This is a genomic window from Stenotrophomonas sp. YJH_SMC_57 (assembly GCF_059369755.1).
Genome location: NZ_JCAFSZ010000011.1, coordinates 1 through 55,409, shown reverse-complemented (window position 1 = coordinate 55,409; position 55,409 = coordinate 1). Strand labels below are relative to the sequence as shown.

The 55,409-nt window shown below is 66.9% G+C and carries 53 protein-coding genes, 1 other RNA gene and 1 riboswitch (1 of these 55 running past the window's edge); of the genes, 31 read left to right on the top strand and 23 right to left on the bottom strand.

Going from position 1 to position 55,409, the window contains the following annotated elements:
• Nucleotides 1-1,259: the 5' portion of an acetolactate synthase 2 catalytic subunit gene (ilvG, locus tag AC5P7U_RS15895; protein WP_495221250.1), read on the bottom strand. It extends 478 nt beyond the left edge of the window; 1,259 of the gene's 1,737 nt are visible here — the first part of the coding sequence; the start codon lies at nucleotides 1,257-1,259; its stop codon lies off the left edge, out of view.
• 39 nt (nucleotides 1,260-1,298) lie between these two features.
• Nucleotides 1,299-2,273 (bottom strand): ketol-acid reductoisomerase, encoded by a 975-nt coding sequence (gene ilvC, locus AC5P7U_RS15890; RefSeq protein WP_008265163.1) that lies wholly within the window; start codon nucleotides 2,271-2,273, stop codon nucleotides 1,299-1,301.
• Between the two features lie 687 nt (nucleotides 2,274-2,960).
• On the opposite strand from ilvC, the gene ggt reads away from it, so the two are divergent.
• Nucleotides 2,961-4,679 (top strand): gamma-glutamyltransferase, encoded by a 1,719-nt coding sequence (gene ggt, locus AC5P7U_RS15885; RefSeq protein ID WP_495221249.1) that lies wholly within the window; start codon nucleotides 2,961-2,963, stop codon nucleotides 4,677-4,679.
• 514 nt (nucleotides 4,680-5,193) lie between these two features.
• On the opposite strand, the gene AC5P7U_RS15880 is transcribed toward ggt, so the two are convergent.
• Nucleotides 5,194-6,771 carry a BCCT family transporter gene (locus tag AC5P7U_RS15880; RefSeq protein ID WP_008267394.1) on the bottom strand — a complete coding sequence of 526 codons (1,578 nt, stop codon included), beginning with the start codon at nucleotides 6,769-6,771 and terminating at the stop codon, nucleotides 5,194-5,196.
• Between the two features lie 246 nt (nucleotides 6,772-7,017).
• Nucleotides 7,018-7,119: riboswitch (TPP riboswitch) on the top strand.
• 82 nt (nucleotides 7,120-7,201) lie between these two features.
• Between AC5P7U_RS15880 and thiC the strand changes: the two genes are divergently transcribed.
• From thiC to AC5P7U_RS15850, 6 genes are all read left to right on the top strand, one after another.
• Nucleotides 7,202-9,046, top strand: coding sequence for a phosphomethylpyrimidine synthase ThiC (thiC, locus tag AC5P7U_RS15875; RefSeq protein WP_197563777.1), 1,845 nt, complete (start codon nucleotides 7,202-7,204; stop codon nucleotides 9,044-9,046).
• 93 nt (nucleotides 9,047-9,139) lie between these two features.
• Nucleotides 9,140-9,811: an ion channel gene (locus AC5P7U_RS15870; protein ID WP_197564686.1), complete on the top strand. Its 672-nt coding sequence runs from the start codon at nucleotides 9,140-9,142 to the stop codon at nucleotides 9,809-9,811.
• A gap of 259 nt (nucleotides 9,812-10,070) precedes the next feature.
• Nucleotides 10,071-12,398, top strand: coding sequence for a winged helix-turn-helix domain-containing protein (locus AC5P7U_RS15865; RefSeq protein ID WP_308309518.1), 2,328 nt, complete (start codon nucleotides 10,071-10,073; stop codon nucleotides 12,396-12,398).
• Nucleotides 12,399-12,513: 115 nt separating this feature from the next.
• Nucleotides 12,514-13,413, top strand: a complete 900-nt coding sequence (locus tag AC5P7U_RS15860) for a helix-turn-helix transcriptional regulator (RefSeq protein ID WP_006467828.1) — start codon at nucleotides 12,514-12,516, stop codon at nucleotides 13,411-13,413.
• A gap of 49 nt (nucleotides 13,414-13,462) precedes the next feature.
• On the top strand, nucleotides 13,463-16,321 hold the full coding sequence (locus AC5P7U_RS15855; RefSeq protein WP_312564163.1) for a TonB-dependent receptor: 2,859 nt from the start codon (nucleotides 13,463-13,465) through the stop codon (nucleotides 16,319-16,321).
• Nucleotides 16,322-16,491: 170 nt separating this feature from the next.
• Complete coding sequence (locus AC5P7U_RS15850; RefSeq protein ID WP_478431145.1) at nucleotides 16,492-16,701, top strand: hypothetical protein; 210 nt, start codon at nucleotides 16,492-16,494, stop codon at nucleotides 16,699-16,701.
• 60 nt (nucleotides 16,702-16,761) lie between these two features.
• On the opposite strand, the gene AC5P7U_RS15845 is transcribed toward AC5P7U_RS15850, so the two are convergent.
• Nucleotides 16,762-17,883 carry an HDOD domain-containing protein gene (locus AC5P7U_RS15845; RefSeq protein ID WP_006467784.1) on the bottom strand — a complete coding sequence of 374 codons (1,122 nt, stop codon included), beginning with the start codon at nucleotides 17,881-17,883 and terminating at the stop codon, nucleotides 16,762-16,764.
• A 151-nt stretch (nucleotides 17,884-18,034) separates the two neighbouring features.
• Nucleotides 18,035-18,571, bottom strand: a complete 537-nt coding sequence (gene ppa / locus AC5P7U_RS15840) for an inorganic diphosphatase (RefSeq protein ID WP_005410935.1) — start codon at nucleotides 18,569-18,571, stop codon at nucleotides 18,035-18,037.
• 184 nt (nucleotides 18,572-18,755) lie between these two features.
• Between ppa and AC5P7U_RS15835 the strand changes: the two genes are divergently transcribed.
• From AC5P7U_RS15835 to AC5P7U_RS15815, 5 genes are all read left to right on the top strand, one after another.
• Nucleotides 18,756-19,247 carry a hypothetical protein gene (locus tag AC5P7U_RS15835; protein WP_197563794.1) on the top strand — a complete coding sequence of 164 codons (492 nt, stop codon included), beginning with the start codon at nucleotides 18,756-18,758 and terminating at the stop codon, nucleotides 19,245-19,247.
• Nucleotides 19,247-19,723: a hypothetical protein gene (locus AC5P7U_RS15830; protein WP_006467729.1), complete on the top strand. Its 477-nt coding sequence runs from the start codon at nucleotides 19,247-19,249 to the stop codon at nucleotides 19,721-19,723. The genes AC5P7U_RS15835 and AC5P7U_RS15830 overlap by 1 nt, the downstream gene beginning before the upstream one ends.
• Before the next feature lie 86 nt (nucleotides 19,724-19,809).
• Nucleotides 19,810-20,310, top strand: coding sequence for an RNA polymerase sigma factor (locus AC5P7U_RS15825; protein ID WP_197563809.1), 501 nt, complete (start codon nucleotides 19,810-19,812; stop codon nucleotides 20,308-20,310).
• 104 nt (nucleotides 20,311-20,414) lie between these two features.
• The gene (locus AC5P7U_RS15820; protein WP_197563795.1) at nucleotides 20,415-21,347 is read left to right on the top strand and encodes a FecR domain-containing protein; all 933 of its coding nucleotides are present in this window, start codon (nucleotides 20,415-20,417) and stop codon (nucleotides 21,345-21,347) included.
• A gap of 178 nt (nucleotides 21,348-21,525) precedes the next feature.
• Nucleotides 21,526-24,444 carry a TonB-dependent receptor gene (locus AC5P7U_RS15815; RefSeq protein WP_495221248.1) on the top strand — a complete coding sequence of 973 codons (2,919 nt, stop codon included), beginning with the start codon at nucleotides 21,526-21,528 and terminating at the stop codon, nucleotides 24,442-24,444.
• Nucleotides 24,445-24,547: 103 nt separating this feature from the next.
• On the opposite strand, the gene AC5P7U_RS15810 is transcribed toward AC5P7U_RS15815, so the two are convergent.
• The gene (locus tag AC5P7U_RS15810) at nucleotides 24,548-24,805 is read right to left on the bottom strand and encodes a DUF2789 domain-containing protein (RefSeq protein WP_197563797.1); all 258 of its coding nucleotides are present in this window, start codon (nucleotides 24,803-24,805) and stop codon (nucleotides 24,548-24,550) included.
• A 106-nt stretch (nucleotides 24,806-24,911) separates the two neighbouring features.
• Between AC5P7U_RS15810 and AC5P7U_RS15805 the strand changes: the two genes are divergently transcribed.
• From AC5P7U_RS15805 to AC5P7U_RS15785, 5 genes are read left to right on the top strand one after another with little or no spacing between them, the layout of a single operon-like run.
• On the top strand, nucleotides 24,912-25,499 hold the full coding sequence (locus AC5P7U_RS15805; RefSeq protein WP_008267425.1) for a biliverdin-producing heme oxygenase: 588 nt from the start codon (nucleotides 24,912-24,914) through the stop codon (nucleotides 25,497-25,499).
• 31 nt (nucleotides 25,500-25,530) lie between these two features.
• Complete coding sequence (locus AC5P7U_RS15800; RefSeq protein ID WP_197563810.1) at nucleotides 25,531-25,998, top strand: YbaN family protein; 468 nt, start codon at nucleotides 25,531-25,533, stop codon at nucleotides 25,996-25,998.
• Entirely contained in the window at nucleotides 25,985-26,713 is a 729-nt protein-coding gene (gene exbB / locus AC5P7U_RS15795; RefSeq protein ID WP_197563798.1) for a tonB-system energizer ExbB, read from the top strand. Before AC5P7U_RS15800 ends, exbB begins: the two co-directional genes overlap by 14 nt.
• 9 nt (nucleotides 26,714-26,722) lie before the next feature.
• A complete protein-coding gene (gene exbD / locus AC5P7U_RS15790; RefSeq protein ID WP_006467578.1) occupies nucleotides 26,723-27,148 on the top strand; it encodes a TonB system transport protein ExbD in 426 nt (141 codons plus the stop codon).
• Nucleotides 27,145-27,864 (top strand): energy transducer TonB, encoded by a 720-nt coding sequence (locus AC5P7U_RS15785; RefSeq protein ID WP_197563799.1) that lies wholly within the window; start codon nucleotides 27,145-27,147, stop codon nucleotides 27,862-27,864. Before exbD ends, AC5P7U_RS15785 begins: the two co-directional genes overlap by 4 nt.
• 119 nt (nucleotides 27,865-27,983) lie before the next feature.
• Here AC5P7U_RS15785 and AC5P7U_RS15780 read toward each other — a convergent pair whose 3' ends face one another.
• A complete protein-coding gene (locus tag AC5P7U_RS15780) occupies nucleotides 27,984-30,011 on the bottom strand; it encodes a sodium-translocating pyrophosphatase (protein ID WP_197563800.1) in 2,028 nt (675 codons plus the stop codon).
• Between the two features lie 277 nt (nucleotides 30,012-30,288).
• On the opposite strand from AC5P7U_RS15780, the gene AC5P7U_RS15775 reads away from it, so the two are divergent.
• The gene (locus tag AC5P7U_RS15775; RefSeq protein WP_006467520.1) at nucleotides 30,289-30,792 is read left to right on the top strand and encodes a hypothetical protein; all 504 of its coding nucleotides are present in this window, start codon (nucleotides 30,289-30,291) and stop codon (nucleotides 30,790-30,792) included.
• Between the two features lie 73 nt (nucleotides 30,793-30,865).
• Here AC5P7U_RS15775 and AC5P7U_RS15770 read toward each other — a convergent pair whose 3' ends face one another.
• Both AC5P7U_RS15770 and AC5P7U_RS15765 read right to left on the bottom strand, forming a co-directional pair.
• Complete coding sequence (locus AC5P7U_RS15770) at nucleotides 30,866-31,255, bottom strand: DUF488 domain-containing protein (protein WP_006467518.1); 390 nt, start codon at nucleotides 31,253-31,255, stop codon at nucleotides 30,866-30,868.
• Between the two features lie 117 nt (nucleotides 31,256-31,372).
• Nucleotides 31,373-32,629, bottom strand: coding sequence for a 6-phosphofructokinase (locus AC5P7U_RS15765; protein ID WP_197563801.1), 1,257 nt, complete (start codon nucleotides 32,627-32,629; stop codon nucleotides 31,373-31,375).
• 136 nt (nucleotides 32,630-32,765) lie between these two features.
• On the opposite strand from AC5P7U_RS15765, the gene AC5P7U_RS15760 reads away from it, so the two are divergent.
• The 3 genes from AC5P7U_RS15760 (at nucleotide 32,766) to AC5P7U_RS15750 (ending at nucleotide 35,599) form a co-directional block, all read left to right on the top strand.
• On the top strand, nucleotides 32,766-33,329 hold the full coding sequence (locus tag AC5P7U_RS15760; RefSeq protein WP_006467393.1) for an adenylate kinase: 564 nt from the start codon (nucleotides 32,766-32,768) through the stop codon (nucleotides 33,327-33,329).
• A gap of 330 nt (nucleotides 33,330-33,659) precedes the next feature.
• Nucleotides 33,660-35,024 carry a UDP-N-acetylmuramate:L-alanyl-gamma-D-glutamyl-meso-diaminopimelate ligase gene (gene mpl, locus AC5P7U_RS15755; protein ID WP_053450712.1) on the top strand — a complete coding sequence of 455 codons (1,365 nt, stop codon included), beginning with the start codon at nucleotides 33,660-33,662 and terminating at the stop codon, nucleotides 35,022-35,024.
• Nucleotides 35,021-35,599 carry an LON peptidase substrate-binding domain-containing protein gene (locus AC5P7U_RS15750; protein WP_006467388.1) on the top strand — a complete coding sequence of 193 codons (579 nt, stop codon included), beginning with the start codon at nucleotides 35,021-35,023 and terminating at the stop codon, nucleotides 35,597-35,599. Before mpl ends, AC5P7U_RS15750 begins: the two co-directional genes overlap by 4 nt.
• Before the next feature lie 128 nt (nucleotides 35,600-35,727).
• On the opposite strand, the gene AC5P7U_RS15745 is transcribed toward AC5P7U_RS15750, so the two are convergent.
• The gene (locus AC5P7U_RS15745) at nucleotides 35,728-37,725 is read right to left on the bottom strand and encodes a VTT domain-containing protein (RefSeq protein ID WP_197563802.1); all 1,998 of its coding nucleotides are present in this window, start codon (nucleotides 37,723-37,725) and stop codon (nucleotides 35,728-35,730) included.
• A gap of 85 nt (nucleotides 37,726-37,810) precedes the next feature.
• Between AC5P7U_RS15745 and AC5P7U_RS15740 the strand changes: the two genes are divergently transcribed.
• Together AC5P7U_RS15740 and AC5P7U_RS15735 are read left to right on the top strand one after the other, a co-directional pair.
• Complete coding sequence (locus AC5P7U_RS15740; RefSeq protein WP_006467385.1) at nucleotides 37,811-38,473, top strand: serine/threonine-protein kinase; 663 nt, start codon at nucleotides 37,811-37,813, stop codon at nucleotides 38,471-38,473.
• Nucleotides 38,470-38,976: a DUF2867 domain-containing protein gene (locus AC5P7U_RS15735; RefSeq protein WP_006467383.1), complete on the top strand. Its 507-nt coding sequence runs from the start codon at nucleotides 38,470-38,472 to the stop codon at nucleotides 38,974-38,976. The genes AC5P7U_RS15740 and AC5P7U_RS15735 overlap by 4 nt, the downstream gene beginning before the upstream one ends.
• A 51-nt stretch (nucleotides 38,977-39,027) precedes the next feature.
• On the opposite strand, the gene AC5P7U_RS15730 is transcribed toward AC5P7U_RS15735, so the two are convergent.
• Entirely contained in the window at nucleotides 39,028-39,711 is a 684-nt protein-coding gene (locus AC5P7U_RS15730) for a hypothetical protein (protein ID WP_006467381.1), read from the bottom strand.
• Nucleotides 39,712-39,819: 108 nt separating this feature from the next.
• Between AC5P7U_RS15730 and AC5P7U_RS15725 the strand changes: the two genes are divergently transcribed.
• From AC5P7U_RS15725 to AC5P7U_RS15715, 3 genes are all read left to right on the top strand, one after another.
• Nucleotides 39,820-40,638: an SDR family oxidoreductase gene (locus AC5P7U_RS15725; protein ID WP_006467380.1), complete on the top strand. Its 819-nt coding sequence runs from the start codon at nucleotides 39,820-39,822 to the stop codon at nucleotides 40,636-40,638.
• Between the two features lie 93 nt (nucleotides 40,639-40,731).
• Entirely contained in the window at nucleotides 40,732-41,724 is a 993-nt protein-coding gene (locus tag AC5P7U_RS15720) for a YiiG family protein (protein ID WP_006467303.1), read from the top strand.
• A 177-nt stretch (nucleotides 41,725-41,901) separates the two neighbouring features.
• Nucleotides 41,902-42,834 (top strand): YiiG family protein, encoded by a 933-nt coding sequence (locus tag AC5P7U_RS15715; protein ID WP_006467301.1) that lies wholly within the window; start codon nucleotides 41,902-41,904, stop codon nucleotides 42,832-42,834.
• Nucleotides 42,835-42,896: 62 nt separating this feature from the next.
• On the opposite strand, the gene AC5P7U_RS15710 is transcribed toward AC5P7U_RS15715, so the two are convergent.
• Entirely contained in the window at nucleotides 42,897-43,769 is an 873-nt protein-coding gene (locus tag AC5P7U_RS15710) for an ion transporter (protein WP_495221245.1), read from the bottom strand.
• Nucleotides 43,770-43,832: 63 nt separating this feature from the next.
• On the opposite strand from AC5P7U_RS15710, the gene AC5P7U_RS15705 reads away from it, so the two are divergent.
• Nucleotides 43,833-45,059: an acetylornithine transaminase gene (locus tag AC5P7U_RS15705; RefSeq protein WP_006467246.1), complete on the top strand. Its 1,227-nt coding sequence runs from the start codon at nucleotides 43,833-43,835 to the stop codon at nucleotides 45,057-45,059.
• Nucleotides 45,060-45,092: 33 nt separating this feature from the next.
• Here AC5P7U_RS15705 and AC5P7U_RS15700 read toward each other — a convergent pair whose 3' ends face one another.
• Nucleotides 45,093-45,695 (bottom strand): HAD-IA family hydrolase, encoded by a 603-nt coding sequence (locus tag AC5P7U_RS15700; RefSeq protein ID WP_197563804.1) that lies wholly within the window; start codon nucleotides 45,693-45,695, stop codon nucleotides 45,093-45,095.
• Between the two features lie 122 nt (nucleotides 45,696-45,817).
• Between AC5P7U_RS15700 and azu the strand changes: the two genes are divergently transcribed.
• On the top strand, nucleotides 45,818-46,267 hold the full coding sequence (gene azu, locus AC5P7U_RS15695) for an azurin (RefSeq protein WP_049456925.1): 450 nt from the start codon (nucleotides 45,818-45,820) through the stop codon (nucleotides 46,265-46,267).
• A 101-nt stretch (nucleotides 46,268-46,368) separates the two neighbouring features.
• Here azu and hemL read toward each other — a convergent pair whose 3' ends face one another.
• A complete protein-coding gene (gene hemL / locus AC5P7U_RS15690; RefSeq protein ID WP_006467106.1) occupies nucleotides 46,369-47,658 on the bottom strand; it encodes a glutamate-1-semialdehyde 2,1-aminomutase in 1,290 nt (429 codons plus the stop codon).
• Nucleotides 47,659-47,674: 16 nt separating this feature from the next.
• Nucleotides 47,675-48,301, bottom strand: a complete 627-nt coding sequence (gene thiE, locus AC5P7U_RS15685) for a thiamine phosphate synthase (RefSeq protein WP_006467104.1) — start codon at nucleotides 48,299-48,301, stop codon at nucleotides 47,675-47,677.
• A gap of 34 nt (nucleotides 48,302-48,335) precedes the next feature.
• Here thiE and AC5P7U_RS15680 point away from each other — a divergent pair, with 34 nt between their 5' ends.
• Nucleotides 48,336-48,560 carry a rubredoxin gene (locus AC5P7U_RS15680; protein WP_006467103.1) on the top strand — a complete coding sequence of 75 codons (225 nt, stop codon included), beginning with the start codon at nucleotides 48,336-48,338 and terminating at the stop codon, nucleotides 48,558-48,560.
• Between the two features lie 46 nt (nucleotides 48,561-48,606).
• Here AC5P7U_RS15680 and AC5P7U_RS15675 read toward each other — a convergent pair whose 3' ends face one another.
• The 8 genes from AC5P7U_RS15675 to AC5P7U_RS15640 form a co-directional block, all read right to left on the bottom strand.
• Nucleotides 48,607-49,452, bottom strand: a complete 846-nt coding sequence (locus AC5P7U_RS15675) for a SirB1 family protein (protein ID WP_006467102.1) — start codon at nucleotides 49,450-49,452, stop codon at nucleotides 48,607-48,609.
• Between the two features lie 182 nt (nucleotides 49,453-49,634).
• Entirely contained in the window at nucleotides 49,635-50,078 is a 444-nt protein-coding gene (locus AC5P7U_RS15670; protein WP_197563805.1) for a DUF192 domain-containing protein, read from the bottom strand.
• A gap of 20 nt (nucleotides 50,079-50,098) precedes the next feature.
• Nucleotides 50,099-50,746, bottom strand: coding sequence for a ribose-5-phosphate isomerase RpiA (gene rpiA, locus AC5P7U_RS15665; RefSeq protein ID WP_006467017.1), 648 nt, complete (start codon nucleotides 50,744-50,746; stop codon nucleotides 50,099-50,101).
• 22 nt (nucleotides 50,747-50,768) lie between these two features.
• Nucleotides 50,769-51,248 (bottom strand): EVE domain-containing protein, encoded by a 480-nt coding sequence (locus AC5P7U_RS15660; RefSeq protein ID WP_008264983.1) that lies wholly within the window; start codon nucleotides 51,246-51,248, stop codon nucleotides 50,769-50,771.
• Nucleotides 51,245-51,838, bottom strand: coding sequence for a 5-formyltetrahydrofolate cyclo-ligase (locus AC5P7U_RS15655; RefSeq protein ID WP_133935479.1), 594 nt, complete (start codon nucleotides 51,836-51,838; stop codon nucleotides 51,245-51,247). Before AC5P7U_RS15655 ends, AC5P7U_RS15660 begins: the two co-directional genes overlap by 4 nt.
• 83 nt (nucleotides 51,839-51,921) lie before the next feature.
• A non-coding RNA gene (ssrS, locus tag AC5P7U_RS15650) (6S RNA) lies at nucleotides 51,922-52,107 on the bottom strand.
• Between the two features lie 97 nt (nucleotides 52,108-52,204).
• Nucleotides 52,205-52,501 (bottom strand): cell division protein ZapA, encoded by a 297-nt coding sequence (locus AC5P7U_RS15645; RefSeq protein WP_006467013.1) that lies wholly within the window; start codon nucleotides 52,499-52,501, stop codon nucleotides 52,205-52,207.
• Nucleotides 52,498-52,719 carry a TIGR02449 family protein gene (locus AC5P7U_RS15640; RefSeq protein ID WP_005410898.1) on the bottom strand — a complete coding sequence of 74 codons (222 nt, stop codon included), beginning with the start codon at nucleotides 52,717-52,719 and terminating at the stop codon, nucleotides 52,498-52,500. Before AC5P7U_RS15640 ends, AC5P7U_RS15645 begins: the two co-directional genes overlap by 4 nt.
• A gap of 151 nt (nucleotides 52,720-52,870) precedes the next feature.
• On the opposite strand from AC5P7U_RS15640, the gene AC5P7U_RS15635 reads away from it, so the two are divergent.
• Both AC5P7U_RS15635 and AC5P7U_RS15630 read left to right on the top strand, forming a co-directional pair.
• Complete coding sequence (locus AC5P7U_RS15635) at nucleotides 52,871-53,419, top strand: UPF0149 family protein (protein WP_197563807.1); 549 nt, start codon at nucleotides 52,871-52,873, stop codon at nucleotides 53,417-53,419.
• Between the two features lie 5 nt (nucleotides 53,420-53,424).
• Entirely contained in the window at nucleotides 53,425-54,747 is a 1,323-nt protein-coding gene (locus AC5P7U_RS15630; protein ID WP_197563811.1) for an aminopeptidase P N-terminal domain-containing protein, read from the top strand.
• The last annotated feature ends 662 nt before the right edge of the window (nucleotides 54,748-55,409 follow it).

Below are 55,409 nucleotides of genomic sequence, written 5' to 3'. Positions count from 1 at the left end.
ATGGTGCCCAGCGCACCGCTGGTGAGGTGGTTGCGCGGGTGGTTGAAGCGGCAGTGCTGCGCCACCCACATCTGGTGCTGGCCGACGTCGCAGGCGATCACCGCATCGGCCGGTGCCAGCTCGCTCAGGCGCTTCAGCAGGGCCGGGGCGTAGATGTGCTGGCCCGGTGCGTCGTAGCGCGCGGCGAATCGATCACGATGCTGCGCACAGCGCCTGCGCCATGCGTCCTGGTGGGCCTTGGGGGAGGGGAAGGCCGCACGCAGGGCGCGGATGGCATGGCCGACATTGCCGGGCACGGCGACGTCGGCACTGCGCAGCTTGGAGATCTCGTAGGCGTCGGCGTCGATGTGGACGACGCGGGCGAACGGCGCGAACTCGGCCAGCTTGCCGGTGGCGCGGTCGTCGAAACGCGCGCCCAGCACCAGCAGCAGGTCGCTTTCCTGCACCGCCATGTTGGCCGCGCGGGTGCCGTGCATGCCCAGCATGCCCAACGATTGCGGATGGCTGGCCGGCAGGGCGCCCAGCCCGCGCAGCGTCATCACGGTGGGGATGGCGCTCGCCTCGACGAAGTCACGCAGGTCCTGCACCGCATCGCCCAGCGCGATGCCGCCGCCGGCGTAGACCACCGGCTTTTCGGCCGCTGCCAGCGCGGCGATGGCCTCGGCGATGGCGGCCTCGGCCGGGGCCGGCGGCGGCTCGACGCTGCTCGGCACATGCGCCGGCAGATGGCTGGCATCGGCCAGCTGCACGTCCTTGGGCAGGTCGATCAGCACCGGGCCAGGCCGGCCCTCGCGGGCGATACGGAACGCATCGGCGACCACGCGCGGCAGGTCGTCAACACTGCGCACCAGCCAGCTGTGCTTGACGATCGGCAGGGTCAGGCCGAACACATCCAGCTCCTGGAAGGCGTCGGTGCCCAGCAGCGGCGTGGCGACCTGGCCGGTGATGCAGACCATCGGCACCGAATCCAGCATCGCATCGGCGATGCCGGTGACCAGGTTCGAGGCGCCCGGGCCGGAAGTAGCCACGCAGACGCCGACCTGGCCGCTGGCGCGGGCGAAGCCATTGGCGGCCAGCGCAGCGCCCTGCTCATGGCGTACCAGGATGTGCTTCAGCGACGAGTCCACCAGCGCGTCGTAGAACGGCATGATGGTGCCGCCGGGATAGCCGAACAGCGTGCGGACGCCTTCGGCTTCCAGCGCCTGGGTCAGCCAGCGCGCGCCGTTGGGCGGCGCGCTGCGGTGTGTCGAAGAGTTCATGGGGGAACCTTGCAAAGCGGGTGGGGGAGGGCCGCGCGGTTACGCGGCCTGTCCTTGCAACCAGACCATCTTGGCGCGCAGTTCCTTGCCCACCTTTTCGATCGGGTGCTCCAGGTCGGCCTGCTTGAACTTGTTGTAGTTCGGCAGGCCCGCTTCGTACTCGGCCACCCAGTTCTTGGTGAAGGTGCCGTCCTGGATGTCCTTCAGCACTTCCTTCATGCGCGCCTTGGTGCCGGCGTCGATCACGCGCGGGCCGCTGACGTAGTCGCCGTACTGCGCGGTCTCGGAAATGAATTCCAGCATGCGCGAGATGCCGCCTTCGTAGAACAGGTCGACGATCAGCTTCAGTTCGTGCAGCACTTCGTAGTAGGCGATCTCCGGCTGGTAGCCGGCTTCGACCAGGGTCTCGAAACCGGCCTGCACCAGCGCCGAGGCGCCGCCGCACAGCACCGCCTGTTCGCCGAACAGATCGGTCTCGGTTTCTTCCTTGAAGGTGGTCTGGATCAGGTTGGCGCGGGCGCCGCCCAGGCCACCGGCATAGGCCAGGGCGTAGTCGGCGGCCTTGCCGCTCTTGTCCTGGTAGACCGCCCAGATGCACGGCACGCCGCGGCCGATTTCATACTCGCGGCGCACCAGCGCGCCCGGGCCCTTCGGCGCGACCAGCACCACGTCCAGGTCCTCGCGCGGCTTGATCATGTCGAAGTGCACGTTCAGGCCGTGCGCGAACAACAGCACCGCGCCCTGCTTCATGTTCGGCGCCAGCACGTCGTCGTAGAGCTTCTTCTGCACCATGTCCGGGGTCAGCACGGCGACCAGGTCGGCGTCCTTCACCGCTTCGGCCGGTGCTTTCACGGTGAAGCCGTCGGCCTGCGCCTTGACCTCGGTCGGGCCGCCCGGACGCAGGCCTACCACCACGTCGAAGCCGGATTCGCGCAGGTTCAGTGCGTGGGCGCGGCCCTGGCTGCCGTAGCCGATGACGGCGATCTTGGTCTGGGGCAGGTCGTTGGTGCTCATGGGGGAAGTTCCTTGCGGTGGGAAGAAAAAAGAACGGCCGGTCGTCGAGGTGACGTACCGGCCGGTCAGGGGAAAGCGGTGGAGGAGGTGCCGCGCATCGCACAGGCACAGCCACCACGAGGCGTCGTGGTGGTGCAGGTCCTGGTTTTGAAGTTGGCGTTGTTCATGGTGGTTGCGTCTGAAACCAGGTCCTGAAATGAAAAAACCCGCACCGGGGCGGGTGCGGGTTTTTGATGAGTTCCGGTGTGTTTGTTGCTTACACGCTGGCTCGTCCCGCACCTGTGGGTTGGGTAATAAGTACGAGCACAAGAATCGAACGCAGCGATGCGGCGCCGGTGTCGGCGGCTTCGATGTGGGTTCGCGGTGGCGTGTTGTGATGCAACATGTGATCGAGAGAAACACAGCCGTTTTGGCGATGTCAACCCTCGCGACAGAATTTTTTTCGGTTTCCGCTGCATCCAGCGCAATCGCTTGTGGCGCAAGGATGGTTGCCGCTGAAAGTGTTTCGGTGAACCCGAATTCACTCTTTTCAGGGCAGTTTTTGCGCGGATTCCGGGTTGTATTCGCCTTGGTGGGTTCGGACCTTGGTCCGCACCAGCAAAGACCTTCGCCCATGACCTCTGCCCGATACCGCGTGAAGGCTGCAGCGGCGAAGATCGGGGACCACCCTTCCATCGGAACCCGACCGTGTCCCGACGTCTTGCCCGTTCCCTGCTGGCCGCCGCCGTGCTGGCGGCTGTGCCCGCACTGTCCTCTGCCGCCGACCGCATCACCGGCCACACCTTCGCCACCCGTTCGGAGGTGATCGCGCCCCACGCCATGGCGGCGACCTCGCAGCCGCTGGCCACCCAGATCGCGCTGGACGTGATGAAGAAGGGCGGTTCGGCGGTGGACGCGGCAATCGCCGCCAACGCTGCACTCGGCCTGATGGAGCCCACCGGCAACGGCATCGGCGGCGACCTGTTCGCCATCGTCTGGGACCCGAAGACGCAGAAGCTGTATGGCTACAACGGTTCGGGCCGCTCGCCGAAGTCGCTGACCCTGGCCGAGTTCCAGCGCCGTGGCCTGAAGGACATCCCGGCTACCGGCCCGTTGCCGGTCTCCGTGCCCGGCGCAGTCGACGGCTGGTTCGCGCTGCACGACCGCTTTGGCCGCACGCCGATGGCCGACAACCTGGCGCCGGCGATCCGCTACGCCCGCGACGGCCATCCGGTGGCCGAAGTGATCGCCTACTACTGGGATCGCTCGGTGCCCAAGCTGTCGCAGTACCCGGGCTTCAAGGAGCAGTTCACGATCAATGGCCACGCCCCGCGCAAGGGCGAGATGTGGAAGAACCCGAACCTGGCCAGCACCCTGCAGAAGATCGCCGATGGCGGGCGCGACGCCTTCTACAAGGGTGATATCGCCCGCACCATCGGCGATTACTTCAAGGCCAATGGTGGTTACCTGAGCTACCAGGACATGGCCGACCACCACGGTGAGTGGGTCGAGCCGGTCAGCAGCAACTACCGCGGCTACGACGTGTGGGAACTGCCGCCGAACAGCCAGGGCATCGCCGCCCTGCAGATCCTCAACGTGCTGGAAGGCTACGATTTCTCGAAGATTCCGTTCGGATCACCGGAACACGTGCACCTGTTCGTGGAAGCGAAGAAGCTGGCCTTCGCCGACCGTGCGCGTTTCTACGCCGACATGGCGTTCCAGCCGGCGCCGGTGCAGAAGCTGATTTCCAAGGAGTACGCCGCGCAGCGCCGCGCGCTGATCTCGATGGACAAGGCGTTGAAGGAAGTGCAGCCGGGCACACCGAAACAGCTGGAAGAGGGCGACACCATCTACATGACCGTGGCCGACGCCGACGGCATGATGGTGTCGCTGATCCAGTCCAATTACCGTGGCATGGGCAGCGGCATGGCGCCGCCGGGGCTGGGCTTCATCCTGCAGGATCGCGGCGAGATGTTCGTGCTGCAGAAGAATCATCCCAACGGCTATGCACCGGGCAAGCGTCCGTTCCAGACCATCATCCCGGCCTTCATCACCAAGGACGGCAAGCCCTACGCCAGCTTCGGCGTCATGGGCGGTGCGATGCAGCCGCAGGGTCACGCGCAGATCGTGATGAACCTGGTGGACTTCGGCATGAACCTGCAGGAAGCCGGTGATGCGCCGCGCATCCAGCACGAGGGCTCGACCGAACCCACCGGGCAGGCCACGGCGATGACCGACGGTGGTGAGGTGAATCTGGAAACCGGATTCCCGTACGAGACGGTGCGCGCGCTGATGCGCAAGGGGCATCGCATCGTATTTGCCGACGGCCCATATGGTGGGTACCAGGCGATCATGCGTGATCCGGACACCGGGGTTTACTACGGTGCGTCGGAGAGCCGCAAGGATGGGCAGGCGGCGGGGTACTGAGGTTTCCCGGCCAACGGGCGCAGCCCCCTCGCGGCTGATCGCCAAGGCAGGTTCATGCGTTGGGGCGTGCGGGTGGGAGTGCCGGGGGACGCCGTGAATACGTCCCTGTAGGCTTAGCCGCGCCATCCATGGCGCGGATACCCCCGCCACCCCCACCCGCACGCCCCCCGAAAGTTTCCGTGCGCGTCAGCCACGGAAGAGAAAGAAGAAAATCAAAAGCAACAGCCGCGCGCTGTGGATCCGACCCCATCTTGTTTTCCGATACACCCCATCCACGCATGGCGTGGAAAACCAACCGTCACACGGAAACTGTCGGGGGTGGGGCGGTGTGGGCTGGCAGGACCGTTGGCGCCATGGATGGCGCCATCGAGCCCCCACGGACGGGTTTACGGCGTGTCCTGCCAGCCCACACCGACCCGCCAAACCAGCAGCAACCCAGAGCCGCTGTTGAAGTTGCTGTTGCCGTTGCAGTTGCTTGAAAAAAAGCGGTGCAGCCGCAGGCTGCAAAACACCCTCAATCCGAATCCTGCGCGCGTGCCGCCTCCGCCTGCGTCTCTTCCTGCGCTGCCATCTCGCGCGCTATCCACGCATCGATCATGTGCCGCTGGCGCTGTGCCTGCCGCCGCTCGCGCGTGTACTCCTGGTCCAGCACCCGGTACAGCGACACCATCACCAGCACCATCAGCAGCGCAAATGGCAATGCCGCGATCGTGATCATGCCCTGCAGCGCATCCAGGCCGCCCGCCAGCAGCAGTGCCGCTGCGATCAATGCCACCGCGATGCCCCAGGCCAGCTTGCGCTTCAACGGCGGATCGCCCGCTTCATCGGTGGACATGCTGGCCAGCACCAGCACCGCCGAATCGGCCGATGTCACGAAGAAGATCATCAGCAGCACCAGCGCGATGCAGGAAAGCAGCAAGGGCAGCGGCATGCTGTCAAACAGGGTGAACAGCACCGTTTCATAGCCGTTGCCCAGTGCCTGTACCAGATCGGCATGGCCGAAGATCTGCGCCCACAGCGCGGTGCCGCCAAACACCGCGAACCAGAAGAAGCCCAGCACGGTCGGTGCCAGCACCACGCCGATGACGAACTCGCGGACACTGCGTCCGCGCGAGATGCGCGCGATGAACGAGCCGACGAACGGAGCCCAGGAAATCCACCACGCCCAGTAGAAGATGGTCCAGTCCGCCACCCAGGTGCTGCCCGAGAACGGCGACATGCGCAGACTCATCGTCACCAGCTGGTTGAGGTACGAGCCCAGGGTGGTGGTGAACGTATCGAAGATGAATCCGGTCGGGCCCAGCACCAGTACGGTGGCGGCCAGCAGCGCGGCCAGCGCTAGGTTGAAGTTGGACAGCCACTTCACTCCGCGCTCCACGCCACTGGCGGTGGACGCCATGTACAGCACGAACGCGATGGCGATGATGGTCAGCTGCAGGGGCACGCCCGCGTGCAGGCCGAACACGCGCTCCATGCCGGCAGCGATCTGGATGGTGCCGAAGCCCAGCGTGGTGGCCACGCCAATCGCAGTGGCAACGACCGCTGCAATGTTGACCACGCGCCCGATCCAGCCGCGATGGTGGCGGCCGATGATCGGCTGCAGCATGTCGCTGACCAGGCCGCGGCCGTTGCGGTTGAACTGGAACCAGGCCATCGCCAGGCCGATCAGCGCGTAGATTGCCCAGGGGTGCAGGCCCCAATGGAAGAATGCATAGCGCATCGAAGCCCGCGCCGCGTCCATGCTCTGCGGGGCCAGGCCTTCCGGTGGCTTGGTGAAGTGGGAAATCGGCTCGGCGGCGCCCCAGAACACCAGGCCGATGCCCATGCCTGCGGCGAACAGCATCGACATCCAGCTGGCGCGCGAGAACTCCGGTTCGGCATCTTCACCGCCGATGCGCAGGTTGCCGAAACGACCGAAGGCCAGGTACATCAGGAAGGTCAGCGCCAGGAACACGACCAGAAGATAGAGCCAACCGACACTGCGGATGACATCGGCGAGTACCGACTGGACGACGGTATTGAACGGGCCGGGCGCGAAGCCAGCCAGCAGCACCAGGACGAGCACCAGTGCGATGGAAATGCGAAACACCATGAAGGAGCTTCTCCGATCAAGGGATTGAGGGGAGCGAGCAGAGCTTGCAGCGAGGGGCCGGCGGCGTGCAGCGCGAGCCGGGCAGGGGCCGCGTCGGCGGCGAAGGAAGCATCGGTCGCTGGAATGCGACGGACGTGCACGTTACTGAACGCGATGTCACGGCTCTGTTAGTACAGAAACAACGAATCCACGCGATGCGCGGCTGCAACGGTCATGAGCTGCAGTGCTTTCTATGCTCTAATGCGCAGCAAGAAGCGGGGGTACCGCGGCCAAACGGCCACGGTTGAGACAGTCCCTTGGAACCTGATCCGGCTCATACCGGCGTAGGGAAGCTTTGCAATGTTGCCATGCCCGGACTCCGCCCAGGGACCGTCCGCGCGTGGCGGCAGTGCGCCGCCGCTTCGTCCCTGACCTTCCTGGACGATGCCCGATGAACGCACAGCTCTCTGCCCTGCAGCAACAGGCCCAGCAACTCTCCGAATCCGTGACCCGGCCCATTCCCGGCTCGCGCAAGATCCACGTGCCCGGCTCGCGCCCGGACCTGCAGGTGCCGATGCGCGAGATCGCGCTGACCCGCACGCCGACGCTGTTCGGTGGCGAAGAGAATGCACCGGTCACGGTCTACGACACGTCGGGCCCGTATACCGATCCGGAAGTGCGCATCGATCTGTCCGCTGGCTTGCCAGCGCTGCGTCGCGGCTGGGTGGAAGAGCGTGGCGACACCGAGCAGCTCGAAGGCCTGAGTTCTTCCTTCGGTCGCGATCGCGAGCATGACCCGAAGCTCGATGCGGTGCGCTTCCCCGCACGCACCCTGCCGCGCCGTGCACGTGCCGGCGCCAACGTCACCCAGATGCATTACGCACGCCGCGGCATCATCACGCCGGAAATGGAATTCGTCGCCATCCGCGAGAACCAGCGGCTGGATGCGATCCGCGATGCAGGCCTGCTGCAGCAGCACCCCGGCGAGGCGTTCGGTGCGTCGATCCAGAAGATCATCACGCCGGAATTCGTGCGCGACGAGATCGCCCGCGGCCGTGCGGTGCTGCCCAACAACATCAACCATCCGGAAAGCGAGCCGATGATCATCGGCCGCAACTTCCTTACCAAGATCAATGCCAACATCGGCAACAGCGCGGTGTCCTCCGGCATCGCCGAGGAGGTGGAGAAGCTGGTGTGGGCGATCCGCTGGGGCGGCGACACGGTGATGGACCTGTCCACCGGCAAGCACATCCACGAAACCCGCGAGTGGATCATCCGCAATTCGCCGGTGGCGATCGGTACCGTGCCGATCTACCAGGCGCTGGAGAAGGTCGACGGCCGCGCCGAAGCGCTGACCTGGGAGATCTTCCGCGACACGCTGATCGAGCAGGCCGAACAGGGCGTGGACTACTTCACCATCCATGCCGGCGTGCTGCTGCGCTATGTGCCGCTTACCGCCAAGCGGGTGACCGGCATCGTCAGCCGTGGCGGATCGATCATGGCCAAGTGGTGCCTGGCACACCACAAGGAGAACTTCCTCTACACGCATTTCGAAGAGATCTGCGAGATCATGAAGGCTTACGACGTGACCTTCTCGCTGGGCGACGGCCTGCGCCCGGGCTGCATCGCCGATGCCAACGATGCCGCGCAGTTCGGCGAACTGGAAACGCTGGGCGAGCTGACGAAGATTGCCTGGAAGCACGACGTGCAGATCATGATCGAAGGGCCCGGCCACGTGCCGATGCAGTTGATCAAGGAGAACATGGACAAGCAACTGCGCGAGTGCGGCGAAGCGCCGTTCTATACGCTGGGACCGCTGACCACCGACATCGCACCGGGCTACGACCACATCACCAGTGCGATCGGTGCGGCGATGATCGGCTGGTTCGGTACCGCCATGCTCTGCTACGTGACGCCGAAAGAGCACCTGGGCCTGCCCAACCGCCAGGACGTGCGCGACGGCATCATGGCCTACCGGATTGCCGCGCATGCGGCCGACCTGGCCAAGGGGCATCCGGGCGCGCAGGTGCGCGACAATGCGCTGAGCAAGGCGCGCTTCGAGTTCCGCTGGGAGGATCAGTTCCATCTCGGCCTGGATCCGGAGAAGGCCAAGGAGTTCCATGATGAGACGCTGCCGAAGGACGCGCACAAGCTGGCCCACTTCTGTTCGATGTGCGGTCCGCACTTCTGCTCGATGAAGATCACCCAGGACGTGCGCGACTACGCTGAGGCCGGCATGAAGGAGAAGTCGGAGCAATTCCGCGCCGCCGGTGCCGAGGTGTACCGCCAGGGGTGATGCGCGAAGGGTCGTGCCGGCCAGCAGCCGGCACGACCGTTCATCACGCCGTGTCCGGCTATCCTCCGCCCATCGCCCCGGGGAAAGGACGCCATGCCTGTTGCCATGACCACCCGCTGGCTGGCCATTGCCCGCCGCCATCCCTCGGCCTGGCTGCTCGGCGCACAACTGCTGGCGGTGCTGCTGTATCCCTCCCTGGATGACACCGCCGCCGGCCGCGCGGCGCTGGGCATGTTCGGGATGGCGGTGCTTGGCCTTGCCCTGTGGGTGGTGCAGCGCAGTCCGTTGGGCACCTGGCTGGCGCTGCTGCTGGCGATCCCCTCGGTAGTGTTCTCGCTGGCCGGCGCCCTGCTGGACCGCAGCGCGCTGCTGACCACGGCGCAGCTGCTGGAGAGCCTGCTGTACTTCTACACGGCCGGTGCGCTGATCGCCTACATGCTGCAGGACCATAAAGTCACCCGCGATGAGCTGTTTGCGGCCGGCGCGACTTTCACCCTGCTGGCCTGGGCGTTCGCGTTTACGTTCGCGGTGTGCCAGCAGTGGTACCCGGGCAGTTTCCAGGGCACGGGCGGGGGGCCGCAGCGCAGCTGGATGGAATTGCTTTATCTGAGCTTCAGCTTGTTGTCCGGGGTCGGATTGAGCGATGTGGTACCGCTGCATCCGCAGGCGCGGGCATTGGTCATGCTGGAACAGTTCGCGGGCGTCATGTATGTCGCCCTGGTGGTCTCGCGGCTGGTCGGACTGACGATGCTTCGGCGCATGTGAAAATGAACGCCAGATAAAAATTTCGCGCCCGCAAGGGCGCGAATGATGATGCAGATTATGTGAATGCGTCGGCGAGAGAGAGCCTGAGTGTCGACCCCGTCATAGGCGGGGTAACCGGCTTAGGCTAATATCGGTACGCGTAATTGTTTTTGCGGTATGCGCCGATGCTTTGTGCGGAATCTGGCTTTTTGTTGTCCCTGCATGGGGACGGTATCGCTGGTGAAACCTGCCCAGGCCCGTCCCTACTGTATATCGGAAAATGAACAGCAGCGAAACCCAGCCGCCCGAGGCCGACCGCATCCAGGTTGGCGAATGCGTCGTCACTTTGTCCTCGCGAGAGGTCGAAGTCGTGGGTGCGCGTCGTCCACGCCGGCTGACACCGAAGGCACTGGGCGTGCTGCGCGTGCTGCTGCGGCAGCCGGGCCGGGTGGTCACCCGCGAGGAGCTGTTTGCCGAAGTGTGGCCTGACACGCTGCCGACCAACGATGTGTTGACCCAGGCGGTCACGCAGCTGCGCAAGGCGTTTGCCAACGACGACGACAACGGCCAGGCCTATATCGAGACCATCGCCAAGAGCGGCTACCGCCTGCTGGTACCGGTCCAGGTGCTGGAAGCGGCCGAGCCTGCGATGGAGATCGGCGAGATCGCCGATCCGCCGCTGACGCTGGCAGGCGCCGCGGGCGTGGTTCCTGTCGGCATTGCGGTGCCGGCACCGGGCCTGCGCCGTACCTGGCGCCAGGTACGGCGCAAGGTGCTGCTGGCAGCAGGCCTGTTGATGCTGGCGGCGGTGATCGTGCTGGCGATGCTGCTGCTGCGCCGGGCGCCAGTGGCAAGTTCACCGGTGGATGCGGCTGTCGAGAACGGTGTCCGCGTGATCGGCAGCCCGCAGCGGCCCTACCGGTTGATTACCGCCACCAGTGGCTTCGAGACCTATCCAACACTCTCCCCCGATGGTTCCCAGGTTGCCTATGAAGGCGCCAACGAGGACGGCAAGGGCGGCGGAGCGATCAAGGTGCAGACCTCGGGCAACGCGCCCGCGCGCCAGTTGCTGGCCCCCCCTGTGGGCGCCAGCGATCGTTTTCCCAGCTGGTCGCCGGATGGCCGCGAGATCGCCTTTGCACGGTTCAGCGCCGAAGGCGGCTGCCAGGTGCTGATTGCCAGCGCTACCGGCGGCGCGCTGCGCCAGGCGACACGCTGTGACGGCACCGAGCTGCTCAGTTTCGACTGGACCCCTGACGGCCGTGGGCTGGTGTTCGGCAGCATGGTCGGGCGGTATGCGCATCGCGGCATCCGCGTGCTCGACCTGGCCAGTGGTCAGTGGAATGCCGTGGATTACAGCGTCGATGCGGACGACTTCGACTATGCGCCGCGCTACTCGCCGGATGGCAAGTGGCTGGTGTTCGTGCGCAATCCGCAGATGGGCGACCTGTGGCGGATGCCGGCCAGTGGCGGCGTCCCGGAGCAATTGACCAACGAAGCCGCCGAGCAGCGGGGCTGGGCGTGGGTCGATGATGGCCGCACCATCGTGTTCGGGCGGCGTGTCGACAGCGAAGTGCGCCTGTACTACCTCGACGTTGAACGCCGCACGCTGCGTGACGCCGGCCTGGACGATGCGCAGTGGCCTGCGGTGTCGCGGCATGGCGGGGTGCTGGCGTTCGTTCATCGCCGTGCGCAGTTCGGTGTGTTCAAGGTGCCGACCGATGGCGGCAGTGCGCAGCGCCTGTTCGCTTCCAGTGGCCGCGATGGCCAGCCCATGGCGGCGCCTGACGGCCGGCAGCTGGTCTTCACCTCTGATCGCTCGGGCAGTTTCGCCCTGTGGTGGGCCGACATGCAGCGGCCGGACTCGTTGCGGCCGATCGAGGGCCTGCGGCCAGAGGGGCGGCAGGCGCCGGACTGGGCCGCCGACAGCCGCCACCTGCTGGTGGTGGGGCGCGATGAACATGGGCGCACGGTGATCTACGAGATCTCACCGCGAGATGAGCGCCTGCAGGCGTTGCCGGTGCCGGCGGAGCAGCCGCTGCAGGCCCTGTACGGTGCAACCGAGGACCAGCTGCTGGTGGTTGAACGCGATGCGGACCAGCGTACCCGGTTGAGCCTGTTTGATCGCAGTACGCAGCCCTGGCGCCGGCTGGCCAGCATCGACGGGGTATCGCAGGCCCGTTTCGATCGTGGCAGCGGGCGGGTGCTGTTCACGCGCCTGGCGGCTGGCGGGCTGTGGTCGGTCGATCCGGCGCTGTCGTCGGCCAGCGTGCGCCAGATCAGCGAGGACCGGCCGAGCCGCTGGCGCTACCGCACCTGGACGGTCGCCGGCAGTGGCGCTATCGGCTACCTGGGAACCTCTACCCGGTGTGGCACGACCCTGGTCCGCATCGAGGCCGGTGTCGAGGCCCCGGAGCGTTGCCTGGATGCGCAGCGGCTCAGCGCGGGCAACGGGATCAGTGCCAGCGCCGATGGTCGTGATCTGTACGTGGCCCTGGCCGTCAGCGATGGTGCCGACATCGGCGTCATGCAGCTGCCTCGGCCGGCGCCGACCTTGTTCCCGGCGTTCTCCAGGCTTTTGATTTTCAAGAAGAATTTCTCTTCGTAATTTTTTCGTGCCGTTCTCGCCACGAATTCGTGGCGATCTCGGCAGACTTTCCTGACGCGCTGCCGCCTGATTGGGCAAAACGGAGGCCTGTACTAGGCAAATCCGTGGTGCCCGCATGCGTCAACTCTCACTGGCCGATCGCGGCCAAACCGTCTCTCTCGACAAGTCCCTCGATGAAGGCACGCCCACCTGCCTCGGCGTCGCCCGGCTGGGCAGCCTGCAGACGGCGGGAAGCAGCTTCACGGTGTGGATGCAGGTGCGTGGCAGTTCCTGGGTCGAAGCCAAGGAAGGGCGCTTCCGGCTCCGCCAGGGTGAGTGGATCGCATTCGAGAAGGAGTCCCGGCCGTTGGTGCAGGCGGGCCGCAACGGGTTGTGCGTGGGCCTGAACCTGAACGTTGAAGCGCTGCGGGTACTGACCGAGATGGCCGACTGTGGGCTGTATGCCGGTCGCGGCCGCTTGAGCCGCAGCGACGCCCGGGTGGGCCTGCGGTTGTGGCGCGACGCGCTGGCCAGTGGCCAGCCGGCCCATGCACTGAGGCCGCTGCTGCTGCATCTGGCGAGCCTGCAACGTGGCCTGGCCGAGAACGTGCAGCGCTGCCCGGGACGCTCGCGCAGCCGCAAGCGCCAGGTGTTCGGGCGCATGCAACGCGCAAGGCTCTACCTGGAAGGCAACAGCCATCGCGTGGTGAGGATCGGTGAGTTGGCCGAGCTGACCAACTTCTCCAGCTGGTATCTCTCCAAGACCTTCCAGAGCCTCTACGAAGAGAGTCCTCAGTCGCTTTCGGCACGGTTGCGCCTGGAACGGGCCGCCGATCTGCTGCGCGACACCGACATGATGGTGGGTGAGGTCGCCGCAGCCAGCGGATTCGACAACTGCTGCAGCTTCGCCCGCGCCTTCCGCGCCCGCTACGGCCAATCCGCATCGCGCTTCCGCGAAAACGGCGGGGTTCTGCCGCCACATTCTGCAAAGTCTCTGGTTGGGTCGCGCAAATACAGCGTCGCAACGCAATCGTAACGTGCTGGGGTGTTTTAACACGCTGCTAACACGTACCTTGGAGAGATTGATGAACGTTTGTAATCCCGCAGTGCGGCTCGGCCTGCTGCCCGCCGGCATTGCGCTGGCGCTGGCGCCGGCCTTTGCTTCCGCCCAGGAAGCGAAGGCCACGACCGACCTGGACCGCATTTCGGTCACCGGCTCGCGCATCCGCCAGGCGAGCATGGAAACCGCGCAGCCCGTGATCGCGCTGCAGCGCGCCGACATCGAGAAGCAGGGCTTCACCAGCGTCGGCGATATCGTGCAGAACCTGTCGGCGACCGGTTCGCCGGCCATCAGCCGTGCCGACGCCCTGACCTCGGGCGAAGAAGTGGGCGGCCAGTACGTCGACCTGCGTGGCCTGGGCCCGGAGCGCACCCTGGTGCTGCTGGACGGCAAGCGCATGGGCGTCAGCACCGGCGGCTACACCGACCTGGCTGCCATCCCGACCTCGGTGGTCGAGCGCATTGAAGTGCTGACCGACGGCGCCTCGGCGATCTACGGCTCCGATGCCATCGCCGGCGTGATCAACATCATCACCCGCAAGAACTTCGACGGCCTGGAAGCCAGCGTCTACGGCGGCCAGTACGGCCAGGGCGACGGCGAGAAGCAGGTCTACAACTTCGTCTACGGCCAGACCGGTGAGCGCGGTTCGATCACCTTCGGTGCCGAGTACAGCAAGGAAGATCCGGTCTGGGCGAAGGATCGTTCCTTCAGCCGCTACCCGAACGGTCGCTTCCACCCGAACCCGACCGATTCGGATGCCAACGGCTGGTCGCCGGCGTCCAACCACGGCGTGCTGATCGACAGCAACGACAACTGGTACACCCGCGCCAACAATGGCACGGGCAACACCATGGCGGACTTCCGCGAGTTCGGCCCGGCTGACTACACCAATGCCAGCCAGGAAATGTGGCTGCAGAACAAGCTGACCCGTCGTTCGGTGTTCGCCAATGGCAACTACGACCTGACCGACAACATCCGCGCCACCGCGAACGTGCTGTACACCAAGCGTACGGCCACCCAGCAGATCGCTGGCTACCCGTACCAGTCCGAGGTCTATGGCACCCCGCTGTCGGCCGACAGCATCTACAACCCGCTGGGCACGGATGCGAACTTCATCCGTCGTACCTCGGAAATGCCGCGCCAGACCGAGTCCGAGCAGGAAACCTTCCGCTTCTCGGCCGGCCTGGAAGGTTCGTTCGAGTTCGGCGACAAGTTCTGGGACTGGGACGTGGGCTACGTCTACAACCAGAACAAGGGCGTCAAGACCGGAACCGGCAACCTGTTCATTCCGAACGTGCAGAATGCGGTCGGCCCGTCCTTCATGGACGGCGACGTTGCCCGTTGCGGCACCCCGGGCCACGTCATCGCCGGCTGCACCCCGTGGAACCCGCTGGCACCGTACGGCTCGACCGGCAACGGCTCGCTGGCCGATCCGGCCCTGCAGGCTTACCTGTTCCTGCCGAGCCACGATACCTACACCAACACCACCAAGGCCTACAGCGCCAACATCGGTGGCTCGCTGTTCTCGCTGCCGGCCGGTGAGCTGGCCATCGCGGCCGGTTACGAGCATCGCGAAGAAAGCGGCGAGTACAACCCGGATGCACTGCTGCAGTCGGGCCTGAGCACCGACCTGGCCGGCAAGCCGACCAAGGGCAGCTACAAGCTCGACGAGTTCTACGTCGAACTGAACGTGCCGGTGCTGGCCGACATGCCGTTCGCCAAGGAGCTGTCGCTCGACATGGCCGGCCGCTACTCGGACTACAACACCTTCGGTGACACCATCAACAGCAAGTTCGGCCTGAAGTGGAAGCCGATCGACGACCTGCTGGTGCGTGCGACCTACTCGACCGGCTTCCGCGCCCCGAGCATTTCCAACATGTACGGTGGCACGTCGCAGACCTTCGACGCCTACACCGATCCGTGCGACAGCAGCTTCGGCTCGGCCGCACGCAACCCGTCGGTTGCCGCAGCCTGCCAGGCGGGCGGCGTTCCGGCCAACTTCCGCCAGATCACCTCCGGCGGTGCGCAGTCGACCGGCCCGGGCACCCAGTCCTACAGCGCCTTCGAGTCGGGTTCCAACCCGGAGCTGAAGCCGGAAACCTCCAAGACCTGGACCGCAGGCCTGGTGTACAGCCCGAACTTCGTGCAGGGCCTGGACGTCAGCCTCGACTGGTGGAAGATCCGCATCAACAACGTGATCGCCGCCGAGTCGGTGACCTCGATCCTCAACCAGTGCTACGTGCTGGGCGTGGCGTCGGCGTGTGAGCGTTTCGAACGCGGCACCGATGGCCGTGCGGTCAACCAGGTGGTCGACGTCACCCGTACCCTGATCAACGGTGGCTACCAGGAAACCGCAGGTTACGACCTGGGCGTCAAGTACCGCCTGCCGGAGTTCTCCTTCGGCAAGTTCGTCATCGACTGGAAGACCACCTACGTCGATTACCTCGAGTACAAGCGTGACAACGAAGCCGAAACCCCGGTCGAGCAGCACACCAGCTGGGCGACCGGCGATTGGGGTGCCAACTTCCGCGTCCGTTCGAACCTCAATGTCGACTGGACCCTGGGCAACCTGGGCGTGAACTGGGGCGTGCGTTACTACTCGGGCATGAAGGAGCCGTGCTCCTACGATACCGAGTGCAACCTGCCTGACTTCAGCTCGGCCTATACCCTGGGCCAGCCGACCCGCAAGGTCGGTTCGAACACCTTCCACGACGTGCAGGTGCGTTACAACCTGCCGTGGCAGGCCACTGTCTCGCTCGGTGCCAACAACGTGTTCAACCACGAGGGCCCGGTCATGTACAGCCAGCCGAACTCGAGCTTCTCCTACTACGGTGGCTTCGATATCGGTCGCTTCTACTACATGAAGTACACCCAGCGCTTCTGATCGATCGAAGCGCGACAGCAGTAAGGGGAGGGCGGGCCGCAAGGCCCGCCCTCTTTATTTGTAGGGGAATTCCGAAACATGTTGGAAGGTGAGCGAAATCACGTTCCTGCCGTGTCGTAATCAACACAGTTGACGGGTCCACTTGCGGACACTTGCACATGGAGAGAGCGATGAAGAGCACGCTGTTGCACAAACTGTCTGCTGCTGCACTGATCTACGCAACATTGGTGGGTGCGGTGTTCGCACAGACCGGTGGCGTCTGTGGGGGCGGGCTGTACTGCGAGGAGCTTCGCCAGGAATGCCTGGCTGCGGGCAAGTCGAAGGTGTTGTGCGATCTGCAATATCGTCACTGTTTGCAGGATGCCTGCGGCGCGCGCTGATGCAGGAAAGGGCGCGCCGTCAGGCGCGCCCCTTGAGTTCGCTGGGATGCAGTGGCGGGTTCAGGCGTCGCTGGGGACCAGCCCCATCAACGCATTGGCATGCTCGCGCCATAGCGGCAGCTTGTTGAGCACGCCCGCGCGCTGCAGGTAGTCCTCGTCCACCGGATCGCCGTTGACCAGGGCCAGTGCCACGTGCACCGCACCGGTCACCCAGAAGCTGCGTGTATTGGCGCGCTGCGGCTGCAGGTGGAAGGCCACTGCTTCAATGATCGGCATCGGCAGGCCCCACAGTCCCAGCAGATAGGCGCCCGCCTCGGCGTGGCCGGGACGCGTATCGCCCGCCAGCGACGGTTCGGAACGTTCATTGCGCACACCGGGCAGCAGCAGGCCGATGTCGGCCAGCAGGGCGGCGGTCGCGCCCAGTTCGGCGCTGGATTCGGGCAGCAGGCGTGCGGCCAGCCGCGAGGCAAGCAGGGCGCGCTGCTGCAGCGAATTGCGTTCGGCGGTCGACAGCGTCGGTGCCGAGAACACTTCGCTGGCCAGTACCAGGTCGCGCAGCGTGGCCAGGCCCAGCCGGGTCACCGCGGTGCGCAGGTCGGAGATGGTGCGGCCCTGGCTGAAGAACGCCGAGTTCGACAACTGCAGTACCTTGGCGGCGATGGCCGGATCGGCGGCGACCAGCTTGGCGACGTCAGCGCTGTCGGCATCGTCGTCGTGCTCCAGCGCCTGGGTCAGGCTCAGGTACAGGTGCGGCGGTGATGGCAGCTTCTCGATGCGGCCGATGGCATCGCGCAGGCGCGGGCTGTCCAGCACCTCGCGCAGCTCCTCCAGGCTGGTCAGCGCCTCCAGCAGCACTTCCGGCGCCAGCGGCAACGGCAGGAAGCGATGGGCAACGCCGATCAGGCGTGCCGGCGGCGGCCGGTTGCCATGCAGGGCATCCACCAGCGCGATGCGGATGGTTTCCGGGCGCAGGGTACGGATCTGGCCCAGCAGCGTGGTGGCATTGAGGTCCGGCAGCTGCGGGCAGACGATCACCGCATCCACGCCCTGCGTAGCCACCGCGGTCATCGCGGTCTGGCCATCGGCGGCGGTCAACGGTTGCCAGTCTTCCCCAAGATCGGCAATGAATTCGGTCAGCTCGGCCGGCAGGCTGGCTGCATCCCCAACAAGCAGAATACGCACGACACATTCCCCTGGCTGTCTCGACGATGGATGTCGACGACGTGTGAAGTGACGCAATTTACCTAATACGACAGCAAGAGTGATGTGCCGTCGTCGTGAAACGTGACCCGCATCGCTCCGGCAGGGCATGCCGGAGCGATCCGGTTCAGGCTCAGGCCTTGCTGTCGAGGTGGCGCTGGTGCGCCTCGATCAGGATCTGCTTGGCCTCGGCGGCGCCGCCCCAGCCGTCGAGCTTGACCCACTTGCCCTTTTCCAGGTCCTTGTAGTGCTCGAAGAAGTGGCCGATGCGCTCCAGCCAGTGGCTGGACACCTGGGCGATGTCTTCAACGTGGGCGTAGCCGCTGAAGATCTTCGAGACCGGCACGGCCAGGATCTTCTCGTCACTGCCCGCCTCGTCGCTCATCTTCAGCACGCCGACCGGACGGCAGCGCACCACCGAGCCCGGCACCAGCGGCAGCGGCAGCACCACCAGCACGTCGGCCGGGTCGCCATCGCCACACAGGGTGCTCGGCACGTAGCCGTAGTTGCACGGGTAGCGCATCGGGGTGGACAGGATGCGGTCGACGAAGATCGCGCCGGTTTCCTTGTCCACTTCGTACTTCACCGGCTCCGAGTCCTTCGGGATCTCGATGATGACGTTGATTTCTTCCGGCGGGTTCTTGCCGGGCGAGACGAGTTCCAGACCCATGGTGTGCTCCAGGTGGGGGTGTAGACGGATAGCTGACCATTTTATGCCTTTGCCGGGCGCTGTGCAGGGGAGGGCAGCCCACGGCACCGCGCGGGGCGTCCCTACGGACCGCCCGGGGTTTGGCTGATGGGGAACCCGGCGCGGGCGGCGCAGGCTGGACCCCCATCTCCGAGGAGCGCCGCCCATGTCCTGGTATGCCCGATTCACCGCCGTTGCGCTGCTGCTGGTGTCCCTGCCGGCGCCTGCCCGGGGCCTGCACGTTGATCTGATCGACCATCCGCGACCGGAGGCCAACTGGGAGCGCGCCTATGGCCTGGAGGCTGCGCTGACGGGAGAGTTCGATGCACGCTGCGCCGATACCTGGTGTGAAGGGCAGTACAGCAATTACCAGGTACTGGAGTTTCGTTGCGCCGTGCTGGCCCATCGCGGCACCGTGCAGCGATGTGCCTGGGTCATTGCTGCCAGCGAGCTGGCGGTACAGGCCGACAGTGGCGAGATTCGCGTCGATAATGGCCGCTGGGTCTGTCCGGTGGAGTTGCATCCGGGGGTGCCGGTTGAGGCGTTCCATGCCGCGCTGGACGCACCGGGTGGCCTGGTGGGGCCCCTGCCCGGGCTCGATCACGGCCTGTTCGACGTGCTGCCCGACTGCATCCGGAATGCGCGGAGGGACGGCTGATGGGCGGGTTCAAGACGCGATGGCTGGCCTGCGGGCTGTTGATGGCGGGGGCCGTGCAGGCCGGTCCGCTCTATGTGGATGCCCGTGACTACCCCGCACCGGGCGCCGGCCACGCGCGTTTCCTCGCCGCCGAGCGTCAGCTGGTGCGCGGCTTTGACGACGTCTGTGGCGATACCTTCTGCGAGGGGGAGTATTACAACCTCAGGGCGATGCGCCTGCGCTGCTCGGTGCAACAGTCCACCGGCGTGGTTGCCGGCTGCATCTGGACCTTTTCGGGAAGCTCGACCTGGGTCCGGCAGACCGGGCAGATCGATGCCGATGTCGGCCGCTATGCCTGCGCGGTGCCCCTGGCTGCAGGAACCCGGCTGGACGAGCTGTTGGAGGTATGGGGCGCTGGATCCGGACATGACGCGCTGCATGCCTTGCTGCCTCGAACCGGTACGAGTGTCTACGACGGGCTGACCGACTGCCTGTGAGAGCCGTCAGGAATGCAAACGTGACTGATTCGCATTAACGGAGTAGCATGCGCGACGCCTTCTTGTCCGTGGTACCGGCTCCGCGCATGTCCTCCAATGCCGCCACCCTCACCGAACTGCTGATCCGCGAGCGGTCAGCGCTGCTGCGCCGCGTCCAACGCATCCTGGGGAGCGACGGCGGCGCCGAGGACGTGATCCAGGCGGTCTGGTTCAAGGCGCGTGGGGTCGACGACAGCCAGGCCATCGACAACCCGCGCGCCTACCTGTACCGGCTGGCCGCCAACCTGGCCACCGACCACGGTCGTGAATCGACCCGCCGCAACCGCCTGCTGGCGGACCACTATCTGTGGGGGCCGGACGAGGTGATCTCGACCGAGGAGCAGGCCATGGCACAGGACGAACTGCAGCGCGTGCTGGATGCGGCGGGCCACCTGCCGGAGCCGACGCGAACGATCTTCCGGCTCAATCGCCTGCAGGGCCTGACCCAGGCCGAGATCGCGCGCCGGCTCGGCGTGTCGGTCACCACCGTCGAGAACCATGTACGCACGGCACTGCAACGCCTGGCCTGGGCGCGCAGCGGTCGATGACCGTCCGATCTTGGGGTTGCGCTTCGCTGGAACGTCTTGATCACTGGACCGTGGATGCGGTCTAGTTCCCCTGCCCGCGCTTGAATGCGCCTGTCCGCCAGCCGATGAGCCCGCCGAACATGCTGCCCGCCGCCAATGACGATGCCCTGGCCGAACAGGCCCGGGGTTGGATCGCGTGGCTGGCGTCGGGCGACGTCGGTGAGGCGCGGATGCACGAGTTCGAGCGCTGGCTGGCCCAGCCGGAGCACCGCCGGGCGTTCGAACACGAGCGCGCGCTGTGGCGCAGCATCGGGCCGCGTCCGCAGGCCAGGCCAGTGCAGCGGCTGCGGCCGCGGCGACTGCGCTGGGCGATGACTGCGGCGGCGGCACTGGCGATGCTGGTGGCCTGGCCGGAAGCCTGGTTGCGCCTGCAGGCCGATCACCGCAGCACGCACGTGGTGCAGGACGTGCAGCTGCCCGATGGCAGCCGCGCGGTGCTGGATGCGGACAGCGCGATTGCCGTGCGCTTCGACGCGCATGCGCGCCAGGTCGAGCTGCTGCGCGGACGCGCCTGGTTCGACGTCACCCCTGATGCAGAGCGGCGTTTCAGCGTGCGTGCGGGCAATGGCGTGGTCGAGGACATCTCGACCGCGTTCACCGTCGCGCGCGGCGATGGCCAGGTGGAAACCCAGGTCGGGCAGGGCAGGGTGCGGGTGGCCAGCCCTGCCGACGGTGGCTGGACCTACCTGCAGGTGGGACAGCGCGCGGTCTACGGTGAGCGCAGCGGTGTGACGCGCCTGGGCGACGTGGCTGCGGACAGCGTCGGAGCCTGGCGCCAGGGTGAACTGCTGCTGGAGCAGGCCAGTGTCGCCGACGCCGTGCAATGGGTGGGACGCTATCGTGCCGGGCCGACCTTCGTGCGCGGTGATCTTTCTCGGCTGCCGGCGGTAAGTGCAGCCTTGCGCATCGATCGCCCGGAACAGGCGCTGGATGCGCTGGCCGCGACGGCCGGTTTGAAGGTCACCCGTCTTCCCTTCGGCGTCGCCATCGTCCAGTAGATCCACGCCATGCGTGGATGCCTTCACCCTCCATCTTCCGCAAATCTCCCTTGGGGTCGTCGCGCTCCCATCCGTCTTACCCCGCGAACGTACCCGCCGCCGCCACGTACGTCGCCGTGTCCGCCTGTGTTGCGGATGACGCCGCGCCTGCGGCACTGATTACCTGACAGGTTCCCCCATGTTCGACTCCCATTGTCCGGGCCGCGTGCTGCGCCCGTCCCGCCTGTGCATCGCATTGCTGGCCGCAGGCCTGGCCAGCGCCGCGCCGTCCGTGCTGGCACAGAGCGCCCACGGCGATCATGCCGCCGTGCAGCGCTTCGACATTCCGGCGCAGCCGCTGGACGAAGCGCTGCGCAGCTACATGCGCCAGTCCGGCATCCAGGTCGTCTATCCGGCCGCGCTGGCCCAGGGCGTGACCTCGCGTGCGGTCAGCGGCAGCCTGTCGGCCAACGACGCGCTGCGGGACCTGCTGCGGGGCAGTGGCCTGGCGGTGCGCCGGGTCAGCGCGGATGCAGTCACGCTGGAAGCAGCGACGCCGGCGCAGGCCGGCGATGGCGTGATCGTCACCGACACGCTGAGCGTGGCCGGCGACCGTGTCGATGCGGGCGCGACCAGCGACGAAGCCCGCCTGCTCGACAGCTATCGCAGCGTCGGCTCCACCACCACGCTCAACCGCACGCATCTGGAGCGCTTCCGCGGTACCTCCAACGGCGACATCGTCAAGGGCGTGGCCGGTGTCACCGCCGGCGACCCGCGCGTCGGCAACGGCTTCGACGTCAACATCCGCGGCATCCAGGGCCAGGGCCGCGTGCCGGTGATCATCGACGGTGGCCAGTCCAGCATCGACACCTACCGCGGCTATGCAGGCCAGTCGCAGCGCACTTACCTGGACCCGGACCTGATCTCCAGCCTGACCATCACCAAGGGCCCCAGCCTGCAGGCCAACGCCTCTGGCGGCATCGGCGGCGTGGTCGAGATGGAAACGCTGAAGATCGGTGACGTGCTGCGCGAAGGCCGCGATTTCGGCGTGCGCGTGCGTGGTGGCCTGGCCAATGCCAGCGCCAACAACCTGCCGGCGTACAGTGCTGCGCCGCGCACCGACCGCAGCGCTACCGGCAACCAGTTCTTCAACGTCGCCGCCGCCGGCCATTGGGATCGCTTCGACCTGGTCGCCGCCTACGCCTACCGCGATACGGGCAACTACTTCTCGGGCAAGCATGGCTACGATGATTTCCCGCAGACCCGGCGCACGCTGGCCCCGCTGAACCCGCCGCGTACCGAGGTGTTCAACACCTCCTCGCGCTCGAAGTCGGCGCTGCTCAAGGGCACCTGGCGCATCGACGACGCGCAGACGCTTGAGGCGGGCTACCGCCGTTACGAAGGCACCGCCGGCGAGATCATGGCCTCGCAGATCATCCGCGTTGATCGTGACCGCATTCCGCAGTGGGATCCGGGCCATGTCGACATGGACAGCTACACCCTGCGCTACCGCTTCAACCCGGACAGCGAGCTGGTCGACCTGCGCGTCAATGCCACGTACACCGATACCGACAGCGTGATGTACAACAGCCTGACCGGCATCACGCCGTGGTATTTCGACCGCCGCACCGAGTGGTATGACGCGCCCAGCTTCAGTGGCGACCCCGGCTACAAGGATGCCTACCGCAATCCGCTGCGGCAAAAGCGCTTCGGCCTGGACGCCAGCAACACCTCGAGGTTCGATACGCACGCGGGTGCGTTCACGCTCGACTACGGCCTGTCCTACAGCGATGAAGACATCGCGCCGGGCAGCTCCGGGCCGGTCATGCACGACGATCTGGTCAACAACCGCTTCCTGCGCAACGCCGAGCGCAAGGAATACAGCGCCGTGGCCTCGCTGAAGTGGCAGCCTGACGAGCATTGGGAGCTGCTGGCCGGTGGCCGCTGGAACCGCGTGGATGTGCATGACCGCAACCGCCTGGCCACGCCCGACGCCTACGAGGTGCAGGGCCAGTACCGCTACACCGAGCTGCTCAACGGCAACCCGGCGCTGCCGTCGTGGCGGGCCAAGCGCATCGCGCTGCTGAACTGGTACCCGGATGCCAACGGCAACTTCACCCAGGAGTCGCTGCTGGCCTCGCCGTACAAGAAGGGCACGGTGGCCGACATCGGTGGCTGGAACTTCTACGACGCGGGCAAGGCGCAGGATCTGGAAGTGCCGGTCAGCTGGAGCTGGTCGCAGCCGATCCGCCGCCGCGACAGCGCGTTCTCGCCGACTGCCAGCGTGGCCTACCGCTTCAGCGAAGACACCATGGTCTACGTGAAGTACGCCGAAGGCACCAAGCTGCCGAGCCTGTTCGAGACCACGCTGGGCCTGTTCACCGCTGCCAAGCCGGTGGGTGAACTGAAGCCGGAGCGTGCGCGCAGCTGGGAAATCGGTGCCAGCACCATCCGCTACGACCTGTTCACCGCCGGCGACCGCCTGGCGCTGAAGCTGGCCTACTTCGATACCCGCATCGACGACCTGATCACCCGCGACTACCGCACGCTGTCGGCCGGCCTGATCCGCAACGTCGACCGGTTCAAGGTGTCGGGCATGGAGTTCCAGTCCAGCTATGACAGCGGCAAGCTGTTCGCCGATCTGTCCGCGCACTACTACTTCAAGGCCAAGACCTGTGCGCCGGACATTGCCGCCGAGCGCCGCGCCTATGGCGAGCAGCGCAAGAACGCTGAGCTGGCCGGCACGCCGGACTGCGTCGATGGCGGCTTCGAGGGCTCGTACACCAACACGCAGAATCCGCCGCGCTACATGGTCAACCTGACCCTGGGTTCGCGCCTGTTCGACGAGCGCCTGACCTTCGGCACCCGCGTGGTGCACAACGCCGGCCCGATCAGCAAGCTGGACAAGGAATGGAACGTCGGCCTGTCGGCGATCCAGCAGCTGTACCGGCCGACCACCCTGGTCGACCTGTTCGCCAGCTGGAGCTTCAACGACCAGCTGTCGGTGGAGGCGGGCGTGGACAACCTGACCGACCGCTACTATCTGGACCCGCTTGCCCTGGGCGTGATGCCGGCCCCGGGCCGCACCGCGCGCCTGGCGTTGACCTGGAAGTACTGATCGACTGCGCAGTGCGCCTTCGGTGGGTGCGGACCCTGGTCCGCACCGCTCCTGCGCTGTAACGGGCAGCGCCGGGCCATGCCCGGCGCTGCCCATCGCGTGCTTACAGACCGGTCGCAGCCTTCACCGCATCTTCGTGCAGCGATTCGTTCAGCTCATCCACCACCGTGCTCCATGCCGCATCGGCCTGCAGCGACTCGGACAGGAACTGGCGCTGGGCGTCGTTCCAGTACGGCGCCTCGACCACTTCCACATCGGTGGCCAGCTGGTGCTCGCGGATGAAGCGGGCGATGCCCTCGGCGCTGGCCTCCAGGCCGAGCTGCAGGAACAGGTTGGTCATGCGCGGTTCGGTGGTGATCATCATCGGTTCCTGCGGGAAGAAGGGATGGTCCATTATCGGTGTACACGGCCTTGGGGAAAGCCCCGCGGCGAACGTCTACAGCACGACGACCCCCTTGGCATCCCCCATGAACGCACACATCGCCCCTGAAGACAGCCGCAGCCTGCGGCTCAAGGCCGCCACCCGCGACAGCCACGGCGCGCTGGACAAGCGCATCATGGCCGGCGACATCTTCGCCGACCGCAGCAACTTCGCCCGCTTCCTGCGCGTGCAGTACCGTTTCCACCGCAGCATCGACGCGCTGTATGCCAATCCTGCGCTGGACGCACTGCTGCCGGACCTCGGCGAGCGCCGTCGCCTGAAGCAGGTGTCACGCGACCTGCAGGACCTGGAGCAGACCCTGCCGGGTGCGGACATCGCCGCACTGCCGGCCGACCTGCCGCTGCCGGCGGCGTTGGGCTGGCTGTATGTTGCCGAAGGCTCCAATCTCGGCGGTACCATCCTGTACAAGATGGCCGCCAAGCTGGGCCTGGATCGCGACTTCGGTGCCCGCCACCTGGCCGCGCACCCGGATGGTGCCGCCCGCCATTGGCGTGAGTTCACCGCTGCACTGGACGCGGTGCCATTGAGCGCCGAGCAGGAACAACAGGTGATCGATGCAGCCGACGCCGCGTTCCGCAGCGTGCATGGCCACGTCGAAGTGGAATTCGCCTGATGTACGCCTGCCGCCTGCGGGCAAAGCGCTGATGCGCTGGCTCTGGTTCGCGCTGGGTTGGGTGATGGTCGGCCTCGGGGTGATCGGCGCGCTGCTGCCGGTGATGCCGACCACCATCTTCCTGATCCTGGCGGTGGGCTGCTTCGCGCGCAGCTCGCCGAAGTTCGAGCAGCGCCTGCTGGCGCATCCGCGCTATGGCCCGTCGCTGCGGCTGTGGCGCGAGCAGGGCGCGGTCTCGCGCAAGGGCAAGGCCTTTGCCAGCGCCGGCATGGCGGTGGGCTTCGCGCTGTTCTGCTGGGGGGCGCACCCGTCGTGGCGCCTGCTGCTGGGCGTGGGCCTGTTCTTCGCAGTCAGCGCCGGCTACGTGCTCAGCCGCCCGGCCCCACGCCTGGAGCCCACGCCTCTGGTGGAAGTGGACGATGCCAACGACCCGCGCACGGCCCGCCGCCGTGCCGCGACCCCCGATGCTGATGGAAACCGAGACGATGCTTCCTGCTGACATGGCCCCCGTGGCTGCCCCTGCACTGACGCCCTGGGGCATGTACCTGGCCGCCGACGTGGTGGTGAAGGGCGTGATGATCGCGCTTGCGCTGGCATCGCTGGCTACCTGGACCGTGCTGTTGGCCAAGGGCTGGGAGCTGGCCCGGCAGGCCCGCCAGCTGCGTGCGGCGCGCGCGCTGTTGCTGCAGGCGCCGACTCTGCCAGCCGAAAGTGTGGAGGCCAGCGCACAGCAGGGCACCGCGCTGGCCATGCTGGAGGCTGCACGCACCGAACTGCGTCTGTCGCAGGATCTGGACAGCCGCGACGGCATCAAGGAACGCGTCGCGTCGCGCCTGGACCGCATTGAACTGGAGACCGCGCGCCTGCAGCGACGGGGCATCGGCGTGCTGGCCAGCATCGGTGCAGTGGCGCCGTTCGTGGGCCTGTTCGGCACGGTGTGGGGCATCATGAACAGTTTCATCGGCATCGCCCACAGCAACACCACCAACCTGGCGGTGGTCGCACCGGGTATCGCCGAGGCACTGTTGGCCACCGCGCTCGGACTGGTCGCAGCGATTCCCGCGGTGCTGGTCTACAACCATTTCAGCCGCGTGCTGGCCGGCCTGCGCGGCCTGCTCGGCGATCTGTCCGCGGCCGTGCAGCAGCTGGTCTCGCGCGATCTTGATCGTGCCGTGCCGCGTGCCGCAGCGACACCGCTGCGCGCGGTGCACTGAGGCGCGGCGATGGCGATCAGGACCGCATCCGACCGCGACGACGCGCCGGAAGAAGCGCACGAGATCAACGTTACGCCCTTCATCGACGTGATGCTGGTGCTGCTGATCATCTTCATGGTGGCCGCGCCGCTGGCTACCGTGTCGGTGCCGGTACAGCTGCCGGCCAGCAGCGCCAGTGCCACGCCGCCGGAACAGGCGCCGGTATATGTGACCGTGCAGGCCGACCTGTCGCTGCGCGTGGGCGAACAACCGGTGGCGCGCGATGAGCTGGCGGCTGCACTGAAGGCCGCCACCCACGACGACAGCGGACAACGCATCTTCCTGCGTGCCGATACCCGTGTGCCTTATGGCGAACTGATGGCGACCTTGGACGCGCTGCGCGCTGCCGGATACCTGAAGGTGGCACTGGTGGGGCTGGAGCAGGGCGCACGATGAGCGGACTGCGGCGCTGGGCGACCAGCCTGGCGATCGTGCTGCTGGTGCACGCGCTGCTGATCGGCGCGGCCTGCTGGTGGGCGGCGCGCGCGCCGGCGCTGGCCGCCGCCGCCCCGCCTGCGGCGCTGATGCTGGAACTGGCGCCGATGGCGCAGGCGCCGCCGGTGCCGCCGCGCGAGGTAGCTACTGGGCCGCTGCAGCAGCAACAGCAGCGGCAGGCGCCGAAGCCGGCCGTGCGCGAGCAGCCGAACGCCCCGGTGCAGCCGCAGGGCGACCTGCCTCCACCCAAAGCACCGGAACCCACGCCCTCGCCGGAGACCGCCGATGCCAATGTCGCGCAGACCAGCGCACCGCCGCAGGTGGCTGCTGACGCCGCCGCGCGCTATACCGCACCGCAGACCACCGCCGGTGGGCGCAGTCGCGCGGAGGCGACCTGGGAAGGACGCCTGCTCGGGCACCTGCAGAAGCACCGCCGCTATCCACGCCAGGCCGAGCGGCTGCGCCAGCAGGGCGTGGTCTATGTGCGTTTCGCGGTCGCCCGCGATGGCGCGGTGTCGGGCCTGAAGCTGGGCCGCAGCAGCGGCTTCGAGCTGCTCGACCAGGAGACGCTGGACACCGTGCAGCGGGCCAGCCCGGTACCGGCGCCGCCGGCCGAAGTGGCCGGCGACCCGGTGCAAGTGATGGTGCCGGTGTCGTTCTTCCTGCGCGGCAGGTGACCGGCCGTTGCTTGAGGAAGCGGTCGGAGCCGTAGAGTCGAGCTTGCTCGACTGCTCTTGCGGTGCGGGCCAGAAGCAGTCGAGCAAGCTCGACTCTACGGGTTTGCGCATGGCATGGATTACAGCAGCGGCACCAGCAGCAGCGCCACGATGTTGATGATCTTGATCAGCGGGTTGATCGCCGGGCCGGCGGTGTCCTTGTAGGGATCGCCGACGGTATCGCCGGTCACCGCGGCCTTGTGCGCCTCGCTGCCCTTGCCACCGAAGTGGCCATCCTCGATGTACTTCTTGGCGTTGTCCCATGCGCCGCCGCCGGTGGTCATCGAGATGGCCACGAACAGGCCGGTCACGATCGTGCCGATCAGCAGCCCGCCCAGTGCCCGCGGCCCCAGCAGCAGGCCGACCACCACCGGTACCGCCACCGGCAGCAGTGAAGGCACGATCATTTCGCGGATGGCCGAGCGGGTCAGCATGTCCACCGCCCGGTCGTACTGCGGCTTGCCGGTGCCCTGCATGATGCCGGGGATCTCGCGGAACTGGCGGCGTACTTCCTCCACCACTGCACCGGCGGCACGGCCGACCGCTTCCATCGCCATCGCACCAAACAGGTAGGGGATCAGGCCACCGATCAGCAGGCCGATGATCACCGTGTGGTCGCTGAGGTCGAAGCGGAACTCCTGCCCGGGGTTGGCGGCCTGCAGGTTGTGGGTGTAGTCGGCGAACAGCACCAGTGCGGCCAAGGCTGCCGAACCGATGGCGTAGCCCTTGGTCACTGCCTTGGTGGTATTGCCCACCGCATCCAGCGGATCGGTGATGTCGCGGATCTCCGAAGGCAGCTCGGCCATCTCGGCGATGCCACCTGCGTTATCGGTGATCGGGCCGTAGGCATCCAGGGCGACGATCATGCCGGCCATCGACAGCATCGCCGTAGCCGCGATGGCGATGCCGTACAGTCCGCCCAGCGCGAACGCGCCCCAGATCGCCGCGCATACCGCCACCACCGGCAGTGCGGTGGATTTCATCGAGATGCCGAGGCCGGCGATGATGTTGGTGCCATGGCCGGTGGTCGAGGCCTGTGCCACGTGCTGCACCGGCTTGTACTGGGTGCCGGTGTAGTACTCGGTGATCCACACGATCAGGCCGGTCAGTACAAGGCCGATCAGCGCGCAGCCGTACAGCGCCATCGGGCCGTGCACGTTGTCGCCCATCAGCCCGGTGGTGATCGGGTAGAACGCGATCGCGGCCAGCACGCCGGACACGATCACGCCCTTGTACAGCGCGCCCATGATCGAGCCGCCGGGCTTCACCTTGACGAACAGCGCACCGATGATCGAGGCGATGATCGACACGCCGCCCAGCACCAGCGGATACAGCACCGCGTTGGCGCCCGCCTCGGCCAGCATCAGGCTGCCCAGCAGCATGGTGGCGATGACGGTCACCGCATAGGTCTCGAACAGGTCGGCGGCCATGCCGGCGCAGTCGCCGACGTTGTCACCGACGTTGTCGGCGATCACCGCCGGGTTGCGCGGGTCGTCCTCGGGAATGCCGGCTTCCACCTTGCCGACCAGATCGGCACCGACGTCGGCGCCCTTGGTGAAGATGCCGCCGCCCAGGCGCGCGAAGATCGAGATCAGCGACGAGCCGAAGGCCAGCCCGACCAGGGCATGCAGTGCCTGCTCCATCGGCAGGCCCATGCGCAGCAGCAGCGCGTAGTAGCCGGCCACGCCCAGCAGGCCCAGCCCGACCACCAGCATGCCGGTGATCGCCCCGCCGCGGAAGGCAACGTCCATCGCTGCGCTGATGCCGTGGCGTGCGGCTTCGGCAGTGCGCACGTTGGCGCGTACCGACACGTTCATGCCGATGTAGCCCGCTGCGCCGGACAGGACCGCGCCCACGGCGAATCCAATGGCGGTGTACCAGCTGAGGAAGATGCCGACCAGCACGAACAGCACCACGCCGGCGATGCCGATGGTCAGGTACTGGCGGTTGAGGTAGGCACGTGCGCCTTCCTGGATCGCGCTGGCGATCGCGATCATGCGTTCATTGCCGGTGGGTTGGCGCAGGATCCAGCGCGCCGAGACGATTCCGAACAGGATCGCGAGAATGGCGCAGCCCAGCGCCAGTGACAGCCCGTGACGTTCCAGCATTAGACCCCTCCGCAAAATGGATGGACAAGCATCCAGTGGCGATGAACGCACCACGAGGGGGACGACGGGCTGCAGCCTGGAACCAACCCGTACCGACCTTGGTGGTCGTCCGACGTATGGCGGTGTTCAGCATTCCCTGGTGCCCGCAGTATGCGTTCGACGCACCGTAGAGTCGAGCTTGCTCGACTGTCCCCTGGCGCAAAGCGCGATCACGCCCTTTGCACCCCGTTAAGCCATGCTCTGCAAGCCTGCGCACAGTCCCGAAGGAGATCCCCCCATGCGCCTGTCCCTGTTGATGCTTGCCGCCCTGGTGGCTGCCGCCCCGGCATTCGCTGCTGAAACCCCGGAGCTGCAGCGTGCGGTGGGTGCCCCGCAGGCGGTGGGCGCAGCGCATACACTGCGCCAGATCCCCGAGGCCTGCGCGCGGTTGGAGGGTATGTTCACCGGCGATGCGGCAGCGCCGTACCGCTTCTCCGCCGTGCGTACCAGCGAGCAGTGCCAGCCACGCGCGCGCTTCGTCGACTATGCCAAGGCACAGCCGAGTGCCGACAAGGGCTGGAAGCTCAACGATGTGATCCGCGTGCCCAGCGCCGCGTGCCCGGCGCAGCAGGCGGTGGTGCGGGTGTGGCGCCTGCCGTCGAGCAACAAGGTCGAGCTGGATGGACAGGGCCAGTCGCGCATCTACCTGGAAGAGGCGAAGAAGCAGGCCGCGGCCGGCCAGATTCCGCAGGTGACGATGTTCGCCGCGCAGCTGCAGATGGAAGGCAAGGCCTGCAATTGAGGCCGTCCGGCAGCGCGAATCCGACCATGGCGTCGCGTGAGGTCGTGCCGGCCGCTGGCCGGCAACCGGACAATCAATCCGCCGGCGTCGCTCCGCGTGCCAGCAGCAGTTCGCGCAGCGCCTTGCGGTGGCAGTGCGCCTCATCTTCGCAGTAGCACCCCACGCTGATGTCGCTGTGCTGCGACAGCGCGGCCAGCAGGTCCAGCGCGTGGTCGGCATCGGGTGCCTTCATCTCGGCCTTGTAGTGGCGGAAGAACGCATTCCAGTCGGCCGCGGTTTTCGCCTCGTGCGCCTGCTTCACCAGCTCCGCACTGGGTGACAGGGTCGGGAACCAGACGTCGTACCAGTCCTGGCGGGCGAACTCGCTGCGCGGCACGCCGCGCGGCGGACGCCGCACCGTGCCGATGCGCAGTCCCTCGCCGGGTACGCGTGGCGTACCGAGTCGAACTACTCGCAGTGCCATGGCACACCTCCAAAAAAAGGGGACGGAGGGGATCAAGTCGCAACCGCCCCAACGCTGATGGGGGAGTGATGACGGAGGGGCGGTTACGACTTGATCCCCTCCGTCCCCTTTTTCGGTTCAGCCCTCGAAGGTCGGCAGCTTCTGCTTCACGGCCACGTTCTTCAGGGTGACGTACTTCGGCAGGCCGTCGGGGCCGTAGGGCAGTGGTGCTTCGCCCTTGATCAGCGGTGACAGGTAGGCGCGCGCCTTGGCGGTGATGCCGAAGCCATCGCGGCGGATGAAACCGGCCGGCATCTTCTTCTCGTGGTTGGCGATCTTCGACAGCGGCGCGGCTTCGATCTTCCAGCGGTACGGCGCGTCGCTGCTGCGCACGATCACCGGCATCACGCCGTTCTGGCCCTTCAGCGCCAACTGCACCGCAGCCTTGCCCACCGCCTGCGCCTGCTCCCAGTCGGTCTTGCTGGCCAGGTGCCGGGCCGAGCGCTGCAGGTAGTCCGGCAGGGCCCAGTGCACCTTCAGGCCCAGCTGGTCCTTGACCCGTCCGGCCAGGTGCGCGGCCACGCCGCCCAGCTGCGAATGCCCGAACGAGTCCTTGCCGCCACCGGCATCGGCGACGAAGCGGCCATCGGCGGTGGCGATGCCCTCCGAGGCCACCACCACGCAGTAGCCGACGCGCTCGACCACCGCCTGCACCTTGGCCAGGAACACCGCCTCGTCATAGGCGCGTTCGGGCAGCAGGATGATGTGCGGGGCTTGGTCATCGCCGTTGCCGGCCAGGCCCGCCGCCGCCGCCAGCCAACCGGCGTGGCGACCCATCGCTTCGTAGATGAAGACGCGGGTGGAGGTCTCAGCCATCGCCGCCACGTCCAGCGCGGCCTCGCGCACCGACACCGCGGTGTACTTGGCGGCCGAGCCGAAGCCCGGGCAGGTATCGGTAACCGCCAGGTCGTTGTCGATGGTCTTGGGCACGCCGATGCAGGTCAGGTCGTAGCCCGACGCCTTGGCCAGCTGCGAGACCTTCAGCGCGGTATCGGCCGAGTCGTTGCCGCCGTTGTAGAGGAACCAGCGCACGTCGTGGGCGCGCAGCACCTCCAGCAGGCGGTCGTAACGTGCACGGTCAGCGTCCAGTGATTTCAGCTTGACCCGGCACGAACCGAACGCGCCGCCCGGGGTATGGGCGAGGGCGCGGATGGCCGCGGCGCTCTCCTTGCTGGTGTCGATCAGCTCTTCGCGCAGGGCGCCGAGGATGCCGTTGCGGGCGGCCAGGACCTTGATGCCCTTGGCCCGGGCCTGCTCGATCACCGCTGCGGCCGTGGCGTTGATGACCGCGGTGACGCCACCGGACTGGGCGTAGAGAAGAGTACCGTTGCGCATGCTTCTACCTGCTCGGGGGAGGGGACATTGCAGGGACATTACCCGGATGCGGTAAAGTGGCGCTATTGCGGTGCAGCGATACCGGTCCGTCCGGGACGCGAACCTTCTTTGTTTTCAACACGTTGGAGTCAGGTCAATGCGATTGGTTCTGTTGGGACCGCCCGGTTCGGGCAAGGGGACACAGGCGACGCGCCTGAAGGAAAAGCTGGGGATCGCCCACATTTCGACCGGTGACATGCTGCGCGCGGAAATCGCCGCCGGCACGGAGCTGGGCAAGCAGGCCAAGACGGTGATGGATGCCGGCAACCTGGTGTCGGACGACATCCTGCTGGGCATGCTGGAATCGCGCCTGACCCAGGCCGATGTCGCCAAGGGCTTCATCCTGGATGGCTACCCGCGCAATGTGGCCCAGGCCAATGCGATGGACGGCCTGCTGGCCAAGATCGGCCAGCCGCTGGACGCGGTGGTGCAGCTGGACGTGGCCACCGAGCTGCTGGTCGAGCGCATTGCCGGTCGTGCCAAGGAGCAGGGCCGCGCCGATGACACGCCCGAAGCGGTGCGCCAGCGCCTGCAGGTCTACAACGAGCAGACCGCCCCGGTGGTCGACTTCTACGCCGGCCGTGGCACCCTGGCCCGCGTCGACGGCGTCGGTGAGCTGGACGAGATCGAAGCGCGCATCCTGGCGGCGATCAAGGCCTGATCCGGCTGGGCCGGCACACGGTTCCGGCCCTTAGGCGCAAAAAAACACAGGCCTGGTCCGCGAGGATCAGGCCTGTGTCGTTTGATAGGCGCCAGCAGAGGGCTTGCTCAGGGCCCCGCAGCATGAGCTCCCTTGGGGATGGCCTCTTGGGGAGTAGGACCGGTTCGGGTACTGCGGCTGGCAGTTCGAATTGTGTCCGGGTTCACAGAACATCGCTATCGGGAATTCCCTGACAGAAGATTGGAGTTTTCTCACATCCTGTGTAGGACTTGTCTTACCCAGGCGCGGACATTGGCCCTATACAGCCGTCATCAGTCACAATCCTCGGTCATGAGCAGCGTACATATCCTTGCAATCGCCGGCACCTTCATGGGCGGCGTGGCCGCCCTGGCGCGGGAACTGGGCCATCCGGTCAGCGGCAGCGACCAGGCCATCTATCCGCCGATGTCCACCCAGCTGGAACAGCTGGGCATCACCCTGGACCAGGGCTACCGCGCCGACAGCGTGCCGGCCGGCACCGATGAGGTGGTGATCGGCAACGCGTTGTCGCGGGGCAACGCGGCCGTGGAGGCCGTGCTTGACGCTGGCCAGCGCTACATTTCCGGCGCGCAATGGCTGTCCGAACGGGTGCTGCCAGGGCGTGACACACTGGCCGTGGCCGGTACCCATGGCAAGACCACCACCACCACCATCCTCACCTGGCTGCTGGAAAGCGCCGGGCGTTCGCCGGGCTTCCTGATCGGCGGCGTGGCCGAGGATTTCGGCGTCTCCGCCCGGCTCGGCCAGGGCCGCGAGTTCGTGGTCGAGGCCGACGAGTACGACACCGCATTCTTCGACAAGCGCAGCAAGTTCGTGCACTACCGGCCGCTGGTGGCCATCCTCAACAACCTTGAATACGACCACGCCGACATCTTCCCGGACGTGGCGGCGATCCAGCGCCAGTTCCACCATCTGGTGCGTACGGTGCCGGCACGTGGTCGGCTGATCGTCAACGGCGAAGACAAGTACCTGGCCGAAGTGCTGGCGATGGGCTGCTGGACTCCGGTCGAGCGCTTTGGCTTCGACCCGTCGCTGGAATGGCATGCCGAGCTGCTGGCTGCCGATGGCAGCGCGTTCCGCGTGCATCATCGCGGCCAGGCGCTGGGTGATGTGCAGTGGTCGCTGCTGGGCCGCCACAATGTGCTCAACGGCCTGGCCGCGCTGGCCGCCGCGCATGCGGTGGGCGTGGCACCGGCCGACGTCATTCCGGCGCTGGCGCGGTTCCGCAGCGTCAAGCGCCGCATGGAAGTGATCGGCAGCGTTGATGGCATCACCGTCTACGACGACTTCGCCCATCACCCGACGGCGATCGCCACCACGCTGGAAGGCCTGCGTGCCAAGGTCGGCGATGCACGCATCGTGGTCGCGATGGAGCCGCGCAGCAACTCGATGCGGCTGGGCGCACATGCGCAGGCGCTGGCGCCGTCGCTGGCGCTGGCCGATGAAGTGGTGTTCCTGCACCGCCCGGAACTGGCCTGGGACGCTGCCGCGGTGATCGCCGCGGTGCGTGGCCAGGCGCATGCGGTACCCGATACCGATGCACTGCTGGCACAGCTGCAGTCCCATGCACGCAGTGGTGACCATGTGGTGTTCATGTCCAACGGTGGCTTCGACGGCGCACCGCGCCGCTTCCTCGCCGCCCTGCAGGCCCGATGAGCGCCGACGGTTCGCTGCCGCTGTTCCCGTTGCACAGCACGCTGGTGCCGGGTGCAGCGGTGGGCCTGCGCGTGTTCGAGCGACGCTATCTGGATCTGGTTCGCGACAGCGGCCGCAGTGGCGAGGGCTTTGGCGTCTGCCTGATCCTCGACGGCCAGGAAGTGGGCGCACCGGCGACACCGGCGGCGTATGGCGTGCAGGTGCGCATCGAAGATTTCGATGTCGGCGCCGATGGCGTGCTGCAGCTGCGCCTGCGTGGCACCCGCCGCTTCCATGTCGAGCGCACGCGGGTCCGTGACAACGGCTTGGTTGTGGCCGACGTGAGTTGGTGCGAGGAAGATCCCGACGACGAACTGCGGCCACAGCATGCGCTGCTGGCCACGGTGCTCGGGCACATCATCGAACAGGCGGGCGAGGCGTATGCGCCGGCCAACCCGGCGTTGCTGGATCAGGCAAGCTGGGTCGGCTGGCGGTTGGCCGAACTGCTGCCACTGAGCGAGCAGCAGCGCCTGCAGCTGCTGCAGCTGGACGACCCGCACCAGCGCCTGCAGCAGTTGCTGGGCTGGATGCCGTAGCCGGCAAACGCCAACCAAGGTTGGCCACTACCAGGGCGCGGCGTAACCGGTAGATGCCAACCTTGGTTGGCAGCCTTTACCCGAAGCGCCAACCAAGGTTGGCGACTACCAGAGCAGAACCGCCTCCGTCAGCGCGCGGTGGTCTTCAACCGCAGTACCGGCAACCCGGTCTCGCTGTGCACGTCCTCGCGCTGCGGCAGGCCCTGCACAGCCTCCTTCACCGCGTTCATGGCCGGGTCGACGCCGCGCAGCGGATGCCACATGCCGATCCATTCGAAGTGGCGCTCGTAGCGCAGGGTCTGCGCGCTGCCCAGCCATAGTGGCGTATCGCCGGGCTGCAGCTGGGCCGGAGCCGGCCACAGGCGCAGCACATAGCGCTCATCCGGCTTCGCACCCTGGCGCACCATCAGCAGTGCTTCCACGCGCGTTTCCAGCGTTGCCGGCAACACCGGCAGCTGGTCGGCGCCGGTGTTCTTGTCCAGCATCAGCAGGGCTTCCTGCCAGCCGGCCTGTTCCTGACGCTTCCAGCCGCGGGCTTCCAGCTGCGCCTGCAGCGGCGCCAGCGGGCCGGCCACCTGCACGTCCAGCGGCCAGCGTTGGTCATCATCGAACTCGTTGCGGCGCGCCGGCAGCGTCGACCAGTCGTGCTGCCACCACGCCTGCATGTCCATCGCCTGCGGCGCCGGCAGGGTCGGTTCAAAGCGCTCCAGCTTCACCGGGATGTGGCGCGGCGCGTACCACATCGCCGCCAGGGCGAAGACGCCGTAGAACAGCCACGCCACCGGCTTCACCCAGAACGAGCGGTTGAAGCGGCGGCGGTAGGCGATGCCCAGCACCAGCAGCCAGAATGTGCCGAACAGCATGCCGCCGATCACATCGCTCAGCCAGTGTGCGCCCAGGTACAGGCGCGAGAAGCCGATCAGGCTGACCACGATGCCCGACACCAGATACGGCCAGACGCGGGTGCGGCCCGGCATCTCGCGCGCGATCAGCACCGCGAAGAAGCCGAAGGTGATGGTGGCCATGGTCACCGACACCGACGGGAAGCCGAAGCCACTGCTGGCATCGACCGGGCGCACCACATCCACGGTGGCGCCGAGCAGCATGGTCAGCGCCAGGCCGAAGGCCAGTGCGGCCAGCCAGTGCGCGGCGGCCATCCAGCGTCGGCGCCAGATCAGGTAGCCCATCGCCGCCGCGGTGGCCGGCAGCAGTACCTGCCAGGCCCCCAGCGACGCCAGCGCTGCCATCGGGTAGTCGGCCAGCGGGTTGCGCAGCGCCAGCATGGCCTGGTGCACCAGCAGGTCGATCGCCAGCGGTTCGCCATGCGCGACCACCACGGTCAGCAGCGCGAACCAGCCCCAGCCCAGCACCAGCAGCATCAGCGCCAGCATCGCCAGCGGCACCGATTCACGGCGTTTCGGGTCGAGCACGCCGACGGTATAGCGGCCCAGCGTCGGGTGGCGGTTGGACCAGTCCAGCAGGCGCGCCAGCCAGTTGTCCATGCGTGCGGCCGACCAGCGGTAGCCGTACAGCACGATGGCCCAGACCAGGCCGAGGATCACCATCAGCAGGCCGACCACCACCACCAGGCGCCCGGCCACGGCGGCCACCGCGTCGTACGCTTCGCCCAGAACCCAGCCCGGGGCCAGGAACAGCACCGCCCAGGAAATGCTGGCGATGCCGCTGGCCTGCATATAGCGGCTGGCAGGCATCTTCATCATGCCGGCAATGGCAGGCACGAACGGGCGGATCGCACCGACGTAGCGTGCGATCAGGATGCTCTTGAACGCATTGCGGCGGAACAGGTTCTCGCCGCGGTCGAGCAGCTGCGGATAGCGGCTGAACGGCCAGACGCCGCGCAGGCGGTCGCCCCAGCGACGGCCGATCCAGTAGCTGATGCCATCACCGGCGAACGCACCCAGTGCCGCCGCCGCAACCGCGTACGGCCCGGAGATCTGGCCCAGGCCGATGAACACGCCCACCGCGAACAGCAGCGGCAGGGCCGGCACGATGGCGCCGAGAATGATGACCGCATCGCAGAAGGCGATGAGGAAGATAACAGCTCCCGCCAGCACGGGGTGAGCGGCAATCCACGCGAGGGTGGCGTCGATCCATGAAGAGTCCATTGCCCGATTATAGGGGCGTGAAGGTGACTGGTTCCCAGCCGCTTCGTGACCGTTTGCAACCGGCGCCATCGCCTAGAATGGGCCCATGCCGCATACGCCAGACGCTCCACCGCATGCCTTGAAGGCCGACAGCTTCGGTCGCATCCTCCTTGTGAAAGGCCCCGATGGCCCGTTCGTGCGCCGCGATCTGGGCGCCACGCCGCTGTGGCTGCGGCTGCCTGCGTGGTGGCTGGCACGCCGCGAAGCACGCGCGCTGCAGCACATCCATGGCATGCCTGACGTACCGCAGCTGCTGGCTTGGGATGGCCGCCACCTCGACCGCAGCTTCATGGCCGGCGATGCGATGTACCAGCGTCCACCCCGCGGCGACGTGGCCTGGTTCCATTCGGCGCGACGGCTGCTGCAGCACCTGCATCGGCGCGGCGTGGCCCACAACGATCTGGCCAAGGAAGCCAACTGGCTGGTCACCGAGGATGGCCGTCCAGCGCTGATCGACTTCCAGCTGGCGGTGATCGGCGATCCGCGTTCGCGCTGGATGCGCCTGCTGGCCCGCGAGGACCTGCGCCACCTGCTCAAGCACAAGCGCATGTACTGCCGCGAGTCGCTCACCCCGGTGGAGAAGCGCGTGCTCAAGCGCACTTCGTGGGTGCGCGAGCTGTGGTTCGCCACCGGCAAGCCGGTCTACCGCTTCGTCACCCGGCGCATCCTGCACTGGGAAGACAATGAGGGGCAGGGGCCGAAGCCGTGAGGGCATCGCAGGTGGTGACCGCCGCGCCGAGTGCGGGCAGCGTGCTGCGCGCGCAGATGGCTGGTGCCCACTTTGTACATGCCTGCCAGGCCAGCACACAGCGCGGGGATCGAACCGCGTTGCAGGCCTACCGTGACATGGCGGCGAGCATTCCTGGCTGGTTCGACGGGCTGATGGCACTGCGCAATCGCGGCATGCGCCTGCTCGGCATGAAGGACCTGGGTTCGCTGCGCGCAGTGCAGGACATCGAGCAGCCGCGTCCGGGGCAGCGGCTCGGCATCTTCACGCTGCAGGCGCTGGATGCCGACGCCATCGTGCTGGAAGACAACGACCGCCACCTGCGCGTGCAGCTGGCCCTGCAGTGGCAGGGCGATGTGCTGGAAGTGGCGACGGTGGTGCATACGCACAACGCGTTCGGGCGCCTGTACATGCTGCCGGTGGCCCCGGTGCACCGGTTGATCGTGCCGCACCTGCTGCAGAAGCAGGTTCAGGTGTACCGATGACCCGGCACTGCGGCCGCCGGGCCACGCCCGGCGACACGCGGCGTTTCCGGGTTACGGCGTCGCCGGCACCACCTGTTGACCGATGAAGTTGCGCTTGGCGTCGAAGTCGTAGGCCATCTGCAGCTGGCCCACATCCGGGCAGGCGTGGCAGTCGCGCAGCGGCGTGCGGTACAGCAGGCGGATGCCGCCGTTCTCCAGCGGCGTTGCTCCAGCCGACTGCGCGGGTGCGAACGGCGTCGCCTGCGGATTGGCCTTCAGCAGTTCCTGCACCGTCGGGTCCGCGCGCAGGGTGTCATCCAGCTGCACGGCATCCACATCGATGCGCTTGCCGCTGGCGTCGACCAGGCGGGTGCCTTCGTTGGTGTTGGCACGGAACGGATACTCCACCGTGGCCACGCCCAGACCATCGCTCTCATGCCAGGCGGTCACGTAGGCCAGTTCGCCGCCGGTGGACAGCTGTTCGGCGGCGGTGATCGCATCGGCGCTGGCACCACCGGCGTGCATCGCATCACGCAGGCAGTCACGCGTGGCCGCATTCTCGCCCTGGCGGCACGCGTTGAGGTCGCCATCCCAGACCACCGCCTCGCTCCAGCGCATCTTGCCGTCGGCGGCGGCCTTCTCCGCACTGGGAGCGTCACCGGCGGGCGGCTCCTTGCCGGGTTCCGGCGAACGGCCCTGGCAGGCGGTCAGCAGGGCGAGGCCCAGGGCAGGCAGCAGCAGGCGGGAACGGCGCATGGCGTGGACCTCGTGCGTTGTCTGGAGGCCCGAGTATCGTCAAGGCCGGGTGAACTCCGCGTCGGCGCGGCATACTAGCGGCTCATTGCATACGCTGGAGTGTGGAACGTGGGCAGTCTGCAGGGCAAAACGCTTTTCATCACCGGAGCCTCGCGTGGCATCGGCCTGGCCATCGCGTTGCGCGCCGCGCGTGACGGCGCCAACGTGGCGATCGCCGCCAAGTCGTCGGTGCCGAACCCGAAGCTGCCGGGCACCATCCACAGCGCGGCCGAGGCGGTTACGGCGGCCGGTGGCCAGGGCCTGGCCCTGAAGTGCGACATCCGCGAGGAAGAACAGGTGCAGGCGGCCGTCGCCGCCACCGTCGATACCTTCGGTGGCATCGACATCCTGGTCAACAACGCCAGCGCGATCTGGCTGCGCGGCACGCTGGATACGCCGATGAAGCGCTTCGACCTGATGCAGCAGGTCAACGCGCGCGGCAGCTTCCTGTGCGCGCAGGCCTGCCTGCCTTACCTGCTGCAGGCGCCGAATCCGCACATCCTGACCCTGGCACCGCCGCCCAGCCTGGAGCCGAAGTGGTGGGCGCCGCATACCGGCTATACGCTGGCGAAGATGGGCATGAGCTTCGTCACGCTCGGCCTGGCTGCAGAGTTCGGCCCGCAGGGCGTGGCGGTCAATGCGTTGTGGCCGCGCACGGTGATTGCCACCGATGCGATCAACATGATTCCGGGCGTGGATGCCGCCGGGTGCCGCACGCCGCAGATCATGGCCGACGCCGCGCACGCCGTGCTGGTGCGCGAAGCGGCCGGCTTCCACGGCCGGTTCCTGATCGATGATGAGGTGCTGGCACAGGCCGGTGTCACCGATCTGTCGGGCTATGCAGTGGATCCGTCGCGGCCGTTGCTGCCGGACCTGTTCCTGGATTGAGCGTGACCCGTTGGAAGAGGCCGAGGGCTGCGACCCTCGGCCTGCTGCGCTAGAATGCGCAGCTGTAATCGTTTTCAACAAGGAAGTGAACGCATGTCACGCACTCTTTCCCACGCGGCGCTGGCCGCGTCGCTGTCATTGATGCTGGGCGCCTGCGGTGGCAAGGCGCCGGCAACCGCGGGTGACGCTGGTCCCTCCGGCAAGCCGGAGGCCAGCACCGCGAACTCCGACGCACAGCAGCAGTTGACCGCAAAACTCAACGCCTACATCGGCTGCTTCAACGCGCTTGATTCGAAAACACACGGCAGCATCGAGTCCTACACGCGCTGGATCAAGGACGTCGACGCCGGCCCGAGCGGGCGCGAGACGCAGGTGTACGGGCCGTTCGAGATCAGCGACTACGACATGAAGCAGTGCGACGCGCCGGTGACCGAAGCGATCGCTGCCAAGCCGGCCCTGGCCGATCTTGATACCGCTGCCGGCCGGTATCAGCAGGCGCTGAAGGCACTGGTGCCGCTCAGCAAGGACGCGCACGACTACTACGATCGCCAGGACTACGAAGACGATCAGTTTGCCAAGGGCAAGCAGATGCATGCGCCTTTGATGGCCGCCTTCAAGGACTTCGTGGTTGCCAGCGAAACGTTCAACACCGCACTGGAGCGCCACAACGACGCTGCCCAGCGCGAGCAGCTCAAAGCACTGGAACAGGCCGAGGGGCGCACGCGCGAGTACTACCGCCTGGCGATGATGCTGGAAGCGAAGGCGATCGTGGAGCTGATGACCGATGACGGCTTTGATCAGGCCGCGGCCCGCGAACATCTGGATGCCTTCAACCGCATTTCCGATGAAGCGCACGCCAAGGTTGCCGACCAGCAGCCGGGCAAGACGGACTGGGAAGGCTTCGAGCGTGGAGCCGAGAATTTCCGCCGCGAAGGCAAGGAGCGGCTGCAGCGTGTCAGCGAGAACAAGCCCTACACCGATTTCGAACGGCGCATGCTTGATTCGCCCTCGATGGCGCCGCGCGGCTCTGCCAGCAAGCTGATGCAGGAATACAACACGCTCGTTTTCCAGAGCAACCGCCAGTAACCGAGGCGTTCATCGCGTTATTTTGTCGTAATCGAACATGTCGATTGCGGCGCGACCCAGGACGGGGCTCCGAAGGGCGGCCTCTTCCGGCGCTGCCGGGACGGGCGTGGGCGCGATGAACCACGATGACTGCAGTTTTTACTTGTGCAAGGAACTGATTTGAACGCATCCACACGCATGCTCCCGTTGCTTCTGCTTGGCTCGCTGGCAGGCCTGACCGGCTGCAACAAGCCGGCGGGGCTGGCCGTGGCCGACCCGGGGCTGGTAAAGGTCAATGCCTACATCGAGTGCTACAACGGCGTCGAACAGCCCGTTCACGAAGGCTTCCAGGCCTACACCGGCTGGATGAAGGATCCCGAGGCCGGCCCGACCGGCAAGGAAGCGCAACCGCGCTCGCCCGGCAAGGTGCTGTCGCACCGGATCGAGTATTGCGGCCAGCCGATGACCGACGCACTGGCGAAGACCCCGGCACTGCCGATGGATGGCCCCGCGCGCGACTATCAGCAGGCGTTCCAGGCCCTGAATGCCCTGACCGAGCGCGCCGATGGCTACTTCACCCGCGAAGACTATCGTCGTGATGGCGGCGAAGGCATGCGCGCGCAGCATGCGCCGCTGATGCAGGCCTATGCCGCCTTCTTCAAGGCCAGCGAAGCGATGGATGTGGCGCTGGAGAAGAACGAGAACGAGCGCCGCGCCGCGGAGCTGAAGCGGATCGAGGAAAGCGAGGGTCGCTCGCTGGCCTACTACCACCTGCGCATCCTCGGCGATGGCAAGCAGCTGGCCATGGCGTTCCAGGGGGACGCGCCGGACCTGGCGGTAGTGCGCAAGCAGCTGGCCGACTATCAGGCGCTGGTGACCGAAGTGCAGAACGGCGGTGTCGGCAAGGACGACCCGATGTGGGGCCACGTGCAGCGCTCGGCCGACAAGCTGGTGCGTACCGCAGGCCGCGGCGTCGAGCGCCTGGAACAGGGAAAGCCGATCAGCGCTGAAGCGCTGGCGGCCGAACGCAAGGCCTCGGGCAGCTGGCTCACCACCGATCCTGAAGGCGCGCAGTCGACGATCCTGGACGCCTACAACGACCTGGTGACCACCAGCAATCGCATGCGTTGAGGAGGATCCACGCATGGCGTGGATCTACCGAGGGTAGTGCCGGCCGCTGGCCGGCATGTGCCTCAATGGCTGAACGCATCCGGCAGTTCACCGCCGCACCTGCGGCAGTGGCGGGCGTCCGGCTCGTGGCCTTCCAGCCCGCAGTGCGGGCAGCCGCGGGCATCGCGGCGTGCGGCCAGCTCGGCTTCGCGCATGGTGCTGGCCAGTTCGGCGGTGTAGATGCCGGTGGGCACGGCGATGATGCTGTAGCCGATCAGGATCAGCACCGAGGTGACGAAGCGGCCGAGTACGGTCTGCGGCACGATGTCGCCGAAACCGACCGTGGCCATGGTCACCACCGCCCAGTACATGCTGGCCGGAATATTGCTGAAGCCATGTTCCGGCCCTTCGATCACGTACATCAGCGCGCCGGCGATGATGGTGATGGTGATCACCGTAAACAGGAATACCAGCACCTTGCGCCGGCTGCGCCACAGCGACGTCATCAGCACGCCGCTTTCCTCGATGTATCGGGTCAACTTGAGGATGCGGAACACGCGCAGGATGCGCAGCGCGCGCACCACCAGCAGGCTCTGCGCGCCGGGAATGAACAACGACAGGTAGGCGGGCAGGATCGACAGCAGGTCGATGATGCCCCAGATGCTCACCGCGTAACGCAGCGGGCGCTTGACCACCGCCAGCCGCAGCAGGTACTCGGCGGTGAAGATGATGGTGAACGCCCATTCCAGGACGTACAGGCCGGTGGACCATTCGGCATGCAGGTGCTGCACGCTGTCGATCATCACCACCAGGATGCTGGCGATGATCGCCACCACCAGGATCAGGTCGAAATTGCGCGAAGGCCGCGAGTCGTGGCGGTAGATGATGTCGAACCACCGACGGCGCCAGCCGGTCTCGGTGGCGGGGTTCAGCTGGGGGGCGGAAAACGGTCGCATGGGCGCATTGTGCCGCAGGGGTTCCGGCGCGAGAATGGGGATTCCTGAACCCTGCCGACTGCCATGACCGCCGCTACCGATCCGCTGATCTCCCTTTCGCACTACTACCTGCCGGTCTACAAGCCCCGCCAGGTGGTACTGGAGCGAGGCCAGGGCGCCCGCGTGTGGGACAGCCAGGGCCGTGAGTTCATCGACCTGGCCGCCGGCATCGCCGTGTGTGGCCTGGGCCACAACGACCCGGACCTGGTGGCCGCGCTGGTCGAACAGGCCGGCAAGCTCTGGCACACCAGCAACGTGTTCTACAGCGCGCCGCCGCTGCACCTGGCCGAAGAGCTGGTGAAGGCCAGCCGTTTCGCCGAACGCGTGTTCCTGTGCAATTCCGGCGCCGAAGCCAACGAAGTGGCGATCAAGATGGTCCGCAAGTGGGCCTCCAGCCAGGGCCGCCCGGCCGACAAGCGGGTGATCATCACCTTCCGTGGCAGCTTCCACGGCCGCACGATGGGCGCGGTGACCGCCACGGCCCAGCCGAAGTACCAGGAAGGCTACGAGCCGCTGCCCGGTGGCTTCCGCTACATCGATTTCAACGATGAAGTGCAGCTGGAAACCGCAATGGCCGCCGGTGACGTGGCGGCGGTGATGCTGGAGCCGATCCAGGGCGAGGGCGGCGTGATGCCGGCCAAGTCCGGTTTCCTCAAGCGCGTGCGCGAACTGTGCGACCAGCACAACGCACTGCTGGTGCTGGACGAGATCCAGGCCGGCATGGGCCGCACCGGCACGCTGTTCGCGCACTGGCAGGACGATGTGGTGCCGGACATGGTCACCCTGGCCAAGGCACTCGGCGGTGGTTTCCCGATCGGCGCGATGCTGGCTGGCCCGAAGGTGGCCGAGACCATGCAGTTCGGCGCGCACGGCACCACCTTCGGTGGCAACCCGCTGGCCGCTGCAGTCGCCCGTGTGGCCCTGCGCAAGCTGGCCTCGGCGGAGATCGCCGCCAACGTCAGCCGCCAGTCGAAGGCGCTGCGCGATGGTTTCGCCCGTATCAACGACGAGTTTGGCGTGTTCAGCGACGTGCGTGGCCGTGGCCTGATGCTGGGCGCGGTGCTGAGCAAGGACTTCGCCGGCCAGGCCGGTGCCATCCTCGACCACGCCGCCGAGCAGGGCCTGCTGACCCTGCAGGCCGGCCCGGACGTGCTGCGCTTCGTGCCGTCGCTGAACATCACCGACGAAGAAGTGGCCGAAGGCCTGAAGCGCCTGCGCGCAGCGATTGCCGCGTTCATCGCCGCGCGCTGAGCCTTGGCTGTAGAGCCGGGCCGATGCCCGGCTCTACAGGATTGCGTAGCGCCTCAACACCTTCCCCAACCCGCGCCCGTCGCACACCGTTTCGGCGTGCAGGCCGGCCGCGCGCGCGCCGCGCACGTTGGCGAAGAGATCATCGATGAACAAGGTGCGCGCAGGCGCAACCTGCAGTACCTCGAGCACGCGCTGGAACACCGTCGGCTGCGGTTTGCGCAGGCCGAAATCGGCACTGCAGAACACGCGGTCCTGCAGCGCCGGGAACAGGTCCGGCAGCAGGGCCGGCAATGCCTGCACCATCAGCGCGCCGTTGTTGGTCAGTACCGCCATGGGTAGTTGCAGGGCCTGCAGCCGCTGCAGCACGGCCACCTGCGGATGGCTGGCGGCCTGCCGTGCGGCCACCCAGGCGGCCACATCGACCGTCCTGCCCAGAAGCCCGCCCAGCTGCGCCAGATAGGTTGGGCCATCCAGTGCGCCACGGTCATGCGCGGCGTCCAGCCCGCTGTCGTACAGCGCGGCCTGCACGGCCTGCGGGGAAACCTCCAGCGCCTGCGCCAAGTGCAGCACGCGCTGTGCGCGCTGGTACTGCACCAGCACGCCATCCACATCCAGCAGCAACAGATCGATCCGCATCGGCCGAGCATGCCATTGCCATGGATGCGCGCAAACCCTGGAGCGTGCATGCGACAGACGGTCGCAGACGGGAGCGCATGGGCCTGCCTAGAATGACGTTTGAATCCGCAGGAGATGCAGCGATGAAGGCTTGGACGGTGGCGGTTGGACTGGGTGCGCTGATGCTGGCGCCATCGGCAATGGCGCGCGTGTGTGCGGTGAGCATCGACAGCACCGACCAGATGAGTTTCAGCAGTCGCGAGATCAAGGTTGCCGCCGACTGCAGTGCCGTGGACCTGACCCTGCGCCACACCGGCAAGCTGGCCGCTACCGCGATGGGCCACAACTGGGTGCTGACCCGCACGGCCGACTACCAGCCGGTGGCGATGGCGGGCATGCGCATGACCCTGGCCGACAGTTACCTGCCGAAGGCCGACAAGCGCGTGCTGGCCCACACCAAGGTGATTGGAGGTGGCGAGACCACGCGCGTGCGCTTCTCCACCCAGGGCCTGCAGAAGGGCGGCGACTACACCTTCTTCTGCTCGTTCCCCGGCCACTTCGCGATGATGAAGGGCAAGCTCGTCTTCGGTTGAAAAAAGGGGACGGAGGGGATTAAGGCGTTTGTGCACAAACGACTTAATCCCCTCCGTCCCCTTTTTGTGCCAACCAAGGTTGGCGCCTACCAGGGCAGCACTCAGCCCTTGGCGGCCTTGAATGCCACGCGTGCAGCGGCCAGCGTCGCCTCGATCACGGCATCGTCGTGGGCGCTGGACAGGAAACCGGCCTCGTAGGCGGATGGTGCCAGGAACACGCCCTGTTCCAGCATCGCGTGGAAGAAGCGGTTGAACGCCGGGATGTCGCAGGCGGTGGCCTGCGCATAGGTCTCCACCTTTTCGCTGGTGAAGAACAGCCCGAACATCGCGCCCACGCGGGTGGTGGTCACCGCCACGCCTGCTTCTGCAGCCGCCGTTTCCAGACCGGCACACAGGCGCGTGGTGCGCTCGGCGAGGTCGGCGTGGAAGCCGGGCTGCTGGATCAGCTCCAGCATCGCCAGACCGGCGGCCATTGCCACCGGGTTGCCGCTCAGCGTGCCAGCCTGGTAGATCGGGCCGGCCGGGGCGATCTGCTGCATCAGCTCACGACGACCGCCGTAGGCACCGACCGGCATGCCGCCGCCGATGATCTTGCCGAACGTGGTCAGGTCCGGGGTGATGCCGTAGTGCGCCTGCGCACCGCCAAGGGCAACGCGGAAGCCAGTCATCACCTCGTCGAAGATCAGCAGCGCGCCATGCTTCGTGCACAGTTCGCGCAGGTGCTGCAGGTAGCCCTCGCGCGGCGGGATGCAGTTGGCGTTGCCGACCACCGGTTCGATGATCAGGCCGGCGATGTCGTTACCCTGCTGTTCGAACAGTGCCGTGGCCGCGTCGAAGTCGTTGTAGGGCAGGGTCAGGGTCAGCTCGCTCAGCCCGGCCGGTACGCCCGGCGAGGTCGGCACGCCCAGGGTCAGCATGCCGCTGCCGGCCTTGACCAGGAACGAGTCGCCGTGGCCGTGGTAGCAGCCTTCGAACTTGACGATGCGGTTGCGGCCGGTGGCGCCGCGCGCCAGGCGGATCGCCGACAGCGTGGCCTCGGTGCCGGAGTTGACCATGCGCACCATCTCGCACGACGGCACCAGGCGGGTGATGGTCTCGGCCATGGTCACTTCGGCCGCGCACGGCGCGCCGAACGAGAGGCCGTTGTCGATGGCCTTCTTCACCGCCTGGCGCACCGCCGGGTGATTGTGGCCGACGATCATCGGGCCCCAGGAACCGACGTAGTCGATGTAGCGGTTGCCGTCGACGTCGTACAGGTAGGCGCCGTCGGCGCGCTCGACGAAGAACGGCTCGCCGCCGACCGACTTGAACGCGCGCACCGGCGAATTGACGCCGCCCGGCAGCAGCTGCTGGGCGCGGGAGAACAGGGCGTGGGACTGGTCGTGGTTCATGGGGCTTTCCTGGGTGTTACGCGAACTGGGCGAGGAGGGCGTGCTGGGTCGCGACCGGGTCTTCGGCGGCGAACACGCTGCTGACCACGGCGACCAGATCGGCGCCGGCGTCGATGATGGGACCGACATTGTCCGGGGTCAGCCCGCCGATCGCCACCCGCGGCACGCCCAGTGCGGCGCTTTGCCGCAGCAGATCGGGGTGGGCGCGGCTGGTGGTGATCTTGGTGGTGGTGGGGAAGAAAGCGCCAAAGGCCACATAGCTGGCGCCGGCGGCCACGGCCTTTTCTGCATTGGCCAGCTGGTCGTAGCAGGAGGCGCCGATGATGGCCTCGGGCCCCAGCAGGGCACGCGCGCTGGGGATGTCGCCGTCGGTGCCGCCCAGATGCACGCCGGCCGCGCCGACTGCTTTGGCCAGCAGCGGGTCGTCATTGATGATGAGTGGTACGCCATGGGCAGCGCACAGGCCCTGCAGTGCCGTGGCCTGTTCCAGCCGCAGGGCGTCGCTGGCGGTCTTGTTGCGGTACTGCAGCCAGGTGGCACCTGCGGCCAGCAGCGGTGCGGTGCGCGCCAGCAGGCGTGCGCTATCGGGCTCATCCGGGGTGATCAGGTAGACGCCGCGGGGCGCAGGGAAAGCAGAAGTCATCGATGGCTACCGGTGCGTGGGCCGCGATGGGACAATGGCGGCCCGTGAATCCAGCCCCGATTATCCGATGAGTGATGCCACCCCCACCACCTTGCGTACCTGGATGTGCGTGGTCTGCGGCTTCCTGTACAGCGAAGCGGACGGCCTGCCGGAAGAGGGCATCGCGCCGGGCACGCGCTGGGAGGACATTCCCGAGACCTGGACCTGCCCGGATTGCGGGGTGACCAAGGCCGATTTCGAGATGGTCGAGGTCGACTGACCGGACCTTCCAGTGGGTGTGGACCGTCGGTCCACACACCGGTAAATCAATGCAGCCGCGGCATCGGCCCGCCGAGGTCGATCAGCTTCTCGCGCAGCCACTGCGCATCGCTGGCCTCGGGGTTGCGCTTCAGGTACTGGCCCAGGTCGTGACGGGCCCCGGCCAGGTACTCCAGCTGCAGGTAGGCCAGGCCGCGGTCGCGCAGGGCGTCGTCCTGTTCCGGGGCCAGCTTGAGCAGGCGATCGGCGCTGCGTGCAGCGCGGTCCCACTCGCCGGCTTCGGCATAGACGCCGTGCAGGTTGCGCAGCATGCGCATCAGGATCGCGCGCGCCGGCGCGGGGTCGAGGATCTGTGCCAGCACCTGGTCGTCGGGCATCTGCCCGCCCAGGTGTGACTTGGCCCGCTCGCGCAGTTCGTCCACGTCCAGTGGCCGGCCGCCGTTGAACGGGTCCATCACCAGCACGCCGTCATCCACCGGCAGGCGCACCAGGAAGTGGCCGGGGAAGGACACGCCATCAAGGGGAATACCCAGCCGGCGCGAGACTTCCATCTGCACCAGGGCCAGCGAGATCGGATTGCCCAGGCGCCGCTCGAACACCTGGTTGAGGTAGCTGTTGCGCGGGTCGTAGTACTCGTCGTGATCGCCGCTGTAGCCCAGCTCGTCGAACAGGTGGCGGTTGATCGCCGCCATCTTCAACGGGCTGTTGTCGATGGCCTCCACTTCCGAGCGGAGGTGGTCGACATGGCTCTGGATCAGCGCGTCGTAGGTGGACGGCTGCAGATCGGGGTATTCATCGCGCGCGATCAGCAGCGCGGTCGGCAACAGCGGCAGCGCCTCGTCTTCGAGGTCGGCCAGTGCATCCCAGTCGGGGAGTGTGATCCGGTCCTGCATGGTCACAGACTGGCGTCATTCGCAGACGGTTTCAAGCGGTGCCGCGTGAAAAAGCCATGGCCTGGGCCGATGGGCTTCCAGTGGGTGTGGACCTTGGTCCACACCACAGCCTGCCCGTGCGCGGCAAGCCAGTGCCGACCAAGGTCGGCACCTACCGGTCCTGCTCAATGCAGGGCGAAGATCTACTCGATGCCCGGGCCGAAGGTCAGCGCGGTGCCGTCCTTCAGCTTCAGCTTTTCGGCCTGGCCGGCGTTGAGTTCCAGCACGTAGCGTGCCGGGCCGCCGCTGGGGTACGGCGGGCACATGTCGCCGGCCGAGCACGGCGGCACGTCGCGCTGCTGGCTGACCAGTTTGCGTTCGTTGTCGAAGTACAGGATGTCCAGCGCGATCTTGGTGTTCTTCATCCAGTACGCCTGCATCTCTTCGCGGTCGTGGACGAACAGCATGCCGTGGTCGGGCGCCATCTGGTCGCGGAACATCAGCCCGCGCGCGCGGGTTTCATCGTTGGTGGCCAGCTCGACCTGGTAGCGGGCGCCGTCCAGCTCGACCCAGTGGCGGGCCGCGTCGGTGGCGCAGCCGGCCAGGGCCAGCAGCGGAAGCATCAGCAGCGAACGCAACAGCGACATCGTCAGGATCCTTGGAAGGGTCAGAGCACGACCGGCGGCTCGCCGCCGACGATCACCACATCGGCGCGGCGGCGCGCGAACAGGCCGACGCAAACCACGCCCGGCAGCTGGTTGAGCTCGCGCTCCAGCTTCTCCGGATCGGTGATCTGAAGGTTGTGGATGTCCAGGATCTGGTTGCCGTTGTCGGTGACCACGCCTTCGCGCCAGGTCGGCTGGCCGCCGGTCATGTCGCGGATCTGGCGGGCGACCAGGCTGCGCGCCATCGGGATCACTTCCACCGGCAGCGGGAACCCGCCCAGCACCGGCACCTGCTTGCTCGGGTCGACGATGCAGATGAAGCGCTCGCTGGCCTCGGCGATGATCTTCTCGCGGGTCAGTGCGGCACCGCCGCCCTTGATCAGGCACTTGTTCGGGTCGCACTCGTCGGCGCCGTCCACATACAGCGACAGGTTGCCGCTGTGGTTCAGCTCGATCACCTCGATGCCGTGCTGCTTCAGGCGCGCGGTGCTCTGCTCGGAGCTGGACACTGCACCCTTGATGCGGTGCTGGATGCGGGCCAGGGCATCGATGAAGTAGGCCACGGTGGACCCGGTGCCGACACCGACGATCATGCCGTCTTCGACGTATTCGATGGCTTTCTCGGCGGCCAGGCGCTTGGCTTCGGACATGGGAGAACTCTCAGGCAGGGAATCAGGATTTCTTTTCGAGCGACAGCAGCAGCTTCCACTGCGCGGCCGTTACCGGGAACACCGACAGGCGGTTGCCCTTGGCAACCAGCGGGAAGCCTTCGCCGAGTTCGTCGGCGTGCAGCTTGATCTCGTCCAGCGCGATCACCTGCTTGAGCTTGCGGTCGAAGGCCACGTCCACCAGCATCCAGCGCGGGTTCTCGCGCGTGCTCTTGGGGTCGTGGTAGTCGGATGCCGGGTCGAACTGGGTGTCGTCCGGATAGGCCGCGCTGGCCACCGTGGCCAGGCCGACGATGCCCGGCACCTTGGTATTGGAGTGATAGAACAGGATGCCGTCGCCGACCTGCATGCCATCGCGCATGAAATTGCGCGCCTGGTAATTGCGCACCCCGTTCCAGGGTTCGACCTTGACCTTGGCCAGGTCATCGATGGAGAAGGCGTCCGGTTCGGACTTCATCAGCCAATAGCGCTTGCGGGCGGTCATGCGTTCACGGGGGCAGCGGAGGGGAACAGGGTGCCGCCTTCGGTGCAGATCGCATCCACCGGCACGTCCCACGACGCCACCGGCAAGGACTCGACCTGCTGCACCGCGAACGCCGCACCGACCAGCCAGGGCGGCGCCGGCCGGTCGTGGCGGAAGGCGAAGCTGCGATCATACCAGCCACCTCCCATGCCCAGTCGCCGGCACTGCGTGTCGAAGCCCACCAGCGGGGCCACCACCAGCGCCATCTGCGCCGGTTCCAGGGTGTCCTGCAGTGCGATGTCCGGCTCGGGAATGCCGTAACGATTGCTGGTCAGTGGCTGCCCGGGCCGCCATGGCGCGAAGCGCAGCACGTCGCCGGCCAGCACCGGCAGGCAGTAGGTGAGGCCTTCGGGCAATTGCAGCTGCCAGCGGTGCAGGGCGATTTCGCCGTCCAGCGCCCAGTAGCCGGCCACGGCGCCTTCGCGCGGGGCGAACGGCAGTGCCAGCAGGGCATCGGCAAGTGATTCGGCGGCGGCGATGCGCTCAGCAGCGGAAAGGTCGCGGCGGCGTTGCCGCAGGTCGTGGCGCAGGGCCTGGCGCGGGTCGGTCATGGCAGCGTGCGGCAAGGAACAGCCGTCATTGTGCCGCAAAGAACAAGGGCGACGCCCGAAGACGCCGCCCTTGCTGGAATATTGCATTCTCCGCAATGTCGATGCATGCGAAACGACCTTGAACCCGGGGGCTCAAGTGGGAACGCTGGAGAACCATCGGGCTTCCCGCTACTAGGCGGACCTGCACTCCCGGCGCTGTCGCGCTCCCGGTGTCGTTCTTAAGGGACAAGGCGAATGTTTGCACATGCCGTCGAGTACCGCAGAGAACGCGTGGCCATTATAGCCAGCGCGCAGGATCTGGATAGGCCGTTCGTCGGCAACAGTCCGTGCCAATTCAGATATGAGAAGACGCGTTGTGCGCGTTCTTCAGGCACCGCCGTCGATGGCGCGGTCCAGGCGCCGGTTCAGGTCGGCCAGCGTCTGCTGCAGGGCCACTGCCTGGCGCGCATTCTCATCGCGCAGCAGTTGCAGTTCATGGGCCAGGTTCAACGCGGCCAGTACTGCCACGCGGTCCACGGCGGCCATGCGGTTGCTGCCGCGGATCTCGCGCATGCGGGCATCGAGCAGGCGCGCGGCGGCCATCAGGCTGTCGCGTTCGTCGCCACCGACGCCGACGGTGTATTCACGATCGAGGATGCGGACACTGACCGGTTCGGCGCTCATGTGTGCTGCTCCAGGGATTTGAGCCGGCTGATCATTGCTTCCACCCGCGAGCGTGCCTGCTCGTTCTTGGCCAGCAGCGTGGAACGCTCGGCCACCAGCTGTTCCTGCTGGTGGCGCAGGCTGCGGTTCTCCTCGGCCAGGCGCTGGTTGCGTTCAAGCAACGCCTCCACGCGGGCGGCGAAGTCCTGCAGCTGGGCAAGGGGATCGGCGGGTTCCATGCGGGCACGATAGGCAAGCCGGGCAAGGGCGGTCAAGCGTTGTCGCAGCAAGGCTGGACGGCCACGGGGAGGAGGCCGCTGGATTGCTACACTACGGGGTCTCACGGGCGCGCCGGCGCGCCCCGGGTTTCCTTTCCGAACGAGCCGCACGATGACTGAACTTCCCTCCGTCGACGACGTTAACCGCGCCAGCCAGGAGCTGGGCCTGGGCGCCACCGCTGCCGAGCTGCACGGCGCGCTGTGCGGCTGGCTGGCCGCCGGCGGCGCCCCCGGCAACGACTGGCCGGCGCGCGTGCTGGCCGACGACAACCTGCCGCCGGTGGCCGCCGACAGCGTGCTGGGCCAGCTGCTGCAGGTCACCATCAAGCAGCTGGAAGACCGTGACTTCGCCTTCGAGCTGTTGCTGACCGACAGCGATGACGTGGCCGCGCAGGCCGATGCCATGTTCAGCTGGACCCGCTCGTTCCTCGGCGGTTTCGGCCTGGGCAGCGGCGGCCGTCGCCCGACACTGTCCGAAGAGGGCGAAGAAGCGCTGACCGACATGGCCAGCCTGGCCCGTGCCTCCAGCGAGGATTTCGAGGCCGGTGGCGATGACGACGACGACGCCCTGACGGAGATCGAGGAATTCATCCGCGTGGCGGTGCTGCTGCTGCACGGCGACGTGGTGCTGGCCTCTCGCCATCGGCAGCGCCTGAATTGATGGATATCAAGCAGCGCACCGGCATCGCGGCCGGCGAGTACAAGCGGCGCCGCCGCCAGCTGATGGACATGGCCGGCGAGGACGCGATCCTGGTGCTGCCGGCTGCGGCGGAGAAGGTGCGCAGCCTCGATACCCATTATCCGTTCCGGCAGGATTCGGACTTCCAGTACCTGAGTGGCTTCCCGGAGCCGGAAGCGGTGCTGGTGCTGATCCCCGGCCGTCGCCATGGCGAGGCCATCCTGTTCTGCCGCGAGCGTGATGCCGAGCGCGAGGCCTGGGACGGCAGCCGTGCCGGCCAGGAAGGCGCGGTGGCGCAGTTCGGCATGGACGACGCTTACCCGATCGATGATCTGGACGACATCCTGCCGGGCCTGCTGGAAGGGCGTTCGCGCGTCTACTACCACTTCGGCCGCGATGCGGATTTCGACCTGAAGCTGATCGGCTGGGTCAACCGCGTGCGCTCACAGGTGCGCCATGGCGCGCAGCCGCCGCATGAGTTCCTGGAGCTGGGCCACCTGCTGCACGAACAGCGCCTGTTCAAGTCCGGTGCCGAAGTGGCGCTGATGCAGCATGCCGCGCAGATCAGCGTGCGCGCCCATCTGGCGGCGATGAAGGCGGCCAAGGCGGGGATCCACGAGTACGAGCTGCAGGCCGAGCTGGAACGCGTGTTCCGCGCCAATGATGCCGTTCCGGCGTACTGCAGCATCGTCGGTGCAGGCCGCAACGGCTGCATCCTGCACTACCGCGACAACAATGCGCGTTCGCGTGATGGCGAGCTGGTGCTGATCGATGCCGGTGCCGAGTACCGCGGCTACGCCAGCGACATCACCCGCACTTTCCCGGTGAGCGGCCGCTTCAGTGCCGAGCAGCGCGCGCTGCATGACCTGGTCGGTGAGGCGCAGGCCGCGGCACTGGCGCAGGCCAAGCCGGGCGTGCCGTACGAGGCCGGCCACCTGGCGGCGGTGCAGACCCTGACCGAGGGCCTGCTGCGGCTGGGCCTGCTGAAGGGCACGCTGGAAAAGAACCTGTCCGAAGGCCTTTACCAGCGTTTTTACCGGCACAAGACTGGGCACTGGATCGGGCTGGATGTGCACGATGTGGGCGATTACCGCCTGGCCGGTGATTCGCGCCTGCTGGAGCCGGGCATGGCGTTCACCATCGAGCCGGGGCTGTACATCGGCGTGGATGACACGACGGTGGAGCCGCGCTGGCGCGGTATCGGCATCCGTACCGAGGATGACGTGCTGATTACCGATGACGGCCATCGCGTGCTGACCGAAGGCCTGGCGCGCAGCGCCGACGAGATCGAAGCGGTGATGGCGGGGTAAGGGGCTTTTCTGCAGGGCTTGCAGCCCTGCACCTGCTCGATGCAACGGCAACGGCCAAAGCAAGAGCGGCATTCCGTGGGATGGCGGGGCGGTGTGGGTGGTCAGGACACGCCGTAAACCCCCCCTCCGGGGTCCGGCCCAGCCGCTGGCGGCTGTGCGTTCGGGCGCTTGCGAAGCAGTGCTTCGCAAGCAAAGCGCCCTCACCCATGGGGGCTCGATGGCGCCATCCATGGCGCCAACGGTCCTGCCCACCCACACCGTCCCGCCTCTGACAGATCCCTGCGATCTGTCGGTGGGTGCCGACCGTGGGTCGGCACATCTGCCAGATATCGAATGAATCATCCACGCATGGCGTGGATCCACTGGCCACTGCGGCTGTTGGGACGCGCGGCTGTTGGTAGGTGTCGACCTTGGTCGACACGGAGCGAGCGCAGCAAGCGACCCGCTTTTGCTTTTCTTTTTTCTTTTCCGTGGTTGGACGCGGCAGGAAACTGTCAGAGGTGGGGCGGGGTGGGTTCGCGGGGGTGTCTGATCTGGCCCCCTGAAAACGGACGCCATGAAGCCGTTTCAGGCGGCAGTCCGGAGCTGCCGGGCATAGTTGTTAGGCGAGTGGTAGCCCAGCGCCGAGTGTAGCCGGGCTGGATTGTAGAAGCCGTGGATGT

Coding starts and splice junctions, on each gene's coding strand:
- AC5P7U_RS15715 (WP_006467301.1), top strand. CDS start 41,902: ATGCTCCCGTTGCTTCTGCTTGGCTCGCTGGCAGGCCTGACCGGCTGC.
- AC5P7U_RS15760 (WP_006467393.1), top strand. CDS start 32,766: ATGCGATTGGTTCTGTTGGGACCGCCCGGTTCGGGCAAGGGGACACAG.
- azu (WP_049456925.1), top strand. CDS start 45,818: ATGAAGGCTTGGACGGTGGCGGTTGGACTGGGTGCGCTGATGCTGGCG.
- AC5P7U_RS15775 (WP_006467520.1), top strand. CDS start 30,289: ATGCGCCTGTCCCTGTTGATGCTTGCCGCCCTGGTGGCTGCCGCCCCG.
- exbB (WP_197563798.1), top strand. CDS start 25,985: ATGCTTCCTGCTGACATGGCCCCCGTGGCTGCCCCTGCACTGACGCCC.
- AC5P7U_RS15710 (WP_495221245.1), bottom strand. CDS start 43,769: ATGCGACCGTTTTCCGCCCCCCAGCTGAACCCCGCCACCGAGACCGGC.
- AC5P7U_RS15700 (WP_197563804.1), bottom strand. CDS start 45,695: ATGCGGATCGATCTGTTGCTGCTGGATGTGGATGGCGTGCTGGTGCAG.
- AC5P7U_RS15745 (WP_197563802.1), bottom strand. CDS start 37,725: ATGGACTCTTCATGGATCGACGCCACCCTCGCGTGGATTGCCGCTCAC.
- AC5P7U_RS15865 (WP_308309518.1), top strand. CDS start 10,071: ATGAACAGCAGCGAAACCCAGCCGCCCGAGGCCGACCGCATCCAGGTT.
- AC5P7U_RS15825 (WP_197563809.1), top strand. CDS start 19,810: ATGTCCTCCAATGCCGCCACCCTCACCGAACTGCTGATCCGCGAGCGG.
- exbD (WP_006467578.1), top strand. CDS start 26,723: ATGGCGATCAGGACCGCATCCGACCGCGACGACGCGCCGGAAGAAGCG.
- AC5P7U_RS15815 (WP_495221248.1), top strand. CDS start 21,526: ATGTTCGACTCCCATTGTCCGGGCCGCGTGCTGCGCCCGTCCCGCCTG.
- AC5P7U_RS15670 (WP_197563805.1), bottom strand. CDS start 50,078: ATGTCGCTGTTGCGTTCGCTGCTGATGCTTCCGCTGCTGGCCCTGGCC.
- AC5P7U_RS15860 (WP_006467828.1), top strand. CDS start 12,514: ATGCGTCAACTCTCACTGGCCGATCGCGGCCAAACCGTCTCTCTCGAC.
- AC5P7U_RS15855 (WP_312564163.1), top strand. CDS start 13,463: ATGAACGTTTGTAATCCCGCAGTGCGGCTCGGCCTGCTGCCCGCCGGC.
- AC5P7U_RS15870 (WP_197564686.1), top strand. CDS start 9,140: ATGCCTGTTGCCATGACCACCCGCTGGCTGGCCATTGCCCGCCGCCAT.
- AC5P7U_RS15820 (WP_197563795.1), top strand. CDS start 20,415: ATGAGCCCGCCGAACATGCTGCCCGCCGCCAATGACGATGCCCTGGCC.
- AC5P7U_RS15675 (WP_006467102.1), bottom strand. CDS start 49,452: ATGCAGGACCGGATCACACTCCCCGACTGGGATGCACTGGCCGACCTC.
- ilvC (WP_008265163.1), bottom strand. CDS start 2,273: ATGAGCACCAACGACCTGCCCCAGACCAAGATCGCCGTCATCGGCTAC.
- AC5P7U_RS15800 (WP_197563810.1), top strand. CDS start 25,531: ATGCGCTGGCTCTGGTTCGCGCTGGGTTGGGTGATGGTCGGCCTCGGG.
- AC5P7U_RS15780 (WP_197563800.1), bottom strand. CDS start 30,011: ATGCTGGAACGTCACGGGCTGTCACTGGCGCTGGGCTGCGCCATTCTC.
- rpiA (WP_006467017.1), bottom strand. CDS start 50,746: ATGTCCGAAGCCAAGCGCCTGGCCGCCGAGAAAGCCATCGAATACGTC.
- AC5P7U_RS15850 (WP_478431145.1), top strand. CDS start 16,492: ATGAAGAGCACGCTGTTGCACAAACTGTCTGCTGCTGCACTGATCTAC.
- AC5P7U_RS15750 (WP_006467388.1), top strand. CDS start 35,021: ATGAGCGCCGACGGTTCGCTGCCGCTGTTCCCGTTGCACAGCACGCTG.
- AC5P7U_RS15740 (WP_006467385.1), top strand. CDS start 37,811: ATGCCGCATACGCCAGACGCTCCACCGCATGCCTTGAAGGCCGACAGC.
- hemL (WP_006467106.1), bottom strand. CDS start 47,658: ATGAACCACGACCAGTCCCACGCCCTGTTCTCCCGCGCCCAGCAGCTG.
- AC5P7U_RS15655 (WP_133935479.1), bottom strand. CDS start 51,838: ATGACCGACCCGCGCCAGGCCCTGCGCCACGACCTGCGGCAACGCCGC.
- AC5P7U_RS15830 (WP_006467729.1), top strand. CDS start 19,247: ATGGGCGGGTTCAAGACGCGATGGCTGGCCTGCGGGCTGTTGATGGCG.
- AC5P7U_RS15805 (WP_008267425.1), top strand. CDS start 24,912: ATGAACGCACACATCGCCCCTGAAGACAGCCGCAGCCTGCGGCTCAAG.
- AC5P7U_RS15810 (WP_197563797.1), bottom strand. CDS start 24,805: ATGATCACCACCGAACCGCGCATGACCAACCTGTTCCTGCAGCTCGGC.
- AC5P7U_RS15640 (WP_005410898.1), bottom strand. CDS start 52,719: ATGGAACCCGCCGATCCCCTTGCCCAGCTGCAGGACTTCGCCGCCCGC.
- AC5P7U_RS15680 (WP_006467103.1), top strand. CDS start 48,336: ATGGCGGCCCGTGAATCCAGCCCCGATTATCCGATGAGTGATGCCACC.
- AC5P7U_RS15660 (WP_008264983.1), bottom strand. CDS start 51,248: ATGACCGCCCGCAAGCGCTATTGGCTGATGAAGTCCGAACCGGACGCC.
- mpl (WP_053450712.1), top strand. CDS start 33,660: ATGAGCAGCGTACATATCCTTGCAATCGCCGGCACCTTCATGGGCGGC.
- AC5P7U_RS15880 (WP_008267394.1), bottom strand. CDS start 6,771: ATGGTGTTTCGCATTTCCATCGCACTGGTGCTCGTCCTGGTGCTGCTG.
- AC5P7U_RS15645 (WP_006467013.1), bottom strand. CDS start 52,501: ATGAGCGCCGAACCGGTCAGTGTCCGCATCCTCGATCGTGAATACACC.
- AC5P7U_RS15765 (WP_197563801.1), bottom strand. CDS start 32,629: ATGCGCAACGGTACTCTTCTCTACGCCCAGTCCGGTGGCGTCACCGCG.
- AC5P7U_RS15785 (WP_197563799.1), top strand. CDS start 27,145: ATGAGCGGACTGCGGCGCTGGGCGACCAGCCTGGCGATCGTGCTGCTG.
- thiC (WP_197563777.1), top strand. CDS start 7,202: ATGAACGCACAGCTCTCTGCCCTGCAGCAACAGGCCCAGCAACTCTCC.
- AC5P7U_RS15770 (WP_006467518.1), bottom strand. CDS start 31,255: ATGGCACTGCGAGTAGTTCGACTCGGTACGCCACGCGTACCCGGCGAG.
- AC5P7U_RS15635 (WP_197563807.1), top strand. CDS start 52,871: ATGACTGAACTTCCCTCCGTCGACGACGTTAACCGCGCCAGCCAGGAG.
- AC5P7U_RS15705 (WP_006467246.1), top strand. CDS start 43,833: ATGACCGCCGCTACCGATCCGCTGATCTCCCTTTCGCACTACTACCTG.
- thiE (WP_006467104.1), bottom strand. CDS start 48,301: ATGACTTCTGCTTTCCCTGCGCCCCGCGGCGTCTACCTGATCACCCCG.
- AC5P7U_RS15835 (WP_197563794.1), top strand. CDS start 18,756: ATGTCCTGGTATGCCCGATTCACCGCCGTTGCGCTGCTGCTGGTGTCC.
- ppa (WP_005410935.1), bottom strand. CDS start 18,571: ATGGGTCTGGAACTCGTCTCGCCCGGCAAGAACCCGCCGGAAGAAATC.
- AC5P7U_RS15730 (WP_006467381.1), bottom strand. CDS start 39,711: ATGCGCCGTTCCCGCCTGCTGCTGCCTGCCCTGGGCCTCGCCCTGCTG.
- AC5P7U_RS15720 (WP_006467303.1), top strand. CDS start 40,732: ATGTCACGCACTCTTTCCCACGCGGCGCTGGCCGCGTCGCTGTCATTG.